Genomic DNA, 57,671 nt, shown 5'->3' on the forward strand with positions numbered 1-57,671 from the left:
ACCGCTGGGGTTTGATTTAATGAGCCAACAGTCCCAGCGCGGTGACCGTAGCCGTCGCGATGACGACCGCTACCTGTTCCTCGAGGCGCTGATCTCGGCGCAACAGCAGCTCTATATCAGCTACATCGGCCGCTCCATTCAGGACAACAGCGAACGGTTCCCGTCGGTGCTGGTTCAGGAGCTGGTGGACTACATCGGTCAAAGCCATTACCTGCCGGGGGATGAAGATCTTAATTGCGATGAAAGTGAACAGCGCGTGAAGGCGCATATCACCTGCTGTCACAGCCGTATGCCGTTCGATGCCGTCAATTACGAGGACAACGAGCAGCAGAGCTACGCCCGGGAATGGCTTCCCGCCGCGAAACGGGAAGGGGTGGCCCATGGTGACTTTATCCAGACGCTGGATCCCTTGCCGCTGGAGACGGTGGCGTTTGAACAGCTCCAGCGTTTCTGGGCCCATCCGGTGCGGGCCTTTTTCCAGATGCGCTTGCAGGTCCATTTCCGCTCCGAAGAGAGCGAGATCCCGGATGCGGAGCCCTTTACTCTGGACGGGTTAAGCCGCTACCAGTTAAACCAGCAACTGCTCAACGCGCTGGTGGAGCTGGAGGATGCGCAGAAGCTGTTCCGCCGTTATCGCGCGGCGGGTCAGCTGCCGTATGGCGCCTTCGGTGAAATCACCTGGGATGCCCAGTGTGAGGAGATGCAGGCCCTTGCAGGTCGGGTGATTGAGTGCCGTCAGCCCGGCAAGAGCATGGAGATCGATCTCAACTGCAACGGCGTAAATCTGACGGGATGGCTGCAGCACGTGCAGCCTGACGGGCTGCTGCGCTGGCGTCCGTCGATGCTCAGCGTTTCGCAAGGTTTGCAACTTTGGCTGGAACACCTTGTCTATTGTGCTAGCGGTGGCGAAGGTGAGAGCCGGCTGTTTGTGCGCAAAGACGGTGAATGGCGCTTCCCGGCGCTCCCTGCCGCGCAGGCGATGGAGTATCTGTCGCAGCTGGTTGAAGGTTACCGGCAGGGGATGAATACGCCGCTGCTGCTGCTGCCAGAAAGTGGGGGGGCATGGATTAAAACCTGTTACGACGCCACAAATGATGCGATGTTAACGGATGAAGCGACCCTGCAAAAAGCGCGCAGCAAATTTTTGCAGGCCTACGAAGGTAACATGATCGTGCGTGGGGAAGGGGACGATGTCTGGTACCAACGCCTGTGGCGAACCCTGGAGCCGGAGTACTTCGAGGCCATCACAGACGAGGCCCGACGCTATCTGTTGCCGCTGTATAAATTTAATTAGTCCTGGCTCTGTGTAAAAATTGCACAGATTTGGGCATTCATTTATGATGCCCATCTTGTCATGGACTGATGTACACCACAAAGAGATGCTGGCCTGTCCGGCACAAAGCGTGTTAATGATGATGTCCGTGATGAAGAGGTAGTGAATGCCAGGCAGCACCTTGTTGAAAAGCTTAGTTTTGTTCGTCGCTCTTTGGACCCCCCTCAGTCAGGCAAATACCGGTTGGCAACCCGTTCAGGAAACGATTCGCAAAAGCGATAAAGATACCCGCGACTATCAGGCGATCCGCCTTGATAACGGGATGGTCGTGCTGTTGGTTTCCGATCCGCAGGCGGTAAAGTCGCTGTCGGCGCTGGTGGTGCCGGTGGGCTCGCTGGAAGATCCTGAGTCCCATCCAGGGCTGGCGCACTATCTTGAACATATGACCCTGATGGGCTCAAAGAAGTACCCCCAGCCAGACAGCCTGGCAGAATTTTTAAAAATGCACGGTGGCAGCCATAACGCCAGCACCGCGCCATACCGAACGGCCTTTTATCTGGAAGTCGAAAACGATGCGCTGGAAGGCGCGGTCGATCGTCTTGCGGATGCCATTGCCGCCCCGCTGCTGGATAAAAAATATGCCGATCGCGAGCGCAACGCCGTCAATGCGGAGCTGACGATGGCCCGTACCCGGGACGGGATGCGTATGGCCCAGGTCAGCGCCGAAACCATCAACCCCGCGCACCCTGGCTCCCGCTTTTCTGGTGGTAATCTCGAAACGCTGAGCGACAAGCCGGACAGCCCGGTGCTCGATGCGCTGCACGCCTTCCGCGACAAATACTACTCCGCCAATCTGATGAAAGCGGTGGTGTACAGCAACAAACCTCTGCCGGAGCTGGCGAAACTCGCCGCCGAAACCTACGGTCGGGTGCCGAATAAAGATATTACCCGCCCGGAAATCACCGTGCCGGTCGTCACCGATGCGCAGAAAGGCTTAATCATTCACTATGTTCCCGCGATGCCGCGCAAGGTACTGCGCGTGGAATTCCGCATTGATAACAACACCGCGCAGTTTCGCAGCAAAACCGACGAGCTGGTTAACTACCTGATTGGCAACCGTAGCCCGGACACGCTGTCCGACTGGCTGCAAAACCAGGGGCTGGTGGAAGGTATCCGCGCGGACTCCGATCCGATCGTCAACGGCAACAGCGGTGTGCTGGCTATCTCCGCGACCTTAACCGATAAAGGGCTGGCCCATCGTGATGAAGTGGTTGCCGCGATTTTCAGCTATCTCGCGCTGCTGCGTGATAAAGGTGTCGATAAACGCTACTTCGACGAGCTGGCGCACGTGCTGGATCTCGACTTCCGTTATCCCTCCATCACCCGCGATATGGACTACGTTGAGTGGCTGGCCGACACCATGATCCGTGTGCCGGTTGAGCATACGCTGGATGCGGTCAATATCGCCGATAAGTACGATGCTGACGCCGTCAAAGCCCGTCTGGCGATGATGACGCCGCAGAACGCCCGTATCTGGTACATCAGCCCGGACGAGCCGCATAACAAAACGGCCTACTTTGTGAATGCTGAGTATCAGGTGGATAAAATCAGCGAGCAAACTTTTGCCGACTGGCAGAAGAAATCTGCCGCGATTGCGCTCAAGCTGCCGGAGGTGAACCCCTATATCCCGGACGACTTCACCCTGATCAAACCAGCTAAAGCCTATGCAAAACCGCAGCTGATTGTGGACGAGGCTGACCTGCGCGTGGTTTATACCCCGAGCCGCTATTTCGCCAGCGAGCCGAAAGCCAACGTCAGTATGGTGCTGCGTAATCCTGCGGCGATGGACAGCGCCAAAAACCAGGTGATGTTTGCCCTGAATGACTATCTGGCCGGCATCGCGCTGGATCAGCTCAGCAACCAGGCCGCCGTGGGCGGGATCGGTTTCTCGACCAACGCCAACAATGGCCTGATGCTCAACGCCAACGGCTACACCCAGCGTCTGCCGCAGCTGTTTAAGGCGTTACTGGAGGGTTACTTCAGCTACACCGCCACCGAGGAGCAGCTGGCGCAGGCCAAATCCTGGTATGCCCAGATGATGGACTCTGCCGAAAAGGGCAAGGCCTTCGATCAGGCCATTATGCCGGTGCAGATGCTGTCCCAGGTGCCTTACTTCCAGCGTGAAGAGCGTCGGGCGCTGCTGCCGTCCATCACCCTCGACGAAGTGATGGCCTATCGTGCGGCGCTGAAAACTAATGCCAGACCTGAGTTTCTGGTGGTCGGCAATATGAGCGAAGATCAGGCGAAAACCCTGGCGCAGGATGTCCGCACCCAGTTGGGGGCTAAAGGTACCGAATGGTGTCGCAACCAGGATGTGTTGGTCGATAAACAGCAGAACGTGATTTTCGAGAAACCCGGCAGCAGCACAGACTCCGCGCTGGCGGCGGTCTTTGTCCCGACCGGCTATGACGAATACGCCAGCTCAGCTTACAGCGCTGTGCTCGGACAGATCGTGCAGCCCTGGTTCTACAGCCAGTTACGTACCGAAGAGCAGCTGGGTTATGCCGTGTTTGCCTTCTCGATGAACGTTGGTCGCCAGTGGGGGATGGGCTTCCTGCTGCAAAGCAGTGATAAGCAGCCGGATTATCTCTGGCAGCGTTTCCAGGCCTTCTTCCCGGAGGCGGAAGCGAAGCTGCGCGCCATGAAGCCAGAAGAGTTTGCCCAGATCCAGCAGGCAGTGATCGCCCAGATCACGCAGCCGCCGCAAACCCTGGCCGAAGAGGCCTCAAAGATCAGCAAAGATTTTGATCGGGGTAATATGCGCTTCGATTCGCATGATAAAGTAGTGGCCGAGATAAAACAGCTCACGCCGCAGAACGTCGCCGACTTCTTCCATCAGGCGGTGGTTGCCCCGCAGGGGATGGCGATCCTCTCTCAGGTTTCAGGTAGTCAAAGCAAAAAAGCTGACGTCACCCCACCTGCAGGCTGGACGGTCTGGAAGAGCGTGAGTGCATTGCAGCAATCTTTGCCCAGGAGTAAGAACGAATGACCGATACCGCCGAGTCCCTTGATCCCCTACGTTTACCGTTACAGGGGGAGCGACTGATAGAGGCCTCAGCGGGAACCGGAAAAACCTTCACCATCGCGGCACTCTATCTGCGACTGCTGCTCGGACTGGGCGGCAGCGCAGCCTTCAGCCGCCCGCTCAGCGTGGAAGAGCTGCTGGTGGTAACCTTCACCGAGGCCGCAACGGAAGAGCTGCGTGGCCGTATCCGCGCTAACATTCACGAGCTGCGCATTGCCTGCCTGAGACAGAGCACGGACAACCCGCTGTATGCCAGCCTGCTGGAGGAGATCGACGACCCACAGCAGGCGGCGCAGTGGCTGCTGCTGGCGGAACGCCAGATGGACGAGGCCGCCGTGTTCACTATCCACGGCTTCTGTCAGCGGATGCTCAGCCTGAATGCCTTTGAATCCGGCATGCTCTTTGAGCAGCAGCTCATCGAAGATGAATCCCTGTTACGCTACCAGGCGTGCGCCGACTTCTGGCGCCGTCACTGCTACCCCTTGCCTCGCGATATTGCCGAAGCGGTTCACGGTTTATGGAAAGGTCCGGAAGAGTTACTCCGCGCCATCGACCGTTATCTGCAGGGTGAAGCCCCGGTTATCAAATCCCCCCCGCCTGCGGACGAAACCCTGGCCTCCCGCCATGAGAAGATCGTCGGCTTAATCGCCACCATGAAACAGCAGTGGTCAAACAGCGTGGCGGAAATCGATGCGGTTATCGAACGTTCTGGTATCGACCGGCGCAAGTTCAACCGCGGCAACCAGGCAAAATACATCGAACGCATTACGGCCTGGGCCCAGGAGGAGAAGCACAGCTATCAGCTGCCTGACGCGCTGGAGAAGTTCTCGCAGAGGTTCCTGGCGGAGCGGACCAAAGCGGGTGGCGAAGTGCCGGAACACCCGCTGTTTGTCGCCATCGATACCCTGCTGGCTGAACCGCTGACCCTGAACGATCTGATGATCACCCGGGCGCTGGCCGAGATCCGCGACGCGGTGGCGCGTGAAAAGCGTCGTCGTGGCGAGCTCGGTTTTGACGATATGCTCAGCCGTCTCGATGAGGCCCTGAACAGCGACAATGGCGATGCCCTGGCTGCGGCCATCCGGGGCCGTTTTCCGGTGGCGATGATCGATGAATTTCAGGACACCGACCCCCAGCAGTACCGGATTTTCCGCCGCATCTGGCGTCAACAGCCCGACACCGCGCTGCTGTTGATTGGCGACCCGAAACAGGCGATCTACGCCTTTCGTGGCGCGGATATTTTCACCTATATGAAAGCGCGTGGCGAAGTCGCCGCGCACTATACGCTGGATACCAACTGGCGCTCGGCGCCTGGTATGGTGGACAGCGTCAATACTCTCTTTTTACAGATGAACGACGCCTTCATGTTCCGTGAGATCCCCTTCCAGCCGGTCAAATCCGCCCCGAAGAATGCCGGGCTGCGCTTTGAGCTACGGGGTGATTTTCAGCCAGCGATGAGCGTCTGGCTGATGGAGGGCGAGGGGTGCGGCGTCGGGGATTATCAGGCCTTTATGGCCCAGCACTGCGCGGCGCAAATCCGCGACTGGCTGAGCGCCGGTGTTCGCGGTGAAGCCATCCTGCACCGGGGCGACGAGGCCCGGCCGGTGCGGGCCTCGGATATTACGGTGCTGGTGCGCAGCCGTCAGGAGGCGGCGCTGGTACGCGACGCGCTGACATTGCTGACTATTCCTTCGGTCTATCTCTCTAACCGCGACAGCGTGTTTGAAACTCTCGAAGCTCAGGAGATGCTCTGGCTGCTGCAGGCAGTGCTGGCACCCGAGCGGGAAAGCACCTTGCGCAGCGCGCTGGCAAGCTCGATGCTCGGTCTTAATGCCCGGGACATCGACAGGCTGAATAACAGTGAAACCCTCTGGGATGAGGCGGTGGAAGAGTTTACCCGCTACCGCGAGCGCTGGCAGAAGCGGGGCGTGATGGCGATGCTGCGCGACATCATGACGCAGCGCAATATTGCTGAAAATATGCTGGCCACCGCGGGGGGCGAACGCCGCCTGACTGACATTCTGCACATCAGCGAGCTGCTTCAGGAGGCAGGAACCCAGCTTGAGAGCGAGCATGCCCTGGTGCGCTGGCTGGCGCAGCATATCGCCGAACCCAACAGCAACGCCTCAAGCCAGCAGATGCGCCTCGAAAGCGACAAACATCTGGTCAAAATCGTCACCATTCACAAATCGAAGGGGCTGGAATACCCCCTGGTCTGGCTGCCTTTTATCGCCAATTACCGGGTGCAGGATCAGGCCTTTTATCACGATCGCCAAACCTTCGAAGCCGTGCTCGACCTCAGCAAGGCGGAGGACAGCGTTGAGCTGGCCGAAGCCGAGCGGCTGGCGGAAGATTTACGTCTGCTGTACGTGGCCCTGACCCGTTCGGTCTGGCACTGCAGCCTGGGTGTCGCGCCGCTGTTCCGGCGTCGGGGCGACAAGTCCGGTGACAGCGATTTCCACCTCAGCGCCCTTGGCCGCCTGATCCAGCGCGGCGAGCCGAAAGATGCGGCCGGGCTGCGCCAGTGCCTGGAAACCCTGTGCAATGACCACATCGCACTCCAGGTTGCCGGGGTGGCTGACACCGCCCGCTGGCAGATGCCGGAGTCGGGGATGCCGGATCTGCAGGCCCGGCAGGTAGCACGCGCGCTGTTCGACGACTGGCGGGTCACCAGCTACTCCGGCCTGCAGCAGCGCGGGCACAGCATCGCTCAGGATCTGATGCCGCGCCTCGACGTTGATGCCGCAGGCACCGGCGAGGTGGCACAGGAGCCGGAGCTGACGCCGCACCAGTTTCCACGCGGCGCTTCGCCGGGCACCTTTTTACACAGTCTGTTTGAAGCGCTCGATTTCACGCAACCCGTCTCCCCGGAGTGGGTGCTGGAGATGCTGCAGAAAGGCGGGTATGACGCCCGCTGGGAGCCGGTCCTGACCCACTGGATCAACCAGGTTCTGCAGACGCCGCTCAATGAGGAGGGGATCTCGCTGAGCCAGCTTTCAGCCACCGATAAACAGGTTGAGATGGAGTTTTACCTGCCGGTCGCTGGGCCGCTTACCGCCGATGCGCTGGATGCGCTAATCCGCGAGTACGATCCGCTGTCGCGTGGCTGCCCGCCGCTCGATTTCCGCCAGGTGCGCGGCATGCTGAAAGGCTTTATCGACCTGGTATTTCGCCATAATGGGCGCTACTACCTGCTGGATTATAAGTCCAACTGGCTGGGGGAAAACGGCGAGGCCTATACCCCGGAGGCGATGGCTCGCGCGATGCAGTCCCACCGCTACGATCTGCAGTACCAGCTCTACACCCTGGCGCTGCACCGTTATCTGCGCCACCGTATTGCCGACTACGACTATCAGCACCATTTCGGCGGGGTGATCTACCTGTTTTTACGCGGCGTGGACGGCAGCTCACCGGGGTCCGGCTGCTTTGCCACCCGCCCGGATGAAAATTTAATAAATCAAATGGATAGCTTGTTTTCTGCAAGCCGAGAGGAGCTTGTGTCATGACGATGCAGGAATTATTGCTGGAGGCCGTAGAACAGCGCGTATTGCGTCGTCTGGATGTACAGTTTGCGATGATGGTGGCCGGGAACGATGAACCCTCGGTGATGCTGGCGACGGCAATCCTGAGCCGGGATACCGGAGAGGGGCATGTCTGCCTGCCGCTGTCACGTCTGCAGGCAGAGGCGAAGACCGCCGCTCTGCAGGCCTGTTTTGCCCTCCATGATAAAACCCTGGACTGGCCTACGACGCTGATGCGTTCCCGGGCGGTGAGCGCAGGGGACGAGCCGACGCCACTGGTGCTGACGGGCGACCGGCTCTATCTCAACCGGATGTGGCGCTATGAGCGGGCCGTGGCCAGTTTCTTTAGCGAAGCCAACCATCCCTTACCTCACGACAGTGCCGACGTTCAGCGTACCCTGAACGCGCTCTTTACCTCTGACGAAGCCGTTAACTGGCAAAAGGTGGCGGCGGCCGTGGCGTTAACCCGGCGTATCTCGGTTATTTCCGGCGGCCCGGGCACCGGTAAAACCACCACCGTTGCCCGCCTGCTGGCGGCGTTGATCCAGATGGCGGGGGAGGAGAAGTGCCGTATCCGGCTGGCAGCCCCGACCGGTAAAGCCGCCGCGCGTCTCACCGAGTCGCTGGGCGGGGCGCTGCAGCAGCTCCCGCTGTCCGATCTCCAGCGTAAGCGCTTCCCGACCGAAGCCAGTACGCTGCACCGTCTGCTTGGCGCTCAACCGGGCAGCCAGCGTCTGCGTTACCATGGCGGTAACCCGCTGCATCTGGACGTGCTGGTGGTGGATGAGGCCTCGATGATCGACCTGACCATGATGTCTCGTCTGATTGATGCCCTGCCGCCCCATGCCCGGGTGATTTTCCTTGGCGACCGCGATCAACTGGCCTCCGTCGAAGCGGGGGCGGTGCTGGGTGATATTTGCACCTGGGCCAGCGCCGGTTTTACCGTGCAGCGTGCCCAGGAGCTCGCCGGGATGACGGGATGTGAGATGGAAGGCAACATCAGCCCGGTGGCGGGCGCGCTGCGCGACAGCCTGTGCCTGCTGCAAAAAAGCTACCGTTTCGGCAGCGACTCCGGCATCGGCCAGCTGGCGGCAGCGGTTAACCGCGGCGATCGCCACGCGCTGCGCTCGGTGTTTGACGGCACCTTCAGCGATATCGAGAAAAAGCAGCTCCAGAGCGGGGAAGAGTATCTGGTGATGCTGGAGGATGCCCTGCAGGGTTATCAGCATTTCCTCGACCATGTGCAGCACCAGGCCGCAGAAGGGGAGATCCTGGCGGCATTTAGTCGTTATCAGCTGCTGTGTGCCTTGCGGGACGGGCCCTTTGGCGTGGCCGGGCTCAACGAAAGGCTGGAGCAGGTGCTGATGCAAAAACGCCGCATCAGCCGTCAGCCGCATTCCCGCTGGTATGAAGGTCGCCCGGTGATGATATCGCGCAACGACAGTGCGCTGGGTCTGTTTAACGGTGATATCGGGATTGCGCTGGATCGGGGCCAGGGGCTGCGCGTCTGGTTCCAGATGCCGGACGGCAGCCTGAAGTCCGTGCAGCCGAGCCGCCTGCCGGAGCATGAAACCGCCTGGGCGATGACGGTGCATAAATCGCAGGGGTCGGAGTTCGATCATGCGGCGCTGATCCTGCCTACCCAGATCTCCCCGGTGGTCACCCGGGAGCTGGTCTATACCGCCATCACCCGTGCCCGTCGGCGGTTGTCGCTGTATGCGGATGACGGTGTGCTGGTGCAGGCCGTCACCACCCGTACGGAGCGACGCAGCGGCCTGAGTGCGATTTTTGAGGCGTTATAATTTTCCCCTTTGAACCCCACAAAAAATATTGGCACGGACGGCCCCCTCTCCATTTAGGGAGAGGGCTGGGGTGAGGGGGAACATGCGGCTCAGTAGGTGGTTCCGTTCACTTTATGTTTTGTGCTTCTCTGTCAGCCGCGTCACCCGTGAACGTGTTAAGGGGCTTGCCGCCGCCCCTTAACAATCCCGGCTCCCGGCAAAGAAAATCGCCGCTTCGCGGTCCCTTCGGCTTATTCCTTACGGCTTATCGGGGGCGGGCGGAGGTAACATCCCTGTAAATCCGCCCTCTCGGCGCATCCATGCGCCTCGCCCCGGCCTGCAGGAAACGCCTCAGCGATTTTCAGCCGGCCCAGGGAGTGGCTGTCAGTTTTTCATTATTCTGCAATTATTTCATTGCTTTAAAAGCAAGGAAATTACTGTGGAGCCCATAAGACTGTGCGGAGAGGGTCAGGGTGAGGGGTCTTAACCTAAATCCGCCATCAGCACCTTCGAGCGACGCTGATAGTTGTACATCTCTTTCTTGGTTTCCGGCAGGGAATCAATATCCACTGGCGTGAAGCCGCGCTCCTGGAACCAGTGAATGCTGCGGGTGGTCAGGACAAACAGCTTGCTCAGCCCCAGCTGCCGCGCCTGGACCGCGATCCGCTCCAGCAATACCTCGCCGCGCGACGAGCTGCGGTAGTCAGGGTGCACCGCCACGCAGGCCATCTCCCCGATCTTCTCTTCCGGGAAAGGATAGAGCGCCGCACAGGCGATGGTGAGGTTGTCGCGCTGAATAATAGTGAACTTATCGATCTCCATCTCCAGCTGTTCGCGGGAGCGACGCACCAGGATCCCCTGCTGCTCGAGAGGGCGAATCAGCTCCAGAATGCCGCCGATGTCGTTGATGGTGGCGCGGCGGATCTGCTCGGCGCTCTCCATCACGATCTGCGTCCCGATACCGTCCCGGGAGAACAGCTCCTGCAGCAGGGCACCATCTTCCTGATAGCTGATCAGGTGGCTGCGGCGCACGCCGCTGCGGCAGGCTTTGATGGCGCCGCGCAGGAAGCGCACGGTGCCGGAGTAGTAATCGCCCTGTTCCTCAAGCGCTTCGACCCGGGCCTGGGCTTCGTTCGGGAACAGCTCAGAGACGATATTCCCCAGCTCGTTCGTTACCCCCTGCGAGGAGCAGAAGCCGATCATTTTCTCGGCTTTCAGCTTGATCGCCAGCTGGGTGGCAATCTCTTCTGAGGTGAGGTTGAAGCTTTCGCCAGTCACCGAGACGGCAACCGGGCCGGTGAGCACAATCGCGCCGCCGTCGAGCTGGCGGTGGATCGCCTCTTCATCGATACGACGAATACGTCCGCTGTGGCAATAATCCACCCCGTCATCCACGCCAAGCGGCTGGGCGATAATAAAGTTGCCGCTCACCACGTTAATATGCGCCCCCTGCAGCGGGGTATTGTTGAGACTCATCGACAGCCGCGCGGTAATGTCCAGCTGCAGCAGGCCGGCAGCCTGCTTAACCAGTTCCAGCGTTTTGGCGTCGGTGACGCGGGTATGTTTATGATAAATCGGTTCGTGATGATGCATGGCCAGATTGGCTTCAATCTGTGGGCGGGCGCCATACACCACGACAAGGCGAATTCCCAGGCTGTGCAGCAGTCCTATATCATTGACAATGCTGGAGAAGTTCTCATGCTCAATGGCTTCGCCGCCGAGCATAATGACGAACGTCTTCCCCCGGTGAGTGTTGATATAGGGAACAGAATGACGGAATCCCTGGACCAGTTCGATTCTACGTTCCTTCACCACGGCACAACCCCTCAATGAATTTTTATTCGTAATTTTTGTATTTTTATTCGAATATGCGCCTGCGCGCAAGCCAAATTTTTCTGCGAAGCAAAGAAAACATTCAGAGAAGATATCGTTAACGCATGATTGTTTACCCTTTTAAGGATGACAGTTTATGCATCATTCGCTAAAGTTTTCGGTCAATTTGGACGTTATGAGAAGTTATTCGATATCTTTGCTCGGGAGAAGCATGTCGGGATCCAGTAAAGCATTAAGTCGTCGCCGCCTGCTACAAGGGGCCGGGGCAATGTGGTTGCTTAGCGTAAGTCAGGTAGGGCTTGCTGCCGTCAGTCAGGTCGTCGCGGTTCGTGTCTGGCCGGCATCGACCTATACACGCGTGACGGTCGAGTCCAACCGGGTACTTAACTATAAGCAATTCGCCCTGAGTAACCCGGAGCGGGTGGTGGTGGATATCGAAGGGGTGAACCTCAATTCTGTCCTCAAAGGGATGAGTGCCCAGATCCGTGGCGACGATCCCTACATTAAGTCAGCACGGGTCGGGCAGTTTGATCCGAAAACCGTGCGCATGGTGTTTGAACTCAAACAAAACGTGAAGCCGCAGCTGTTTGCCCTGGCCCCGGTGGCCGGTTTCAAAGAGCGTCTGGTGATGGATCTCTATCCGGCCAACGCGACGGATATCCAGGATCCTCTGCTGGCGTTGCTGGAAGATTACAATAAAGGCGATCTCGATCGTCAGGTTCCGCCTGCGCAGAGTGGCCCGAAGCCGGGGAAAGCCGGGCGCGATCGCCCGATTGTGATCATGCTCGATCCAGGACACGGCGGGGAGGACTCCGGCGCGGTGGGCAAATACCGTACCCGGGAAAAAGATGTGGTGCTGCAGATCGCCCGTCGCCTGAAGGCGCTGATCGACAGGGAAGGCAACATGCGCGCCTATATGACGCGTAATGAAGACATCTTTATTCCGCTGAAGGTGCGCGTAGCGAAGGCGCAAAAGCAGCGCGCGGATCTGTTCATCTCTATCCATGCGGATGCCTTTACCAGCCGCCAGCCCAGCGGATCGTCGGTGTTTGCCCTTTCAACCAAAGGGGCAACCAGTACGGCGGCAAAACTGCTGGCAGATTCGCAAAACGCCTCTGACCTTATCGGCGGTGTCAGTAAGAGCGGCGATCGCTACGTCGACCACACCCTGTTTGATATGGTGCAGTCGCTGACCATTACCGACAGCCTGAAGTTTGGTAAAGCCGTGCTGGGTAGACTGGGCAGGGTTAATAAGCTGCATAAAAACAGCGTCGAGCAGGCCGGGTTTGCGGTGCTGAAAGCGCCGGATATCCCGTCGATACTGGTGGAAACGGCGTTTATCAGTAACGTGGAAGAGGAGCGCAAGCTCAAGACGGCCGCATTCCAGCAGGAAGTGGCGGAGTCGATACTGGCAGGGATTAAGGCCTATTTCTCGGATGGGGCGACGCTGGCGAGACGCGGATAATCAGGATGGCCGGGTTTACGCCCGGCAAAATGACAAACTGCAGATACAAAAAAACACCCGGAAGGGTGTTTATTGTTTTTAGAAGTGTTGGTTGCGGGGGCCGGATTTGAACCGACGACCTTCGGGTTATGAGCCCGACGAGCTACCAGGCTGCTCCACCCCGCGTCCGTCATTCTACTTCGTAGAATCTTACTTCTTTAAATTTGATTGGTTGCGGGGGCCGGATTTGAACCGACGACCTTCGGGTTATGAGCCCGACGAGCTACCAGGCTGCTCCACCCCGCGTCCGTCTTTCTACAGTCGTAGAAGATACTTCATCAAATTTTAATTGGTTGCGGGGGCCGGATTTGAACCGACGACCTTCGGGTTATGAGCCCGACGAGCTACCAGGCTGCTCCACCCCGCGTCCGTGGATGCGCACTATACTCGGATGACTTTTTGTTGCAACCCTTTTTCGTAAAAATCACCAAATTAGGTGTTGATTGTATGCTATGCCGACAGTTCGACTGTTTTTTGCGCAAAATTTGCGTGAGGGGAGGTAATCGCATTTCAATACCCTTGCCGGTTTGTTATCTTCGATGCGCAGAAACGGGCAACTAAAAGACGAGACATAATGAAAGGACGTTGGGCGAAGTATCTGATGACGGGCGCGATGGTAGCCATTCTGGCTGCCTGCTCCTCCAAACCGACCGATCGCGGTCAGCAATATAAAGACGGGAAACTGACCCAGCCTTTCTCTTTAGTGAATCAGCCGGATGCCGTGGGCGCGCCGATTAACGGCGGCGACTTCGCGGAACAGGTGAGCCAAATCCGCACCGCCTCGCCGCGGCTGTATGGCTCGCAGAACGCCGTCTATAACGCGGTGCAGGACTGGTTACGCGCCGGGGGCGATACCCGCACCATGCGCCAGTACGGCCTTGACGCCTGGCAGATGGAAGGCACCGACAACTACGGTAACGTCCAGTTTACCGGCTACTACACCCCGGTAGTGCAGGCGCGCCATACCGCGCAGGGTGAGTTCAAGTATCCTATCTACCGCATGCCGCCAAAACGCGGCCGCCTGCCGTCCCGCGCCGAGATCTATTCCGGTGCGCTGAGCGAAAATTACATTCTGGCCTACAGCAACTCGCTGATGGATAACTTCATTATGGATGTGCAGGGCAGTGGCTATATCGATTTTGGCGACGGCAGCCCGCTTAACTTCTTCAGCTACTCCGGCAAGAACGGCCATGCTTACCGCAGTATCGGTAAAGTGCTGATCGATCGCGGGGAAGTGAAACGCGAAGATATGTCGATGCAGGCGATCCGTGAGTGGGGTGAGAAGCACAGCGAATCTGAAGTGCGTGAACTGCTTGAGCAGAACCCATCCTTTGTCTTCTTTAAACCGCAGAACTTCGCTCCGGTGAAAGGGGCGAGTGCGGTACCGCTGATTGGTCGTGCATCGGTCGCCTCTGACAAGACGGTGATCCCGCCGGGTACCACGCTGTTAGCCGAAGTGCCGACGCTGGATCACAACGGGAAATTCTCCGGCCAGTACGAGCTGCGTCTGATGGTCGCACTGGACGTTGGCGGCGCAATCAAAGGCCAGCACTTCGACATCTATCAGGGGATCGGGCCTGATGCCGGTCACCGTGCGGGCTGGTATAACCACTACGGACGCGTGTGGGTGCTGAAACCTGCAGCAGGCGCGGGGAACGTGTTTAGCGGCTGAGTGTGGTAATATTGACGCCATGTTTTCCGGGGTGAGGGGCAACTCTCACCCTTTTTACATCTGAGGTCCTATGTCTGTGGTAATGAGCGAAGCCTGGCGCCAGCGTTTTGGTGGCACCGCGCGTTTATATGGTGAAAAAGCCCTGCAACTGTTTGCCGATGCGCACGTCTGCGTGGTCGGGATTGGCGGCGTTGGCTCATGGGCGGCGGAAGCGCTGGCACGAACCGGGATCGGCGCCATTACGCTTATCGACATGGATGATGTCTGCGTGACCAACACCAACCGGCAGATCCACGCCCTGCGCGACAGCGTCGGGCTGGCAAAATCCGAGGTAATGGCGGATCGTATTCGCCAGATCAACCCGGAATGCCGTGTCACCGTGATTGATGATTTCGTAACGGCCGATAACGTCGCCCAGTATATGGGGGCGGGTTACAGCTACGTGATTGACGCCATCGACAGCGTGCGCCCGAAAGCAGCGCTGATCGCCTGGTGTCGTCGCAATAAAGTGCCGCTGATAACCACCGGTGGGGCAGGCGGACAGATCGACCCGACGCAAATTCAGGTCACCGACCTGGCGAAAACCATTCAGGATCCGCTGGCCGCCAAGCTGCGCGAGCGACTGAAAAGCGATTTTGGGGTGGTGAAAAACAGCAAAGGCAAGCTGGGCATAGACTGCGTCTTCTCCACGGAAGCGCTGGTTTACCCCCAGGCGGACGGCTCAGTCTGCGCCATGAAGAGCACCGCGGAAGGGCCAAAACGGATGGACTGTGCCTCCGGATTTGGGGCGGCCACCATGGTGACCGCGACCTTTGGTTTTATCGCCGTGTCTCACGCCCTGAAAAAGATGATGGCGAAGGCAGAACGTCAGGCCTGACGCGCCGCCTCCAGCACCGCCTCACTTAGCGCAGTCAGCCCCTGGCTGCGCGAGGCGCTCAGCTGGCCACGTAACCCCAGCTCATCAAACAGCGCCAGCGGGCTTTCACTGAGGATCTGCGCGGCGCTTTTTCCCTCTATTGCCGTCAGCAATACCGCCAGCAATCCGCGCACAATGCGGCCTTCGCTGTCGCCATAAAAATGCAGTTTATCCCCCACGGGCGTGACCCCAAGCCAGACGCGGTTCTCACAGCCGGGGATCTCTTTTGCCTGTGCTTTCAGCTCATCGGACAGGGCGGGGAGCTGTTTGCCCAGCAGGATCAGCTGGCGATATTTGTCTTCCCACTGGCTCAGCGGGGCGAAGGTCTGTTTTAACGTCTCGTCAGTGATGACGGTGCCGAACGGGTGTCCGGCCAGAGTTGGGCTTGTCATTCATCCACCAGTAAGGCAAGGGCGCGATCGACGGCGGCAACCAGGGCCTCGACATCGCTTTGGGTGTTATAGGGTGCAAACGAGACGCGCAGGGTACCCGGAACGCCCAGCGCTGCTAGCAGCGGCTGGGCGCAGTGCTGACCGGCGCGCAGGGCAATGCCGTATCCCGCCAGCAGCGTCACCATGTCGCTGTGATGCACCCCGGCAAAATCAAACGCCAGCAGGCTTGAATCCTGAACCCGGAAAGAGCGAAAACCGGGGCGTTTTTTCAGCGCTTCTTCCGCCAGCGTTGCCAGCCCACGACTCCAGCTCTCTGCCTGCTGCAGATCGATATCCGCCAGCCACTCCAGCGCCGCGCTCAGGCCAATTACTCCGGCGACGTTGGGCGTCCCGGCCTCCAGGCGATACGGCACCGCCTGGGTTTGGAAGCCATCAAAGCTCACTTCGGTGATCATCTTGCCGCCGCCGAGCCACGGGGTCATCTGCTCCAGCAGCTCCGCTTTGCCGTACAGCGCGCCGATCCCGGTTGGCCCGTACAGCTTATGCCCGGAGAAGGCATAGAAATCGATATCCAGCTGCTGTACGTCTGCCGGGAAGTGCACCACTCCCTGCGCGCCATCGACCATCACCACCATGTCGTTGGCATGGGCGATCTCAATAGCCCGGGCCAGATCCGGACAGCCGCCGGTGACGTTGGACATCTGCCCCAGCGCGAGAATACGGCTGCGAGGAGTGATCACATCGGGCAGGCGGGCGATATCCGCCACCCAATCCGCGCCCAGGGGTAACTTCACTACCCGTGCGCCGGTCTGTTCAGCCACCATCAGCCACGGCACCAGATTGGCATGATGCTCCGCCTCGCTGACGATGATCTCGTCCCCCGGCTGCAGGCGTGGGCGGGCATAGCACTGGGCCACCATGTTGATGGCTTCGGTGGTGCCGCGGGTCCAGACAATGTTTTTACCGCTTTCGGCATTAAGCAGCTGCGCAACCTGATCGCGGGCCGCTTCATAGCGCGCGGTTAAGCGTTGTGCCTCGGCGTACTGGCTGCGATGCACATTGCCTGCGCTCAGGCTGTAAAACTGGTGGGTGGCATCGATCACCGCCTGAGGCTTGAGGGCCGTCGCGGCGCTATCTAGATAGACACCGGCATCGGCCAGCGCCGGAAACTGCGCGCGAAAATGGGCAGGGCTGAATGCGTTCATGGAATTCCTCTTTATCATGAAGAGATCGTCGCGCAAATTCAGCGGCAGGGCAAGGAGGTTGATCTCTATCGGATTTGTCTGTTTATCCTGGCGTAACAGACGAAGCAGGTTATGCTGAAATAGTGTCAGGAAGATGTTTTAGCCTGTTCTGAAACATGGTTTAGATAGCATTAATTGCTAAAGGAGATAAAAGATGAAAAAGACTGTCGCAATTGTTTCTGCCTGTATGCTGACTTTCGCCCTGAGCGCTTGTTCCGGTAATAACTACGTTATGCATACCAATGATGGCCGTTCAATCGTGTCCGACGGTAAGCCACAAACCGATAATGACACCGGTATGATCTCGTATAAGGATGCTAACGGGAACAAACAGCAAATCAACCGTGGTGATGTGAAAGAGATGGTTGAGCTGGATCACTAACGGAATTGCAGACAAAAAAAAGCACCGCAATTGGGCGGTGCTACATTAATCACTATGGACAGACAGGGTAAATGTACAGGAAGTGAAAAATTGGTAGCGTTGCTACCGGGGTCTGAATCGCAGACCAATTGCAAACACAACAACACAACATCACAACCGTAAGCCAAAAGCCTTTCAGAACACGCATTCCAAAAAAACTTTTCGTTCCGGCTCAGGAAGTGCCGCCACTATAGGTATTTGCTGGTAGTTCCTCAACGGACAATTTATAATGGCTCAGATAAAAAAAACTAATAGGTTAAACGTTGTTTCCTGTTTGTTAAAAGCCGTTAACATCTAAGCCAGATAACCATGTCCAAGCGATTACCACCTCTTAATGCATTACGTGTATTTGACGCTGCCGCCCGCCATTTAAGTTTCACGCGCGCGGCCGATGAGCTTTTTGTGACGCAGGCCGCAGTAAGTCATCAAATCAAGTCCCTTGAGGATTTTCTGGGCCTCAAGCTGTTCCGCCGCCGCAACCGTTCCCTGCTTCTGACGGAAGAGGGGCAGAGCTATTTTCAGGATATTAAAGAGATCTTCTCCCAGTTGACGGAGGCGACCCGTAAGCTGCAGGCGCGCAGTGCCAAAGGGGCACTGACTGTCAGTTTATTGCCCAGTTTTGCCATTCAGTGGCTGGTGCCGAGACTCTCAAGCTTTAACTCAGCTTATCCGGGGATTGATGTCCGAATCCAGGCTGTCGACCGTCAGGAAGACAAGCTGGCGGACGATGTCGACGTGGCAATTTTCTATGGTCGCGGCAACTGGCCAGGCCTGCGTGTCGAAAAATTGTACGCGGAGTATTTGCTGCCGGTCTGCTCACCACTACTCTTAACAGGCGAAAAAGCGTTAAAAGCACCGGAGAATCTGGCGCAGCATACGCTTTTGCATGATGCTTCTCGCCGCGACTGGCAAACTTATACCCGCCAGCTTGGTCTTAACCATATTAATGTGCAGCAGGGCCCCATCTTCAGCCACAGTGCGATGGTGTTACAGGCTGCCATCCACGGACAGGGCGTGGCGTTGGCAAACAACGTCATGGCGCAGTCCGAAATTGAGGCCGGCCGCCTGGTCTGCCCCTTTAATGATGTTCTGGTCAGTAAGAATGCTTTTTATCTGGTTTGTCATGACAGTCAGGCAGAACTGGGTAAAATAGCCGCGTTTCGCCAGTGGATCCTGGCAAAGGCGGCCAACGAGCAAGAAAAATTCCGCTTTCGGTACGAGTAACACTCTCTTTTGCGCGCAGGACGCGCATAACTTCAGGACAGAAACATGACCAGCCGTTTTATGCTGATTTTTGCCGCGGTGAGTGGCTTTATTTTTGTTGCCCTGGGCGCTTTTGGCGCACATGTCTTACGCAAATCACTGGGTGTGGTGGAGATGGGTTGGATCCACACCGGTCTGGAATATCAGGCGTTTCACACCCTGGCGATCTTCGGATTAGCCGTGGCGATGCAACGCCGTATCAGTATCTGGTTTTACTGGAGCAGCGTATTTATGGCTCTGGGTACCGTGCTGTTCAGCGGTAGCCTGTACTGCCTGGCGCTGTCGCATTTACGCCTGTGGGCGTTTGTTACCCCGGTCGGCGGCGTCAGCTTCCTGGTCGGGTGGGTATTAATGTTAATCGGTTCGTTCCGTCTGAAACGCAAGGGCGTTGTTCATGAATAAAGTTGTCTTATATTGTCGCCCGGGCTTTGAAAAAGAGTGTGCCGCGGAGATCACTGATAAAGCCGCGAAGCGCGAGGTGTTTGGTTTTGCCCGCGTGAAAGAGAATTCGGGCTATGTTGTTTTCGAGTGCTATCAGGCTGATGACGCGGAAAAACTGGTTCGCGACTTGCCGTTCAGTTCGCTGATTTTTGCCCGTCAGATGTTTGTTGCGGGTGAACTGCTGAAAGATCTGCCGCCTGAAGATCGCATTTCGCCAATTGTTGGCATGCTGCAGGGCGTGGTGGAGAAGGGTGGCGATCTGCGCGTTGAAGTTGCGGACACCAACGAAAGCAAAGAGCTGATGAAGTTCTGCCGTAAGTTCACCGTGCCGCTGCGCGCGGCACTGCGTGAGGCGGGCGTGTTAACTAACTACGAGACACCAAAACGTCCCGTGGTCCACATCTTCTTTATCGCCCCAGGCTGCTGCTATACCGGTTATTCCTACACCACCAATAACTCGCCGTTCTTTATGGGCATCCCCCGTCTGCGGTTCCCGGCTGATGCCCCAAGCCGCTCAACGCTGAAGCTTGAAGAGGCGTTTCACGTCTTTATTCCCGCTGATGAGTGGGACGAACGCCTGGCAAACGGCATGTATGCGGTCGATCTCGGTGCCTGTCCGGGCGGCTGGACCTATCAGCTGGTGAAGCGCAACATGTGGGTTTCCTCTGTCGACAACGGCCCGATGGCGCAAAGCCTGATGGATACCGGGCAGGTGACCTGGCTGCGTGAAGATGGTTTCCGCTATCGTCCAACCCGCAACAACATCTCCTGGATGGTGTGCGACATGGTAGAGAAGCCGGCGAAAGTGGCGGCCCTGATGGCCTCCTGGCTGGTGAACGGCTGGTGTCGTGAGACCATTTTTAACCTCAAGCTGCCGATGAAAAAGCGCTATGAGGAAGTCTCTCAGAACCTGGCCTACATTCAGGCGCAGATGGATGAACACGGCATTAACGTGGTGATTCAGGCGCGCCAGCTGTACCACGATCGTGAAGAAGTCACCGTGCATATCCGCCGCTGGTGGGCTGCCGTCGGTGGGCGTCGCGACGAGAGATAACCTTTGTAACGCCCGGTGGCGCTACGCTTACCGGGCCTACAACAACCCTCGTCCGTAGGCCCGGTAAGCATCGCGCCACCGGGCATAAACTCACACTCGATCTAACCGTAGCTGCTGCAAATTCCCGTCTAACTGTAAATCGGTCTGTAACCGCGCCACGTCCCGGCAAATAAATGCCATCTCTTTATGCGCTTCCAGCTTTTTGCGCCACTTCTCTGGCACCTCATCCAGGCGGGTGTAAATCCCCTCCAGATCCTGAAAATCGGTTAGCAGCTGGGCCGCGCTTTTCGGGCCAATGCCTGCCACACCCGGCACCTTTGAGCTGCTGATCCCCGCCAGACCCCAGTAATCCGGTAGCTGCTGCGGCGAGACACCAAACTCACTGGCAATAAAGGGAGCATCCAGCCAGCGTTTCTGGAAATAGTCACGGATGCGAATAGTGGGGGAGAGCAGCTGACAGTAGCCCTTGTCCGTCGAGACAATGGTGGCCTGATGCCCGGCGCTGGCGACTTTTACCGCCAGGGTGGCGGCCAGATCGTCAGCTTCGTTGCCCTCGGCGCCCCAGCAGGGAACCCCGCGCTGTTCAAAGGCGGCGCGGATGGCGGGCATTTCGGCGTGCAGGTCGTCCGGCATGGGCGCGCGGCCGGCCTTGTAATCCGGCAGGCGCTGATGCCGCCAGCCGCTGTTACGGGCTTCATCGTCAAACACGGCGACCACGTGGCTGGGCTGGCTGTGGCGGATAAGCTGCTCCAGCGCATGCAGGCAGGTATCCTTGCAGGGCGTACCCTGAACCGCGTGGATGCGCCGGATAAGGTTGAGCGCGTCGACAATAAGCAAATGAACGGCCACAGATTTTCTCCCTTCTGTTCAGTCAAATAAGGGTAACACTGTCGGCGGGGGGAAACTACGTGTGGCGGGGCGTTCGGGAAGGAGCCTCGCAAAACGAGGCTCCTTTTTGGACTTAATCGCAGGTGACAATCTTCATCGCCAGACCGCCGCGAGAGGTTTCGCGGTATTTGGCGTTCATGTCTTTCCCGGTCTCATACATGGTTTCGATCACTTTATCGAGGCAGACGCGCGGCTCGCTGGTACGGCGCAGCGCCATACGCGCGGCGTTGACCGCCTTCACGGAAGCAATCGCGTTACGCTCGATGCACGGCACCTGCACCTGACCGGCAACCGGATCGCAGGTCAGACCGAGGTTGTGCTCCATCCCGATCTCTGCGGCAATACAGACCTGCGTCGGGCTTCCGCCCAGCAGCTCCGCCAGTCCCGCCGCCGCCATTGAGCAGGCCACGCCCACTTCACCCTGGCAGCCCACTTCCGCGCCGGAGATGGAGGCGTTCATCTTGTACAGCGAGCCAATGGCGCTGGTGACCAGCAGATAGCGGGCCAGCGAGTTAGCATTCACTTCGCGGATGAACTTGTCGTAATAAGCCAGCACCGCCGGAACGATACCGCAGGCACCGTTGGTCGGGGCGGTAACCACGCGGCCACCCGCGGCATTCTCTTCGTTCACCGCCAGTGCGAACATGTTGATCCAGTCCACCACCGCCATCGGGTCGCTGGTGGTTTTGTCACTGCTCACCAGCATGCGGCGCAGGGCGGCAGCCCGACGCGGAACGCGCAGTTTGCCCGGCAGAACGCCCTCGGTAGTAATACCGCGTTCAATACCGCCACGCATCACTTCCCAGACGTTGGCAAAGTGCTGTTCCAGCTCCGCTTTGCTGTGCAATGCCAGCTCGTTTTGCATCATCAGGCCGGAGAGTGACAGACCGCTCTCCTGGCAATGGCGCTGCAGATCGGCCGCCGATTTGTACGGATAAGGAACCGCCACAGGCGCGCTATCGCTCTGGCCAAAATGATCTTCGTCGACGATAAAACCGCCGCCGATGGAGTAATAGGTTTGGCTGTAAATCGCCTTGTCGCCTGACAGGGCAGTGATCCGCATACCATTTTCGTGCAGCGACAGGTTGTCGGCATGGAAATTCATGCAGCGATCAACCGGGAACTCAACTTCGTGTTCACCCTTCGCCAGCAGCAACCGGCTGTGGGTGTTAACGTCCTGGATAAAGGCCGGGATGGCGTCAATATCAACGCTATCCGGCAGGTTGCCCGCCAGGCCCATAATAATGGCGATATCGGTATGGTGACCTTTGCCGGTCAGCGACAGGGAGCCGTAAACATCCACCACCACGCGGGTCGTGTCGTGCAGCATTCCGCGCGCAATAAGATCGTCCGTGAACTGTTTACCGGCTTTCATCGGCCCGACGGTGTGCGAGCTGGATGGACCAATACCAATTTTGAAAATATCGAAAACGCTAATCATGATGCGTCCGTTGCTACGTCTTGGGAGAAGAGTGCGCCGTCCGAAGACGGCGCGGGAGGAATTAAGCGAACAGCGAGAAGAAGATAGCGGAGATAGCAATCAGACCCATAATCACAACGAAGACGTTGCTGATCTGGCCGCTGTATTTACGCATCGCTGGCACTTTCTGAATCGCGTACATCGGCATCAGGAACAGGATCATCGCGATAATCGGGCCGCCCAGGGTTTCGATCATCCCAAGGATGCTCGGGTTCATGGTGGCAACCGCCCAGGTGGTCAGCAGCATGAACAGCGCAGTGATCTTATTCAGCTTGTTGATTTCAATGCTCTTGCCTTTACCGCGCAGCGATTTAATCACCATGCCGTTAAAGCCTTCACGTGCGCCCAGGTAGTGGCCGAGGAAGGATTTGGTAATCGCGATAATGGCGATGATTGGCGCCATCCAGGCAATGACCGGGGCGTTAAAGTGGTTCGCCAGGTAAGAGAGGATAGAGATGTTCTGCTCTTTCGCTGCCGCCAGATCCGCTGGCGCGAGGCTCAGTACGCAGCTGAAGACGAAGAACATTACGGTCAGCACCATCATGACGTGAGCGCGAGCCAGGATGCTGGAACACTTCTTCTCGGCACCCTGACCGTACTCTTCACGCTTCGCCACGGCGAAGGAGGAGATAATCGGGGAGTGGTTGAAGGAGAAGACCATGACCGGAATGGCCAGCCACAGGGTCATCCACAGGCCGTTGCCGGTAGCAGATGCGCTGCTCAGGGAGAGGGTTTCCAGCGCCGCACCGTTCCACTGTGGGATCAGGTAGCAGGCCAGCACCATCAGAGCGATAACGAACGGGAACACCAGCACGCTCATCGCCTTCACAATCATCTGCTCACCGAAGCGCACGATGGTCATCATGCCGACGATCAGGATCAGCGACAGAATGGCGCGCGGCGGCGGGGTCATGCCCAGCTGATGAGTCATGAAGCTGTCCACGGTGTTGGTGATAGCCACGCTATAAACCAACAGGATTGGGTAGATCGCAAAGAAGTAGAGCAGGGTAATCAGTTTACCAGCGCCAATACCGAAATGTTCTTCAACAACTTCGGTGATGTCTTCGCCCGGGTTTTTACCAGAAAGCACAAAACGGGTCAGGCCGCGGTGTGCAAAGTAGGTCATCGGGAAGGCAATGATCGCCATGATGATCAGCGGAATTAAGCCGCCCACACCTGCGTTAATAGGAAGGAAAAGAACACCAGCGCCGATTGCTGTGCCGTACAGGCCAAGCATCCACATGGTATCTGTTTTACGCCATCCACTTCGGGTTTCAATCGAAGCAACGGTGCTGGTTTGAGTGGTTTCCATCTGTGTCTCCAGGAGTAGCTAATGTCAGGTTTCTGGTCAAATTCAGTGCAAAAAGGGCTAATCGTAATATGAAATTCGCTCAGTGACGGTTTTTATATAATTTTTCTCCGTAACTATCGGCGGGCGGAAAGATACATTTTAGTAATGGATCTATCAGTGATCCCGATCTCAAATGCGATAATCCACTTATGATGTGGGTATCTTTAGACCATTTATCTGCTAATAAAACAGCATGACGAATTTCTGGGCGCGAAGGCTACCATTAACGATATGTGGCGAGATAGATCCCCCAGTAAGATAGGAGCCTTACGCTGTAAAAGTGTCGGTTTAGAGGATTTTTTCGTGCTTTATGGCATTTGCGGCTGATAAATCACGCTCTGGCCAGGAACGTAATCGTTTGCGTTGCGTTATGAAATAGCAAAAAGATAAGTAATAGTGATATTGCAGGCCAGGCCATGTCGCTGAAGGCAATAAAAAAGCCGGGAGGCGAAAGGCCATTCCCGGCGGGATAGGGGGCCCGGCATGCGCGCCGGGCAAGGCGTTACGCTGAGATCTCGTAACAGGGGATATAGGCAGAGCCTGGAAGCTTCATACGGTGCTGGGCGACGAAGCCCTGCAGCAGATCGTCCATGCGGCGCATCATGTCGCGGTCGCCATGAATTTTATACGGCCCAAACTCTTCGATGGCCTGGATACCCACCTCCTTCACGTTACCCGCCACGATGCCCGAGAAGGCGCGACGCAGATCGGCGGCCAGCACTTCAACCGGCTGATCGGGATAGAGTTTCAGGTTGGCCATGTTTTCATGCGACGGCTCAAACGGGATCTGCAGATCCGGCGAAATGCGGATCGACCAGTTAAAGCTGTAGGCATCCCCGGTATCGCGACGGTTCTCTTTCACCAGCGGCATCGCCTTTTTCATCAGGCGCGCCACTTCGGCGGCGTCATCGATGATGATGCGATAGTGACGGCGAGCCGCCTCGCCCAGGGTATGGACGATGAACTCATCCAGCACGCGGAAGTAGTCTGCACTCTCTTTCGGCCCGGTCAGGATCAGCGGCAGGACCTGGTCCTGGTTAGCCGGATGCATCAGAATGCCCAGCAGATAGAGCAGCTCTTCTGCCGTTCCCACGCCGCCCGGGAAGATGATGATCCCGTGCGCGATACGGACAAACGCCTCAAGACGTTTCTCGATGTCCGGCATGATGATCAGTTCGTTGACCAGCGGATTCGGCGGCTCAGCGGCAATAATCGACGGCTCGGTCATGCCGATAAAACGGCCCTCTTTGTAGCGCTGCTGGGCATGCCCCACCGCGGCGCCCTTCATCGGCGCTTCCATCGCCCCCGGACCGCAGCCGGTGCAGATGTTCAGCTCGCGCAGCCCCAGCTGGGTGCCGACACGACGGGCGTAGAGGTATTCGGTTTCGTTAATGGAGTGACCCCCCCAGCACACCACCATGCTCGGGGCTTCGCCCACGTGCAGGGCACGGGCGTTACGCAGAATGGAGAACACCAGGTTGGTGATATGGGCCGAGCTTTCGAGGTTCAGATGCTGGAAACGACCGGCGTTACTGATCTGGCCATTCACAAACAGGATATCGCGCAGGACGGCAAACAGGTTGGCCTGCAGCGCGCGAATGATGCGCCCGTCAACAAAGGCATCTTCCGGCGGGTTAATCAGCTCAAGCTTCACGCCACGTTCACGGCGCAGAACGTTAATATCAAAGCTTTCAAAGCGGGACAGCAACTCTTTGCTGTTGTCGGTCAGGCTACCGGAGTTCAGAACGGCAAGTGAACAGTTGCGAAACAGTTGATAAAGATCGCTGCTGGCCGTGCTCTTGAGCATGTCCACTTCCAGCTGCGACAACATATCCATTGAGCCAAGCGGGCTTATATGTGTAATCAAGTGAGCTCCTTACGGGACGTTTATCGTCTTTCCCTGCTGATTACAATAGCCCTGGCTTATGACCTTTCACAACCCAAAGCGCGGAACGGACCGCGCATATTGTGAATTTATTTATCTTACTGACGGACTAAACGACCGATCGCCGGAACAAAATCGGTGTTGCTGCGCCACGGATTGATATCCAGCCCACCACGGCGGGTATAGCGGGCGTAGACGCTCAGCGCTTCTGGCTGGCAGAAGTGGAGAATGTCGTTGAAGATGCGCTCCACGCACTGCTCATGAAACTCATTGTGGTTACGGAAGGAGACCAGGTAGCGCAGGAGCTTCTCACGATCGATTTTAGCGCCGCGATACTGGATCTGAACCGAACCCCAGTCAGGCTGGTGAGTGATAAGGCAGTTGGATTTCAGCAGGTGGCTGACCAGCGTTTCTTTCACCACGTTGCCGCTGGCACTATTTTCCAGCCAGGCGGTATCAAACTGGTAGGTGTCGATCTCAATATCCTGCTCGTCAATGCAGGTCCCGTGGAAGTGGGCGATTGGCTGACCTTCCAGCTCGTCGATGCGGTAGAGGGCGACGGTCACTTTCCCCTGCGCGCAGGCGCTTAAGTCACGTTCCAGCGTGCGCTGCACCGCGTCCCAGCTGTCAAAGCGGGTCTGATTGAAGCTGTTGAGGTAGAGCTTAAAGCTTTTGGACTCCACCAGGTTGACGCTGGTGTAATCCAGCTCAACGTGACCCACCGCCACCTGGGGTAAACCCCGGGCGTTGAGCCAGGAGAGCTCATACAGCGTCCAGATATCGCCGCCGTGGAAGGGCAGGTTATCGGCTTTCAGCCCGAGTGGATCGCGGTTAAGACTGCGCGGCACGCCCTGTAACAGGCTGGCGTCGTAGATATCGCGGTAGGCGGTGGTTTTGCCCAGGGTTAAGCCCGATAAGGCATCATGATTTTCGTAAGACATGTTTCATTGTCACTTTGCAGGTAAACTATGCGACTGAGTGTATCCTGGCTTATATGAAGAGAGAAACCGGTGGATAAAGAGACTGCAGCGGCCTTAACCGCGTTTACGGCACGTTACTGTGACGCCTGGCATGAACAGAACGCGTCATGGCCTCAAAGCGAGGCGCTGTATGGCGTCCCCTCGCCCTGTATTATCACCTCTTCCGGGGATACCGTGACCTGGCAGCCCCAGCCGTTTACCGCTGAGCAGAATGTAAATGCCATTGAACGCGCCATGGACATTGTGGTACAACCTGCGGTCCACGCGTTCTATACCACACAGTTTGCCGGGGATATGTGCGCTCGCTTTGATAACGAGATGCTGACTCTGCTGCAAACCTGGAGTGAAGACGATCTGCAGCGCGTGCAGGAGAACCTGATTGGGCACCTTGTGACCCAGAAGCGCCTGAAGCTATCGCCAACGCTCTTCATCGCCACGCTGGACAGCGAAATGGATATCCTCTCTGTCTGCAACCTTACGGGGAACGTGGTAAAAGAGACGCTGGGCACGCAAAAACGCCAGATCCTGGCCGCTTCCCTTACGGATTTCCTCAATAATCTTCATCCCGTCGTGTAATCCTTCGTACTACAGCGTGTGTGAGAGATCTCTTACAAAGCTTGTAAGAGATCACCGTAACATCGCACGCACTCAACCTGATATTCTTTCAATAAATCCATTTATTATCAGCATTTTGAATGCGTTCTTGATAGTAATAAGTTGCAACAACTCTTTAATTTGACTTACGCAGTGCCTTGTAAGACGAAGCGGAATAGGGGATTCTATGCCCGTCGACAGGATGCCGACACGAGAAGCGAACATCAGGATGATGGCGTTTCTTAACTCAGGACACGTCAGGAAGGCGTTACAAGGAAGGCTTCAGGAAGAAGCAAAAGGATAACGCAGGATGCGTGAAGGACACCTCCAGGAAGGAGAATGAGAGCCGGTACGGATGTCCGGTGGGTCAGGAAGACCAGGACGTTTCAGGATGAAACAGTCACATCAGGATGATGTGCGCAAGATGCAGCGGTCGAGGGAAGACCAGACCTCCGGGTCAGAGGAAAAGTTGTCACGGATGAGCAGGGAGCACTAAAAGTAGCTGGATTGCTGCGAAACGAACCGGGAGCACTGTTTTTACAGTGCTCCCTTTTTTTATTTCTGCGTGGTCTTTGCTATGCTGCCCGCCGTTCAGATTTTCAGTTGAGGTTTTCATGACGCATCACGACCACGTGCGCGCGCAGCTGCACGCCATCGAAGCTTTATTGCGCGATCATCAACTGTGGCAGGAGACGGCGCCGCAGCCTGACGCGTTTGAGAGCACGCAACCTTTCTGCATGGATACCCTGGAGCCGTTTGAGTGGCTGCAATGGGTGCTCATTCCTCGCATGCATGCCCTGATTGAGGGCGGACATCCGCTGCCACAAAACTTTGCCGTCGCCCCCTACTATGAAATGGCGCTCGACGCTGCTCATCCGTCACGGGAGGAAGTACTGGCGGCACTGCTGGCGCTGGACACCCTCTTTGGCGACGAAGCATGATTGAGATCCTCTATCAGGATGAGTGGCTGGTGGCGGTCAATAAGCCCTCCGGCTGGCTGGTGCACCGGAGCTGGCTGGATCGCGATGAAAAAGTGGTGGTGATGCAGACCGTGCGTGACCAGATTGGTCTGCATGTTTTTACCGTCCACCGCCTCGACAGACCCACTTCCGGCGTATTGTTGATGGGCCTCTCCAGCGAGGCCGGACGACGTCTGTCGCAGCAGTTCGAGCAGCATCAGATCCAGAAACGTTACCATGCGATTGTCCGGGGCTGGCTGACCGACGCCGCGACGCTCGATTATCCGCTGATCGAAGAGCTGGATAAAATCGCCGACAAATATGCCCGGGATGATAAAGAGCCGCAGCCTGCGGTAACCGACTATCGCGGTCTGGCGACTGTCGAAATGCCTGTCGCCACCAGCAAATTTCCGACCACACGCTACAGCCTGGTCGAGCTGGAGCCGAAAACCGGGCGTAAACACCAGCTGCGACGCCACCTTACCCATCTGCGTCATCCGATCATCGGTGACAGCAAGCATGGCGATCTGAAACAGAACCGCAGCGCCGCCGAACACTTTGGCTGTAACCGACTGATGCTGCACGCCAGCCAGCTGAACCTGGTGCATCCGTTTACCGGTGAGCCGCTGACCATCCGGGCCGGGCTTGATCCGGTGTGGATGCAGGCGCTGTCACACTTTGGCTGGCGCGGGCAACTCCCCGAAAATGAAAGGGTTGAGTTTGAACCCGCCAACGTTCAGGATGAACGTTAATTGCATTCATTGAGGGAGTAAACCATGGCTGTAGTCGGAATTTTTGTCGGTACGATGTACGGCAATTCGCTGCTGGTGGCCGAAGAAGCCGAAGCAATTCTCGCGGGAATGGGCCACAAAGCCACGGTGTATGAAGATCCCGAACTGGCCGACTGGGAAAAATACCGGGGCCAATATGCGCTGGTGGTCACCTCGACAACCGGGCAGGGCGATCTGCCGGACAGTATCGTCCCGCTGTACCAGGGCATTAAAGATAAGCTGGGTTATCAGCCGGAGATGCGCTACGGCATCATCGCGCTGGGTGACAGCACCTACACCAGTTTCTGCGGTGGCGGCAAAAAGTTCGACGCCCTGTTACAGGAGCAGAGCGCTCAGCGCGTGGGTGAGATGCTGATGATCGATGCCTCTGAGCACCCTGAACCGGAAAGCGAATCCAATCCCTGGGTTGAGCACTGGGGCACGCTTCTCGGCTAAATGCTTTCCCTCCCGGCCGCGGGAGGGCATTCCACCGCGTCAAGCGACCTGATTCACACTCTTCTCTTTCTCTTCTGTTGTTTTCTCACTCAGCCACGTTTCCGTGAACTACCTTCCATTGAGTTAGGCTTATGCCATAAACAACCTCAAACCCTCCCGCCAATGTTGTGTTGTTGCACGGTGAGAGGGGCCTGGATCCTTTCTTATACTTTTTCCGCCAGTTAATAAAAATGCAGTCAGTAAGGCAAAAGACCTCAACGTTTGAACTGCAAAAAACACATACACGTCATTCTGATACCCTACCGGTTGAGCTGTTCAGAATGAACGTAGCGATAAAAGCTATGATTCAGGAGTGCAAGAATGAGTTCATTAAGCCAGGCGGCGAGCAGCGCTGAAAAGCGCACCAACGCTCGCTATTGGATAGTGGTGATGCTGTTTATCGTCACATCCTTTAACTATGGCGACCGCGCCACGCTGTCGATTGCCGGTTCTGAAATGGCAAAAGATATCGGTCTGGATCCGGTCGGAATGGGTTACGTTTTCTCAGCATTTTCATGGGCCTATGTTATCGGCCAAATCCCGGGCGGTTGGTTGCTTGACCGATTCGGTTCAAAACGCGTCTACTTCTGGTCCATTTTTATCTGGTCCCTGTTCACCCTGTTACAGGGCTTTGTCGATGTCTTTAACGGCTTTGGCATTATTGTCGCGCTCTTTACCCTGCGCTTCCTCGTCGGCCTTGCCGAAGCACCCTCCTTCCCGGGCAATAGCCGCATAGTGGCAGCCTGGTTCCCGGCGCAGGAGAGGGGAACGGCGGTATCCATTTTTAACTCCGCGCAATACTTCGCTACCGTGATCTTCGCCCCGATCATGGGCTGGCTGACTCACGAAGTGGGCTGGTCACACGTGTTCTTCTTCATGGGCGGTCTGGGTATCATCATCAGCTTTGTGTGGCTGAAAGTGATCCACGAGCCAAACCAGCATCCGGGGGTAAACCAGAAAGAGCTGGATTACATCGCCGCGGGCGGGGCGCTGATCAACATGGATCAGGCGAAAAGCAAAGAGAAAGTGCCGTTCAGCCACAAGTGGGGTCAGATCAAACAGCTGGTGGGCACCCGCATGATGGTGGGGATCTACCTCGGCCAGTACTGTATCAACGCCTTAACCTACTTCTTTATCACCTGGTTCCCGGTCTATCTGGTGCAGGCACGCGGCATGTCGATTCTGAAAGCCGGGTTTGTGGCCTCTGTTCCGGCAATCTGCGGCTTTATCGGCGGCGTGCTGGGCGGGGTGATTTCCGACTGGCTGATGCGTCGTACCGGTTCCCTGAATATTGCCCGTAAAACGCCGATCGTGCTGGGTATGCTGCTCTCCATGTCGATGGTGTTCTGTAACTACGTTGACGCCGAGTGGATGATTATCGGCTTTATGGCGATGGCCTTCTTCGGGAAAGGGATTGGGGCGCTGGGCTGGGCGGTGATGGCCGATACCGCACCGAAAGAGATCAGCGGTCTGAGCGGTGGTCTGTTCAATATGTTCGGCAACATCTCCGGGATCGTCACCCCGATTGCCATCGGTTACATCGTCGGCACCACCGGGTCGTTCAACGGGGCGTTAATCTACGTAGGGATTCACGCTCTGGTGGCGGTACTGAGCTACCTGGTGCTGGTGGGTGATATCAAACGTATCGAACTGAAACCTGTCGGGGAGCGTTTATCATGAGTATGCAATCCAGCCCTGTCGTGACTGAAATGAAGGTTATCCCGGTTGCCGGTCAGGACAGCATGCTGCTGAACATCGGCGGCGCGCATAACGCCTGGTTTACCCGCAATATTGTGGTGCTGACCGATAACGCCGGGAATACCGGCGTTGGGGAAGCCCCCGGCGGCGAAGTGATCTATCAAACCCTGGTGGATGCCATTCCGCAGGTGGTGGGTCAGGAGGTGGCGCGGCTGAACAAAGTGGTCCAGCGCGTGCACAAGGGCAACCAGTCCGCCGATTTCGATACCTTCGGCAAAGGTGCCTGGACATTTGAACTGCGGGTCAATGCGGTAGCGGCGCTGGAAGCGGCGCTGCTGGATCTGCTCGGCAAAGCGCTGAACGTGCCGGTGTGCGAACTGCTCGGTCCGGGCAAGCAGCGCGATGCGGTCACGGTGCTGGGCTATCTCTTCTACCTGGGCGATCGCACGAAAACCGACCTGCCGTATCTGGAGCAATCCCCTGGCAGCCACGACTGGTATCACCTGCGCCATCAGGAGGCGCTCTCCAGCGAGGCGGTGGTGCGTCTGGCGGAAGCGGCCCAGGATCGCTACGGCTTTAAGGATTTCAAACTGAAAGGCGGCGTACTGCCGGGTGAACAGGAGATCGACAGCGCCCGCGCCCTGAAGAAACGCTTCCCGGACGCGCGCATTACCGTCGATCCCAACGGCGCCTGGCTGCTGGATGAAGCTATCGCCCTGTGCAAAGGCCTGGGGGATGTCCTGACCTACGCCGAAGATCCCTGCGGTGCTGAACAGGGCTTCTCCGGCCGTGAGGTGATGGCGGAGTTCCGCCGCGCCACCGGCCTGCCGGTGGCTACCAACATGATCGCCACCAACTGGCGCGAAATGGGTCACGCGGTGATGCTGAACGCGGTAGATATCCCGCTGGCGGACCCGCACTTCTGGACTCTCTCTGGCGCGGTGCGCGTGGCGCAGCTGTGCGACGACTGGGGCTTAACCTGGGGTTGCCACTCTAACAACCACTTCGATATCTCGCTGGCGATGTTCACCCATGTTGGTGCCGCGGCACCGGGTACGCCAACGGCTATCGACACTCACTGGATCTGGCAGGAGGGCGAAGCGCGCCTGACCAAAAATCCACTGGAAATTAAACACGGCAAGATTGCCGTACCGGATGCACCGGGGCTTGGCGTGGAGCTTGACTGGGATCAGATCCACAAAGCCCATGAAGCCTATAAGAAACTGCCCGGCGGCGCGCGTAATGACGCAGGCCCGATGCAGTATCTTATTCCCGGCTGGACATTTGACCGCAAACGCCCGGCGTTCGGTCGCCACTGATTAAAGGATTGAATTATGAGCACATTTACTACGCCTGTTGTCACTTCCATGCAGATCATCCCGGTTGCCGGCCATGACAGCATGCTGATGAACCTGAGTGGGGCCCACGCCCCGTTCTTCACCCGTAATATTGTGATTATCAAAGACAACTCCGGCCATACCGGCGTGGGTGAAATCCCGGGCGGAGAGAAGATCCGCAAAACCCTGGAAGATGCAATCCCGCTGGTAGTGGGCCAGACGCTGGGCGCGTACAAAAACATCCTTAATGCCGTACGTAACGAATTTGCCGACCGCGATGCGAGCGGCCGCGGGCTGCAAACCTTCGACCTGCGTACCACCATTCACGTGGTGACCGGTATCGAAGCCGCAATGCTCGACCTGCTGGGTCAGCATCTGGGCGTCAACGTCGCCTCCCTGCTGGGTGACGGGCAGCAGCGTACGGAAGTGGAGATGCTGGGCTACCTGTTCTTCGTCGGCAACCGCAAGCTGACCCCGCTGCCGTACCAGAGCCAGCCGGATGAGCAGTGCGACTGGTATCGTCTGCGCCACGAAGAGGCGATGACCCCGGATGCGGTTGTGCGTCTGGCGGAAGCGGCCTATGAGAAGTACGGCTTTAACGATTTTAAACTGAAGGGTGGTGTACTGGCCGGGGAAGAGGAAGCGGAGTCTATTATCGCCCTGGCGAAACGCTTCCCGCAGGCGCGCGTCACTCTCGATCCCAACGGGGCCTGGTCGCTGGAAGAGGCAATCCGCATCGGTAAGCGCCTGAAGGGCGTGCTGGCCTACGCGGAAGATCCGTGCGGCGCCGAGCAGGGCTTCTCTGGCCGTGAAGTGATGGCCGAGTTCCGCCGCGCTACCGGTCTGCCGACCGCCACCAACATGATCGCCACCGACTGGCGTCAGATGGGTCATACTCTCTCCCTGCAGTCGGTCGACATTCCGCTGGCGGACCCACACTTCTGGACCATGCAGGGCTCGGTGCGCGTGGCGCAGATGTGTCACGAGTTCGGCCTGACCTGGGGCTCACACTCCAACAACCACTTCGATATCTCACTGGCGATGTTCACCCATGTGGCCGCGGCCGCGCCGGGCACTATCACCGCGATTGATACCCACTGGATCTGGCAGGAGGGCAACCAGCGCCTGACCAAACAGCCGTTCGAAATTAAGGGCGGTATGGTGCAGGTGCCAACCACGCCGGGTCTGGGCGTTGAGCTGGATATGGATCAGGTGATGAAGGCGCACGAGCTGTACCTCCAGCACGGTCTGGGCGCGCGCGACGACGCGATGGCGATGCAGTACCTGATCCCGGAGTGGACCTTCAACAACAAACGCCCTTGCATGGTGCGTTAAGTCCGGTGCCGGTTCCTGCGGGAGTCGGCATTTTCTCTTGCGTGACGGGTGTATGCTTATGGTAGTCAACATGCGTAAGGACGGCTTATGAAGATTGTTATCGCACCGGACTCTTATAAAGAGAGCCTGAGTGCCCTGGCTGTGGCGACGGCGATAGAGCAGGGATTTTGCGAGATTTTCCCGACGGCAGAGTACGTCAAACTGCCGGTCGCCGATGGCGGTGAAGGCACTGTGGAAGCGATGGTGGCTGCCACTCAGGGAGACATTATTCAGGTGCGGGTAACGGGGCCGCTCGGCGGGCATGTTGACGGTTTTTATGGCCGCTCCGGTGATGGCAAAAGCGCGTTTATCGAGATGGCGGCGGCCAGCGGTCTGGAGCTGGTGCCCCCGGCCCAGCGTAATCCACTGAAAACCACCTCCTGGGGAACCGGGGAGCTGATCCGTCATGCGCTGGATGCGGGCGTGAAACATATCATCATTGGCATTGGCGGCAGCGCCACCAACGATGGCGGGGCAGGGATGGTGCAGGCGCTGGGCGCGAAGCTGCTGGACGAGCAGGGCAACGCCCTGGGTGCCGGTGGCGGTGAGCTGGAGAAACTGGCGCACATCGACATCAGCGGTCTGGATAAACGGCTAGCAGCCTGCCGGATTGAAGTCGCCTGCGACGTCACCAACCCGCTGACCGGGGAAAACGGTGCCAGCGCCGTGTTTGGTCCGCAGAAGGGGGCGACCCCGGAGATGATTACGCGGCTTGATGGCGTGCTGACGCACTATGCGCGGATCATTGCCCGCGATCTGGATGTCGACGTCCTCGGGCTGGCCGGCGGCGGTGCTGCGGGCGGTATGGGGGCGGCGTTATACGCTTTTTGCGGCGCGCAATTGCGCCAGGGCATTGAGATTGTGACCGATGCGCTCAACCTCGACAGCCTGGTGGCCGATGCCGATCTGGTGATCACCGGCGAAGGGCGAATCGACAGCCAGACCATTCATGGCAAAGTCCCGGTGGGAGTAGCGAAAATCGCCAAACGCCACAATAAGCCGGTGATCGGCCTCGCGGGCAGCCTGACGGCGGATGTCGGCGTGGTGCACGATCATGGCATCGATGCGGTATTTAGCGTGATCTACACCATCTGCACGCTGGAGGAGGCGCTGGAAGACGCCGCAGAAAACGTGCGGATGGCGGCAAGGAATATCGCGGCGGTGCTGAAGGTGGGGATGGAGGTGTAACCCCTCACCCTAACCCTCTCCCCAAAGGGGAGAGGGGATCGTCCATGCGCATACTTTTGCTATAAGCCCAGCACTTTCATTGCTTCCCGCGTGACGTTATCCATCTCATCCAGCAGCTCCAGGAACTCCGGTTCCAGCTCGCTTTCCGGTGTCCCTGAACGCAGCTGCTGCTCCAGCAGATGACATAGATTTTTCAGGCGCGGCACCCCACTGTACCCGCAGCTGCCGTGCAGCTTATGGATCGCATCAACGAGGTCTTCCGGGTTTTCACCTACCAGCTGCTCCTCCACCTTATTGCGGATCTCAGGCAGGAAGGCCACCAGCATCTGCAGCATCTCCCGCGCGAGGTCGTTTTTGCCCGCCGCCTGACGCAGCGCTAGCTGCCAGTCGAGGGTGGCATTGTCGTTAACCGTGATGTCGGCGGCTTCCGCAGGGGCGATCCAGCTGCCTGCCGTCGGGCCGGGCTTATAGCGCAGCAGCAGACTGTGCAGCTTCTCTTCTTCAATCGGTTTTGCCAGATAGTCGTTCATCCCGGCGCTTAACAGCTTCTCTTTCTGGCCCGCCATCGCGTGCGCAGTCACGGCGATCACTGGCGTTTGCTGCTGATGGGGGAGCTGGCGGATCAGCTCGCAGGCGCGGATCCCGTCCATGCCGGGCATCTGAATATCCATCATGATCAGGTCAAACTGCATCTGCTTCGCGCGCTCAACGGCCTGCAGGCCGCTCTCGCATAGTTCGACATGCTGAACCTGATCCTCCAGCAGGGCGCCGATCAGCTTCAGGTTGGCCGGGTTATCATCCACCGCCATCACGGTCATCGGCAGCTTGCTCTCATCGACAACGATCGGCGCAGCGGAATGGTTCAGACGGCAGTATTCGGTCAGGGTCGGCAGCAGGCGCGTGGCGGTGAGCGGCTTCAGCAGACAGGCGGCCGCCCCGTCGTGTTTCAGCTCTTCGGCGTTAATCTGCGCATGGCACGGCAGGGCCAGCAGCAGGTAGTCGGTCATCGAGGCCGCTTTCGCCATTCGCTCCTGCTGCATGGTCAGCTCGCCGGTAAAGGTCACCGGGATGCCCATCAGCAGTATGTCGTAGTGCTCAACCGGCAGCGCGGAGAAGGCCGGGCTGTAAACCACCTCCAGCGGGGTGGTGCTTAACACGTCCAGAGTGCTTTGCGCCGCGGCGGCATTGGGCTCCACGTACGCCAGTCGTTTACCCTGCAGACACTCCATCCCCGGCCGGTCGATCAGAACATTCGGGTTCAGGTCGAGGTTGATATGGAACCAGAAGGTCGAGCCGCGGTTAGGCTGGCTGTGGAAGGAGATATCGCCCCCCATCTCGTTCACCAGTTTCTGGGTGATCACCAGCCCCAGGCCGGTGCCGCCATGACGCCGTGAAATACTGGCGTCGGCCTGGCGGAAGGCCTGGAATAGCCGCGACTGATCGCGCTCGGGAATACCAATCCCGGTATCGCGGATCTGCACCTCAATCTGCACCTTGGTATTGCTGATGGCGCGCTTTTCCACCAGCACGTCAATGTTACCGCTCTCGGTGAACTTGATGGCGTTACCCACCAGGTTGGTGATCACCTGCTGCAGGCGCAGCGGATCGCCAATGACGTTATCCGGCACATCATTTTTAATGTTTAGCGTCAGCTCCAGCCCTTTGTCGTGGGAGGAGTGCGCCAGCAGGGTCACCACTTCGTCCAGGGTGCTGCGCAGCGGGAACGGAATGCTCTCCAGAATCAGTTTGCCCGCCTCAAGCTTAGAGAAGTCCAGCACGTCATTGATGATCGCCAGCAGATTGTTGGCCGACCGTTCAATGGTATGCAGGTGGTCGCGCTGGGTCGGGTTGAGCTCGGTCTTCAGGGTCAGGCGGGTAAAGCCAATCACGCCGTTGAGCGGGGTCCGCAGCTCATGGGACATGTTCGCCAGGAACTCCGACTTAATACGCGCCGCCTCCTGGGCACGCTTTTTAGCCAGATCCAGCTCGACGTTCTGGATCTCCATCTGCTCCAGGGTTTCCCGCAGATCGGAGGTGGCCTGATCGACGTTATGCTGCATCTCCTCATGGTAGGCCGCCAGCGACATCGCCATTGAGTTGATTCCGTTTTTGAGCATATCCAGCTCACCAAGCATAAAGCCTTCGACGCGGCTGTCGAGCTGACCCCGGCGGATACGGTCGACGGTATTCACCATGTTGCGGATCGGGCTGGTCACGTCGCGCATCAGACGCCAGCCGAAGATCAGCGCAATGCCGATACAGAACAGCATCATCACCGTGGAGATGAAGATTTCCCGGTACTGCTGCAGCCGCACGGACTTGAGATCCAGCTCCAGCGCCACATATCCCAGCATGTTGTTATTGGGCTTGGCATCCGCTTCGACAGATTCATCCGGTGAATAGCTTTCCGAGATGATCGGCGTGCGCAGGATCATCTTTTCGCCCTGGCGGATCACGCTCAGCCGTGTCGGGAAGGGCATGCCGGCCGGGAGCTTCAGCGTGCCCGGGTCAAGCTGGATATTGGAGGTGACAAACAGGCGATTGTGTTGGTCATACACCGAGATCGCCCGCACAATATCCGAGTGACGGCGGTGCAGGATGCTAATGAGCTGGCCGATAGACTCGCGATTTTGCAGGGTCATGCCGTACTCGCTGGAGACCGCCAGCGGCTCAATAATGCTGGCCCCCGCGTCCTCGAGCTGGCGCTGCAGGTCGTTATAACGGTGCACCACAAAGAAGGTACTCAGCAGTAAACCAATGAGTACGGTAGGGGCGAGGATCAAAATCATCATGCGCGCACGCAGGCTGTAGTTGGTCATGGAGTTCCGTTATGGGACAATTAGAGTCAATATGTTCATTTGAGATAATACCCGGCAATGGCGCAATTCTACTCTGCAAAGCGGCGCGTGACGACGCGTCAGATCATAACTGTTGATGTGACAGACCTCGATCCCTTCGGTCAGGGGGTGGCGCGCCATGATGGTAAAGCCCTGTTTATCCCCGGCCTGCTGCCCGATGAGCGTGCAGAGATCACCCTGACGGAAGAGAAACGCCAGTACGCGCGCGGGCAGGTAAAACGTCGCCTTAACGACAGCCCGCAACGTGAGAAACCGCGTTGCCCGCACTTTGGCGTCTGCGGTGGCTGCCAACAGCAGCATGCCAGCATCGCGTTACAGGAGCGCAGCAAAAGCAATGCCCTGGCGCGCCTGCTGAAGCACGACGTCAACGAGGTGATCGCCGATAAACCCTGGGGCTACCGCCGCCGGGCGCGCCTGAGCCTGAACTACCAGCCGAAAACCGCGCGTCTGGAGATGGGCTTTCGCAAGGCCAACTCCAGCGACATCGTCGACGTCAAACAGTGCCCCATTCTGGTGCCCCCTCTTGAGGCATTGCTGCCAGAAGTGCGCAAATGCCTCTCAGACCTGCAGGGCGTTCGTCACCTGGGCCACGTCGAACTGGTGCTGGCCAACAGCGGCCCGCTGATGGTGCTACGCCATACTGCACCGCTTTCGGCCAAAGATCGCGAAAAACTGGAACGCTTTTCGCATTCCCATGAGCTTGACCTTTATCTCGCCCCGCAAAGCGAGATACTTGAGCAACTGAGCGGTGAAACGCCCTGGTATGATTCAGACGGGCTACGCTTAACGTTCAGTCCGCGCGATTTCATTCAGGTCAATGATGGCGTTAACCAACAGATGGTCGCGACTGCGCTCGACTGGCTGGATATACAGCCGGATGATCGGGTGCTCGATCTGTTCTGCGGGATGGGCAACTTTACCCTGCCGCTGGCAAAACGGGCGCACAGCGTGGTCGGTGTGGAGGGCGTGGCGACGCTGGTGGAGAAAGGGCGCGACAACGCCATTCACAATGGGCTGCAAAACGTGACATTTTTTCACGAGAATCTGGAAGAGGATGTCACTCAGCAGCCCTGGGCGGCGCACGGCTTCGACAAAATCCTGCTGGATCCGGCCCGTGCAGGCGCGCCAGGCGTAATGCAGCATATTATTAAACTCGCCCCTAAACGCGTGGTCTATGTTTCCTGTAATCCGGCGACGCTTGCCCGGGACAGCGAAGCATTATTAGCGGCGGGTTACCAGATTCAGCGTCTGGCAATGCTCGATATGTTCCCGCACACTGGACATCTGGAATCAATGGCGTTGTTTGAACACAACTGATGAGTTTCGGCTTGTCGAATTCGACAGGCAAGGGTCCCTAAAGGAGAGGACAATGGTTGCGGTAAGAAGTGCACATCTCAATAAAGCTGGTGAGTTTGACCCACAAAAATGGATCGCAAGTCTGGGGATTGCCAGCCAGCAGTCGTGTGAACGCTTAACCGAAACCTGGGCTTACTGTCTGCGCACCACCAAGGGGCATCCCGATGCCGAGCTGCTGCTGTGGCGCGGCGTGGAGATGGTGGAAATCCTCTCCATGCTCAGCATGGATATCGACACCCTGCTCGCCGCCATGCTGTTCCCGCTGGCCGACGCCGAGGTGGTCTCCGAAGAGGTGCTGCGCGAAAGCGTCGGTACATCGATCGTCTCGCTGATCCACGGCGTGCGCGACATGGCCGCCATTCGCCAGCTGAAAGCCACCCACACCGATTCCGTCTCTTCCGAACAGGTCGATAACGTTCGCCGTATGCTGCTGGCCATGGTGGATGACTTCCGCTGCGTGGTGATTAAGCTTGCCGAACGCGTCGCCCACCTGCGGGAAGTGAAGGATGCGCCTGAAGATGAGCGTGTGCTGGCGGCGAAAGAGTGCACCAATATCTATGCCCCGCTGGCGAACCGTCTGGGCATCGGGCAACTGAAATGGGAGCTGGAAGATTACTGCTTCCGCTATCTGCACCCGGCGGAATACAAACGTATTGCGAAACTGCTGCACGAACGCCGTATCGACCGGGAACACTACATCGAGGAGTTTGTCGGCGGCTTACGTCAGTCGATGAAAGAAGAGGGCGTGAAGGCTGAGGTCTATGGCCGGCCGAAGCATATCTACAGCATCTGGCGCAAAATGCAGAAGAAGCATCTCGCCTTTGATGAGCTGTTTGATGTGCGCGCCGTGCGTATCGTCGCCGAGCGTCTGCAGGACTGCTACGCCGCGCTGGGGATTGTTCACACCCACTTCCGCCACATGCCGGATGAGTTTGACGACTACGTCGCCAACCCGAAACCGAACGGCTATCAGTCGATCCACACCGTGGTGCTGGGGCCGGGCGGTAAGCCGGTGGAGATCCAGATCCGCACCAAACAGATGCACGAGGAGTCCGAGCTCGGCGTCGCCGCGCACTGGAAGTACAAAGAGGGCACCTCAGGCGGGGCGCGCTCCGGTCACGAAGATCGCATTGCCTGGCTGCGTAAGCTGATTGCGTGGCAGGAGGAGATGGCCGACTCCGGCGAGATGCTCGACGAAGTTCGCAGCCAGGTCTTTGACGACCGGGTCTACGTCTTTACGCCGAAAGGCGACGTGGTTGACCTCCCGGCAGGCTCAACCCCGCTCGACTTCGCCTACCACATCCACAGCGACGTGGGGCACCGCTGCATCGGCGCCAAAATCGGCGGACGCATCGTGCCGTTTACCTATCAGCTGCAGATGGGCGATCAGGTGGACATCATCACCCAGAAGCAGCCGAACCCGAGCCGCGACTGGCTCAACCCGAACCTGGGCTACATCACCACCAGCCGCGGACGCTCCAAGATCCACGCCTGGTTCCGCAAGCAGGATCGTGACAAGAACATCCTTGCCGGCCGTCAGATCCTCGACGACGAGCTGGAGCATCTGGGCATCCACCTGAAAGAGGCGGAGAAGCAGCTGCTGCCGCGCTACAACTTCAACGAGCTGGATGAGTTGCTGGCCGCTATCGGCGGCGGGGATATTCGTCTTAACCAGATGGTGAATTTCCTGCAGGCGCAGTTCAACAAACCGAGCGCGGCTGAGCAGGATGCAGCGGCGCTGAAGCAGCTGCAGCAGAAGAGCTATACCCCACAGCACCGCAGCAAAGAAAAAGACAATGGCCGGGTGGTTGTGGAGGGCGTCGGGAATCTGATGCACCACATTGCCCGCTGCTGCCAGCCGATCCCGGGAGACGAGATCGTCGGCTTCATCACCCAGGGGCGCGGGATCTCTATCCACCGCGCGGACTGCGATCAGCTGGACGATTTACAGTCCCATGCGCCGGAACGAATCGTCGATGCGGTGTGGGGCGAAAGTTACTCCGCGGGCTATTCGCTGGTGGTGCGGGTGTCGGCCAACGATCGCAGCGGCCTGCTGCGCGATATCACCACCATTCTGGCCAACGAAAAGGTGAACGTGCTGGGCGTTGCCAGCCGCAGCGACACCCGTCAGCAGCTCGCCACCATCGATATGACCATCGAAATCTATAACCTGCAGGTGCTGGGCCGGGTGCTCGGCAAGCTGAACCAGGTGCCGGATGTGATAGACGCCCGTCGTCTGCACGGCGGGTAAGATTACCATCTTTTGTAGGCCGGGTAAGGCGCAGCCGCCACCCGGCGTTACCGATTTAACAGGATAAGACATGACCCAAATCGACCGCCTGCTCGGCATTATGCAACGTCTGCGCGATCCGGAAACCGGCTGTCCGTGGGACAAAGAGCAGACTTTCGCCACCATCGCTCCCTACACCCTGGAAGAGACCTACGAGGTGCTGGACGCCATCTCCCGGGAAGATTTTGACGATCTGCGCGGCGAGCTGGGCGACCTGCTGTTTCAGGTGGTGTTCTATGCGCAGATGGCCCAGGAAGAGGGGCGCTTTGATTTCAACGACATCTGCGCCGCCATCAGCGATAAGCTGGAGCGCCGTCATCCGCATATCTTTGGCGATGCCACCGCGGAAAACAGTACCGAGGTGCTGGCCCGCTGGGAGCAAATCAAAAGCGCGGAACGGGCTGAAAAATCCCAGCATTCAGCGCTGGACGACATCCCGTTAAGCCTGCCAGCGCTGATGCGTGCGCACAAGATCCAGAAACGCTGCTCGACGGTGGGGTTTGACTGGACCTCTTTAGGCCCGGTGCTCGACAAAGTGCATGAAGAGATCGACGAAGTGATGCACGAAGCGCAGCAGGCGGTAGTGGACCAGGAGAAGGTGGAAGAGGAGATGGGCGATCTGCTGTTTGCCACCGTCAACCTCTCCCGTCATTTAGGGGTTAAAGCCGAAGTGGCGCTGCAAAAAGCCAACCTCAAATTCGAACGCCGCTTCCGGGAAGTGGAGCGCATTATCGCGGCCCGCGGGCTGGAAATGACCGGCGTGGACCTCGATGCGATGGAAGACGTGTGGCAGGAAGTAAAACGCCAGGAATCTGATCTCTAACGGGTTTTTGCGATCAAGCGCAATTTGTGTGATTTTTTAAATGACAAGCGCTTGATTTGCGTCAAAAACATTTACCCAAAAGGGGCTATTTTCTCACTCCCAATATGAGTCAAAGCCTGAGACAGGAGACGGAGAATGAAAGTTTGTGGCGCTCGCCGTGTTCGGGTATACTACTTTCCCGTCCTGGTTATTCCATCGTTTCACCCTAACTTCTCAGGTTCAGCATGACAACGAACTATATTTTTGTGACCGGCGGGGTTGTATCCTCTCTGGGTAAAGGCATTGCCGCAGCCTCCCTCGCAGCCATTCTTGAAGCCCGTGGCCTCAATGTGACCATGATGAAGCTGGATCCGTACATCAACGTCGATCCAGGTACCATGAGCCCGATCCAACACGGGGAAGTGTTCGTTACTGAAGACGGCGCTGAAACCGATCTGGACCTGGGTCACTACGAGCGCTTCATTCGCACCAAAATGACCCGTCGTAACAACTTCACGACCGGCCGTATCTACTCCGACGTTCTGCGCAAAGAGCGCCGTGGTGACTATCTGGGCGCTACTGTTCAGGTTATCCCGCACATCACCAACGCCATTAAAGAGCGTGTTCTGGCGGGTGGCGAAGGTCACGACGTGGTGCTGGTAGAGATTGGCGGTACCGTTGGTGATATCGAATCCCTGCCGTTCCTGGAAGCGATTCGTCAGCTGGCGGTGGATATTGGTCGTGAACACGCGCTGTTCATGCACCTGACCCTGGTGCCATACATGGCTGCCGCAGGTGAAGTGAAAACCAAGCCGACCCAGCACTCTGTGAAAGAGCTGCTCTCCATCGGTATTCAGCCTGACATTCTGGTTTGCCGCTCCGATCGTGCGGTTCCGGCCAACGAACGTGCGAAAATTGCATTGTTCTGTAACGTGCCAGAAAAAGCTGTTATTTCAATGAAAGATGTCGATTCCATTTATAAAATCCCGGGCCTGTTGAAATCACAGGGCCTCGACGATTATATTTGTAAACGATTCAGCTTGAACTGTCCGGACGCAAACCTGTCAGAATGGGAACAGGTGATTTACGAAGAAGCGAACCCGGCAGGCGAAGTGACTATCGGTATGGTCGGCAAGTACATTGAACTGCCGGACGCCTATAAGTCAGTTATCGAAGCGCTGAAACACGGTGGTCTGAAGAACCGCGTGACCGTCAACATCAAGCTGATTGATTCACAGGATGTTGAAACCCGCGGTGTCGAAATTCTGAAAGATCTGGATGCTATTCTGATCCCTGGCGGCTTCGGCTACCGTGGTGTTGAAGGCAAGATCGCTACCGCACGCTATGCGCGTGAAAACAATATTCCTTACCTCGGCATTTGCCTGGGTATGCAGGTTGCGCTGATTGAATTCGCCCGCAACGTGGTGGGGATGGAAAACGCGAACTCTACGGAATTTGTGCCAGACTGTAAGTACCCTGTTGTGGCGCTTATCACCGAATGGCGCGACGAAGAAGGTAACGTCGAAGTCCGTACCGAGAAGAGCGATCTGGGTGGCACGATGCGTCTGGGTGCACAGGCTTGTCAGCTCTCTGACGACAGCCTGGTTCGCCAGATGTACGGTGCGCCGACAATCACTGAACGCCATCGTCACCGTTATGAAGTCAACAACCTGCTGTTGAAACAGATTGAAGCTGCGGGTCTGCGTATTGCGGGCCGCTCCGGGGATGATCAGTTGGTCGAGATCATCGAAGTGCCGAACCACCCATGGTTCGTCGCCTGTCAGTTCCACCCGGAATTTACTTCTACGCCGCGTGATGGACATCCGCTGTTTGCTGGCTTTGTGAAAGCCGCCAATGAGTTCCAGAAGCGTCAGGCGAAGTAAGAAAAGTTAGAACGGCAGCGCGTACCAAAGGTACGCGTTGTTTGTCTGGAGTTTTAGTTTAACTTGTACTGAGGAAAATCTAATGTCCAAAATCGTTAAAGTCATCGGTCGTGAAATCATCGACTCCCGTGGTAACCCGACTGTTGAAGCCGAAGTACACCTGGAAGGTGGTTTCGTCGGTATGGCAGCTGCGCCGTCAGGTGCTTCTACTGGTTCCCGCGAAGCGCTGGAACTGCGCGATGGCGACAAATCCCGTTTCCTGGGCAAAGGCGTAACCAAAGCTGTTGGCGCGGTTAACGGCCCAATTGCACAGGCAATCCTTGGCAAAGACGCCAAAGACCAGGCTGGCATCGATAAAATCATGATCGATCTGGACGGTACTGAAAACAAATCTAACTTCGGTGCGAACGCAATCCTGGCTGTTTCTCTGGCGAACGCCAAAGCAGCAGCGGCTTCTAAAGGTCAGCCACTGTTCGAACACATCGCTGAACTGAACGGCACTCCAGGCAAATACTCTATGCCAGTTCCGATGATGAACATCATCAACGGCGGCGAGCACGCAGACAACAACGTTGATATTCAGGAATTTATGATTCAGCCAGTTGGCGCGAAATCCCTGAAAGAAGCAGTACGTATGGGTTCTGAAGTGTTCCACAACCTGGCTAAAGTTCTGAAAGCTAAAGGTATGAACACTGCAGTAGGTGACGAAGGTGGTTATGCACCTAACCTGGGCTCCAACGCCGAAGCACTGGCTGTAATCGCTGAAGCGGTTAAAGCAGCAGGCTACGAGCTGGGCACCGACATCACCCTCGCGATGGACTGTGCAGCATCTGAATTCTACAAAGACGGTAAATACGTTCTGGCTGGCGAAGGCAACAAAGCCTTCACCTCTGAAGAGTTCACTCACTTCCTGGAAGACCTGACCAAACAGTACCCAATTGTTTCTATCGAAGACGGTCTGGACGAGTCTGACTGGGATGGTTTCGCATACCAGACCAAAGTTCTGGGCGACAAAATCCAGCTGGTTGGTGACGATCTGTTCGTAACCAACACCAAGATCCTGAAAGAAGGTATCGAGAAAGGCATCGTTAACTCCATCCTGATCAAATTCAACCAGATCGGTTCTCTGACCGAAACTCTGGCTGCGATCAAAATGGCGAAAGACGCTGGCTACACTGCCGTTATCTCTCACCGTTCAGGCGAAACTGAAGACGCTACCATCGCTGACCTGGCTGTTGGTACCGCTGCTGGCCAGATCAAAACCGGTTCTATGAGCCGTTCTGACCGTGTTGCTAAATACAACCAGCTGATTCGTATCGAAGAAGCGCTGGGCGAAAAAGCACCATACAACGGCCGTAAAGAGATCAAAGGTCAGTAATTCTGAGCCTTAATCTTTAGAAAAAACCCGCTTCGGCGGGTTTTTTTATGTCTGCGTTAAAGCAGCAGGGGCAGGGTAGCGCTGGCGGTTTGCTGGCTGGCGTCGCTGTAGCGGTTGTCCAGGGAGATGAGCGTGGTGGCAAGCAGCTCCACCAAAAGCATCACCCCCACTTTGGCATTCATCGCGCCGGCGCTGAGCGGGCCTTCGGGTTTTGCCGCAACCAGCTGCATATCGCTGATTGAAGCCAGCGGGCTGCGCGGCGTATTGCTGAGAGCCAGCACGCGTGCTCCACGCTTACGCGCAAGTTTCACTACGTGCAGCAGATCGCGGGTTGATCCTGAGCTCGAAATCGCCACCACCAGATCCTCTTTACCCAGTGTGGTTGCGCTCATCGAGGCGCGGTGCATGTCGCTTAACAGCTGCGCAGGTTTACCCAGACGCAGCAGTTTGTAGTGCAGATAGTCACCCAGAATGGCACTTGCCGCCACGCCGTAGATATAAACCGAACGCGCCTGATGCAGTGCCTGAGCGGCCTGCAGGAGCATATCCCTGTCAAGCAGCCGGGCGGTATCCCGCAGCGCCAGAACGGACTCTTCCACGACCTCATCCACCCGATCGCCCTGCGCAACCGGTGCCTGGTCACGCTGAACGTCCAGCGCCAGCGCCATCTTGAACTCCGTATAGCCTTTACAACCCAGCGTGCGACAAAGTCTGGTCACGCTTGCCTCGCTGGTTTCGCTCTCACGCGCCAGTTCGGTAATGGTGAAATAGAGCACTTTTGCCGGATCGCTTAAGACGAACTCGCCCAGTTTTTGCTGGGTCGGACTATAGCCAGAGACACCCTGTCGCAGCCTCAGCAGCAGATTTTCATTTTCTGACATGCAAAATCCTTAATGCGTTTCTCTGTGGGCTAGTGTGGCGGAAAGCGGGGGCGAGACGCCAGACATTTTAAAAAAGTATGATCGCTCTCCAGGTTATTGGTGATAATTTTCACTTTATTATTTTTATGTGGTAAAAATTTTCATCAAATAATCGGGGAGTGAAAAAATGATGCAACTGTTCAGCGGCGCCTCATCGGGCGCATGGTTCGAAAAAGCCCAGCGCTTTGGCAAATCCTTTATGTTACCTATTGCCGTACTGCCCGCCGCGGGTCTGCTGTTAGGCATTGGCGGCGCACTGTCGAATCCCAATACGCTCGCGGCCTACCCCTTCCTGGATGTGAGCTGGCTACAGGCGATATTCACTATCATGAGCAGCGCTGGCTCGATTGTCTTTGCCAATCTCTCGGTGCTTTTTGCCGTGGGGGTTGCTGTGGGGCTGGCGAAAACCGATAAGGGCACTGCGGGCCTGGCGGCACTACTGGCGTTCCTGGTAATGAATGCCACCATTAACGCCCTGCTGATCCTTAATGGCACTCTGGCGCAGGAGAACCCCGGCGCGGTGGGGCAGGGGATGACGCTGGGTATTCAGACCCTGGAAACTGGCGTCTTTGGCGGGGTGGTCATCGGGCTGGTAACCTGTACGCTGCACCATCGGTTTAACAAGATTGCCCTGCCGCAATTTCTCGGTTTCTTTGGCGGGTCACGCTTTGTGCCTATTATCAGCTCGCTGGCGGCGATACTGGTGGGGGCCATCATGACCGTCGTCTGGCCGCACTTTCAGAAGCTGATCTTCGGCCTCGGCGGTCTGGTTGATGCGACCGGTTATCTGGGCACCTTCCTGTACGGCTTTATCCTGCGTATGCTCGGCCCGTTTGGCCTGCACCACATTTTTTATCTCCCTTTCTGGACTACCGCGCTCGGCGGCAGCGAGATTGTCAACGGTCAGCTGATTGAAGGTACACAGCGCATCTTCTTTGCCCAGCTCGCCGACCCGAATACCCAGCAGTTCTACGCGGGCACCTCGCGCTTCATGTCCGGACGCTTTATCACCATGATGTTTGGCCTGATCGGTGCTTGTCTGGCGATGTATCACACGGCAAAGCCTGAAAATAAAAAGCGGGTCGCGGGGCTGCTGCTTTCGGCGGCGCTGACCTCTTTCCTGACTGGTATCACCGAGCCTATCGAGTTCTCCTTCCTCTTCATCGCCCCGGTGCTGTACGTCATCCACGCACTGTTCGACGGGCTGGCCTTTATGCTCGCCCATATTCTGCACATCACCATAGGGCAGACCTTCTCGGGCGGTTTTATTGATTTTGTTCTGTTCGGCATTCTGCAGGGCGAAGCCAAAACCCACTGGCTGTACGTGCCGCTGGTCGGGGTTCCCTGGTTCTTCCTGTACTACTCCACCTTCCGCTTCCTGATTAACCGTTTCGATTTTGCGACCCCGGGCCGGGAGAAAGAGGCCGTAGCAGAAACCGCGCTTCCTCAAAGCGAACGGGCGCAGGCGATTATTGAAGGCCTGGGTGGCAGGGAGAATCTGGACGAGGTGGACTGCTGCGCCACACGTTTACGCGTGACGGTGAAAGACGGTGGCAAAGTGAACGAAGCCATGCTCAAGGCAACCGGCGCTCACGGCGTGATCCTGCGGGGCAATGGCGTACAGGTTATCTACGGTCCGCACGTCACCATCATCAAAAACGAAGTTGAAGAGATCTTATCGTAATGAAAAATGTACTGGATATTCTGAAAGGTAAGCTGATCGTCTCCTGTCAGGCGCTGGATGACGAACCCTTACACAGCCCGTTTATTATGGCGCGCATGGCGCTGGCGGCGGCGCAGGGCGGGGCGGTGGCCATCCGCGCCAACAGCGTCGTGGACATCGAGGCCATCAAAAAACAGGTTTCGCTGCCGGTGATCGGCATTATCAAGCGCGACTATCCGGACAGCGAGGTATTTATTACCGCCACGCTGCGGGAGGTGGATGAGCTGATGGCCATAAAACCGGAGATTATCGCTCTTGATGCTACCGCGCGTCCGCGTCCCGGCGGCCAGACGCTCGCCGGGCTGATGGCAGCGATCCGGGCGCGATACCCGTCCCAACTGCTGATGGCGGATATCGCCACGGTAGAGGAGGCGAAAACTGCCCAGGCGCTGGGTTTTGACTGCGTGGGTACCACGCTCTATGGCTATACGGCCGATACCGCAGGCCATAAGCTGAAAGAGCGGGAGTGCGAATTTCTGCGGGAGGTTGTCGCGGCGGTCACCATCCCGGTGGTGGCCGAAGGCAACGTCGAAACGCCGGAACTGGCTGCCCGCTGCCTGGAATTGGGCGCGTATACGGTGGTGGTTGGCGGGGCGATCACGCGCCCGCAGCAGATTACGGCGCGATTTGTGGGTGCAATCGAGGCACAGAGCACCGATCGGGCATGATCCTGAGCCGGGGATCTGCGATACTTAACGTTTATCCCCTTCTTTGAGATGACTATGCAGTACCCGATTAACGAGATGTTCCAGACCCTGCAAGGCGAGGGTTACTTCACCGGCGTTCCCGCTATCTTCATTCGTCTGCAGGGATGCCCGGTGGGTTGTGCCTGGTGTGATACCAAACATACCTGGGAAACGCTTAGCGATCGGGAAGTGTCACTGTTCAGCATTCTGGCCAAAACCAAAGAGAGCGACAAATGGGGCGCGGCGAACCCGGAAGATCTGCTGGCGATTATTGGCCGTCAGGGCTGGACCGCGCGTCATGTGGTGATCACCGGCGGCGAGCCCTGCATCCATGACCTGATCCCGCTGACCTCGCTGCTCGAAAAAAACGGCTTTAGCTGCCAGATTGAGACCAGCGGCACGCACGAAGTGCGCTGCTCTCACACCACCTGGGTGACGGTATCGCCAAAAGTGAATATGCGTGGCGGTTACAATGTGCTGTCCCAGGCGCTGGAGCGTGCCGATGAGATTAAGCACCCGGTAGGCCGCGTTCGTGATATCGAAGCGCTGGATGAACTGCTGGAGACGCTGACCGATGACAAACAGCGCGTTATTGCGCTGCAACCGATCAGCCAGAAAGAGGACGCCACGCGTCTGTGCATTGAGACCTGTATTGCGCGCAACTGGCGTCTGTCGATGCAGACGCACAAGTACCTGAATATCGCGTAAAAAAAAGCCCGGTGGCGCGCACGCTTACCGGGCTTATAACGCTTGCCTGATTGATTACCCGCGATAGACACAACCTGCCGTGCAGGTCTCTTTGATCATCACCGCGCTCAGCAGTGGCACCAGCGGTTTAATCTCATCCCAGATCCATTTCGCCAGCACTTCGCTGGTCGGATTTTCCAGTCCCGGAATATCATTCAGATAGAAGTGATCGAGGCGATCATAGGTCGGCTTAAACGCGGCCTTCAGCTCGGCAAAATCCATGATCCAACCGGTATGCGGATCGACGTCACCCGTGATCTCCAGACGCACCATAAAGGAGTGCCCGTGCAGGCGACCACATTTATGGCCTTCCGGGACATGAGGGAGATGGTGGGCGGCTTCGAAGATGAAATCTTTAAACAGTGTGGTGGACATCATGAACTCTCAAGAATGCGGAAAAAACCGCCGCATAATACCGGAAAGCACCTTTTTTATCATTACCTAAAACGGCCCTTACCACCCGATACGCTTTGGGTGGGCAGTAGCCTTATTTTTATCTTTTATTTTCATGCAGTTAATTAATCGTTTTTATTGTTAAGAACGATAGCAAAAACAGGTTAGTCCATTTGGTTATTTATTATTTCCATCCCGTCTTTAATTGTTATGATCCGCGCCGTTAACCTTACACTCTGTTCTGTCTTTCAGATAAAAATTCAGCTTTGCTACTGGAACATAACGACGCATGACAACACAGGCCCCACCTTCAAATTTGCTTCCCCTGAACCCGGAGCAACTGGCACGCCTGCAGGCAGCCACCACTGATTTTTCACCTACCCAGCTTGCCTGGGTTTCTGGTTATTTCTGGGGAATGCTCAATCAACAGCCGGGTGCTGTGGTGAGTGCACCGGCTGCGGCCGTTGAGATCCCGGCAATTACGCTTATCTCCGCTTCGCAAACCGGCAATGCCCGTCGCGTGGCGGAAGCCCTGCGGGACGATCTGCTGGCGGCCAAACTGAACGTGAACCTGGTGAACGCCGGGGATTATAAATTTAAGCAAATCGCGTCAGAGAAGCTGGTTGTCGTTGTGACCTCTACCCAGGGCGAAGGTGAGCCGCCTGAAGAAGCGGTTGCGCTGCATAAGTTCCTGTTCTCGAAAAAAGCGCCAAAACTGGCGGGCACCGCCTTTGCGGTCTTCGGTCTCGGCGACTCCTCCTACGAATTCTTCTGCCAGTCGGGCAAAGATTTTGATAGCAAGCTGGCCGAACTGGGTGGCGAGCGCCTGCTCGATCGCGTGGATACCGACGTCGAATACCAGGCCGCGGCTGCCGAATGGCGCGCGCGCATTGTTGACGTGCTGAAAGCCCGCGTGCCGAAAGAGACGCCGGCGCAGGCGGCAGTTACTGCCGCTGGTGTGGTAAACGACATTCATACCAGCCCGTACACCAAAGAAGCGCCGCTGACGGCGAGCCTCGCGGTTAATCAGAAAATCACCGGTCGTGATTCTGAGAAAGACGTGCGCCATATCGAAATCGATTTAGGCGACTCCGGCCTGCGCTACCAGCCGGGCGATGCCCTTGGCGTCTGGTATCAGAACGATCCGGCGCTGGTGAAAGAGCTGGTTGAGCTGCTGTGGCTGAAGGGCGATGAAGTGGTGTCGGTAGACGGCAAAACCCTGCCGCTTTCGGAAGCGCTGCAGTGGCATTTCGAGCTGACCGTCAATACCGCCAACATCGTGGAAAACTACGCCACCCTGACCCGCAGCGAATCCCTGCTGCCGCTGGTGGGCGACAAAGCCAAACTGCAACAGTACGCCGCCACCACGCCAATTGTGGACATGGTGCGTTTCGCGCCAGCGCAGCTGGATGCCGATGCGTTGATCGGCCTGCTGCGTCCGCTGACGCCGCGCCTGTACTCCATCGCTTCGGCCCAGGCCGAGGTGGAAAGCGAAGTCCACGTCACCGTGGGCGTGGTTCGTTACGACATCGAAGGCCGCGCCCGTGCCGGTGGTGCCTCCAGCTTCCTGGCAGATCGCGTGGAAGAAGAGGGCGAGGTGCGGGTCTTTATCGAGCACAACGACAACTTCCGTCTGCCGGCCAACCCGGAAACCCCGGTGATCATGATTGGCCCGGGCACCGGCATCGCGCCGTTCCGCGCCTTTATGCAGCAGCGCGCCGCCGATGAAGCGCCGGGCAAAAACTGGCTGTTCTTTGGTAACCCGCACTTCACCGAAGATTTCCTCTACCAGGTAGAGTGGCAGCGCTATGTGAAAGAGGGCGTGCTCTCGCGCATCGATCTGGCCTGGTCCCGCGATCAAAAACAAAAAATATACGTACAAGACAAACTGCGCGAACAGGGCGCAGAGCTGTGGCGCTGGATTAATGACGGTGCCCACATTTATGTCTGCGGCGACGCCAATCGCATGGCGAAAGACGTTGAGCAGGCGTTGCTGGAAGTGATTGCTGAATTCGGTGGCATGGATACTGAATCGGCGGATGAATTTTTAAGTGAGCTGCGCGTCGAGCGCCGTTATCAGCGAGATGTCTACTAATGAGCGAAAAACATCCTGGCCCTCTGGTGGTCGAAGGCAAACTGACTGATGCCGAGCGCATGAAGGTTGATAGTAACTACCTGCGCGGCACCATTGCCGAAGATTTAAATGACGGTCTGACCGGCGGTTTCAACGGCGACAACTTCCTGCTGATCCGTTTCCACGGTATGTACCAGCAGGACGATCGCGATATCCGCGCCGAGCGTGCTGAACAGAAGCTGGAGCCGCGTCACGCGATGCTGCTGCGCTGCCGTCTGCCGGGTGGCATTATCACCACCAAACAGTGGCAGGCGATCGACAAATTCGCCCATGACAACACCATTTATGGCAGCATCCGTCTGACCAACCGTCAGACTTTTCAGTTCCACGGCATTCTGAAGAAGAACGTGAAGCCGGTACACCAGATGCTGCACTCCGTCGGGCTGGACGCGCTGGCGACCGCCAACGACATGAACCGTAACGTGTTGTGTACCTCCAACCCGTACGAGTCCGAGCTGCACGCTGAAGCCTACGAGTGGGCGAAGAAGATCTCCGAACATCTGCTGCCGCGCACCCGCGCCTATGCTGAGATCTGGCTGGATCAGGAGAAGGTTGCGACTACCGACGAAGAGCCGATCCTCGGTCAGACCTATCTGCCGCGTAAGTTTAAAACCACGGTGGTGATCCCGCCGCAGAACGATATCGATCTGCACGCCAACGACATGAACTTCGTGGCGATTGCCGAGAACGGCAAGCTGGTGGGCTTTAACCTGCTGGTGGGCGGTGGTCTGTCGATTGAGCACGGTAACAAGAAAACCTACGCCCGCACCGCGAGCGAGTTTGGCTACCTGCCGCTGGAGCACACCCTGGCGGTGGCCGAAGCGGTGGTGACCACCCAGCGCGACTGGGGTAACCGTACCGATCGTAAAAACGCCAAGACCAAATACACCCTGGAACGCGTGGGCGTAGAGACCTTTAAAGAAGAAGTGGAGCGTCGCGCCGGTATCAAGTTCGAGCCGATCCGTCCGTACGAATTCACCGGTCGCGGCGATCGCATCGGCTGGGTAAAAGGCATCGACAATAAATGGCACCTGACGCTGTTTATTGAGAACGGTCGTATTCTCGATTATCCAGGCCGTCCGCTGAAAACCGGTCTGCTGGAGATCGCGAAGATCCACAAAGGCGAGTTCCGCATTACCGCCAACCAGAACCTGATCATTGCTGGCGTGCCGGAAAGCGAGAAAGCGAAGATCGAGAAGCTGGCGCGGGATCACACGCTGATGGACGCGGTAAAACCGCAGCGTGAAAACTCGATGGCCTGCGTCTCCTTCCCGACCTGTCCGCTGGCGATGGCCGAAGCCGAGCGCTTCCTGCCGTCGTTCACCGACAAAGTGGAAGCGGTGCTGGAAAAACACGGTATTCCTGACGAGCATATCGTGATGCGCGTCACCGGCTGCCCGAACGGCTGTGGCCGTGCGATGCTGGCAGAGCTGGGTCTGGTGGGTAAAGCACCGGGTCGTTACAACCTGCACCTTGGGGGTAACCGCAGCGGAACGCGCATTCCGCGTATGTATCGCGAGAACATTACGGAACCAGAAATTCTTGACTCCATAGACCTGCTTGTCGGGCGCTGGGCGAAAGAGCGCGAAGCGGGTGAAGGCTTCGGCGACTTTACGGTGCGTGCGGGCATCATTCGTCCAGTGCTCGATCCCGCCCGGGATTTCTGGGAGTAACTACGAGAGGTAATTATGTCCGTACTCGATCTAAACGCCCTTAACGATCTGCCAAAAGTCGAACGTATTCTGGCCCTGGCGGAAACCAACGCCAATCTGGAAAAGCTCGACGCCGAAGGCCGTGTCGCCTGGGCGCTGGAAAACCTGCCGGGTGAATACGTGCTCTCATCAAGCTTTGGTATTCAGGCGGCGGTCAGCCTGCATCTGGTGAATAAGATCCGTCCGGATATTCCGGTGATCCTCACCGACACCGGCTACCTGTTCCCGGAAACCTACCAGTTTATTGACGAACTGACGGACAAGCTGCAGCTGAACCTGAAGGTCTTCCGTGCCGAACAGAGCGCGGCCTGGCAGGAGGCGCGCTACGGTAAGCTGTGGGAGCAGGGCGTGGAAGGCATTGAGAAATACAATGCCATCAACAAAGTCGAGCCGATGAACCGGGCGCTCTCCGAACTCAACGCCAAAACCTGGTTTGCCGGTTTGCGCCGGGATCAGTCCGGCAGCCGGGCATCCTTACCGGTGCTGGCGATCCAGCGTGGGGTGTTCAAGGTGCTGCCGATTATCGACTGGGACAACCGAACCGTATACCAGTACCTGCAGCAGCATGGCCTGAAATACCATCCGCTGTGGGACCAGGGCTATCTGTCGGTGGGAGATACTCACACCACCCGCAAATGGGAGCCGGGTATGGCGGAAGAAGAGACCCGTTTCTTCGGCCTCAAGCGCGAGTGCGGATTGCACGAAGGGTGATTGTTGTGCCCCTCACCCTAACCCTCTCCCCATAGGGGAGAGGGGATCGCACGGAGCCGTCTTTTCTCCCTCGCCCCTGTGGGGAGAGGGCCGGGGTGAGGGGAGCTAATCCCGCTACACTTTCCCCGCTTTCGCCAGCTCTTTCACCAGCGGCAGCATCACCCGCACCACGTCCCGACTGCGATGTTCGATCCGCTTTGGCAGCGCCTCGTCAATGTACTGCAGATTATCCAGCCTGACGTTATGCCAGCTCGTCCCCTGCGGGAAAGCTTTTGATTTCGCCCGCTGCTGATACCCGTCTTTCTTACCCAGAGACCAGTTGGTCGCCTCGACATACAGCACCGGGATCCCGGCCTTATCGAACTTCTCACCGTCGTTACAGCATCCGGTCCCTTTCGGGTAGCTGGCGTTGCCGCCCGGATTGGTGCCAGCAACGATACCCTGGGCGCGGGCAATCGCCAGCGCGCGGTCGCGGGTTAATTTGCGCACCGGGGGAGGGGTGGTTTTGCCGCTGTTAAAATAGAGCTTATCCCCGACGATCAGGTTATCGAGGTTGATCACCAGCAGGGTGTTTTTCTTCTCGGCCGCGCTCATGCGGTTGAGCACGTTCTCAGCCCCCAGGCGACCCTCTTCTTCGCCGCTGGTGGCGATAAAGCGGATGCTGTACTGGGTTGGAATATTCTTCAACTGCTCCGCCAGCTCCAGCATCACCCCGACGCCAGCGGCATTGTCATCAATGCCCTGCAATGTCAGGCCGCCGAGGTTGTTATCGGCATCGCTGTCGCTCATCGGCGTGTAGGTATCCAGATGCGCCATGATAATAATTTGTTGTGCGGCTTTACCTTCATGAGCTGCAATCACGGTGCTGCCGGTCACGTTGTGCCAGTTTTTGCTCTGATTGCGTGAGGTATAGATATAGCGGCTCTGGAAGGTGCGGATATCGCTCTGGTAGCCCATCTCAGCGAACTGCTGGCGCACATAGTCAGCGGAGAGCATTTCGGCGGGGGTACCGGTCATGCGGCCCGGGAAAAAGGTCGCGATATGACGCGCCTGCGTCGCAGCAATCTCACCCAGAGGGGGCGTTTTAGCCTGAACCGTTCCAGTTAAGCAAACGCCGAGCGCCAGGAGAGCGAAACGGTGGCGCATTGCGGAAAACATAGTGAGTCCTTAAAAAATAGAGCAAAATTTTAACGCGCTTAGTATGAAACTGTGACCGCGCTTACACAATTTGAATTGCTCTTAAATGCCCGTAATTACGCGTGTTAAGCACTTTTTGATATTTGCTTTTGCAGGGCGTTATTCCATTGAGTAACTACTCATTCCAATTCGTAATTTCATTCGCTATGAGCAGCCCCCTATAGTCCCACTATTCCTGGTTGTTAGCGAGTTGTAGCATTGTGGATTACCTTCCTTTATTTGCTGACATAAAAGACCGTCCGGTCCTGGTGATCGGCTGCGGTGAAATCGCCGAGCGCAAAATTGCCTTTTTACACCGGGCAGGCGCGCGCGTGCAGGTGGTTGCCGAAGCGGACTTTGATGAAGCGCAAATCGACAATGTGGTGCTGGTCATTGCCGCAACCGAAAACCGCACACTCAACCAGCGCATCTCTGATGCCGCTCACGCCCGTCACCGTCTGGTGAACGTGGTGGACGATCAGCCCCTGTGCTCGTTTATCTTCCCGTCGATTGTCGACCGTTCGCCGCTGGTGGTAGCGATCTCCTCCGGCGGCACCGCACCGGTGCTGGCCCGCGTTCTGCGGGAAAAAATCGAAGCGCTACTGCCAACCAGCCTGGGCCGGATGGCAGAGAAAGCCAGCTTCTGGCGCAACCATCTGAAAACCCGCCTGACCAGCGTGGCGGAACGCCGTCGCTTCTGGGAGCGGGTGTTCCGCGGCCGCTTTGCCAGCCTGATGCAGGCCGGTAATGAGACGGCGGCACAACAAATCCTCGAAGACGAACTGGATAACCCGGGCAGCACCAGCGGGGAGATTATCCTCGTCGGCGCGGGGCCGGGCGATGCCGGACTGCTGACGCTGCGCGGCCTGCAGGTACTCCAGGATGCGGACGTGGTGTTCTATGACCATCTGGTGACCGATGGCATACGCGAATTAATCCGTCGTGACGCCGAGCAGATCTGCGTTGGCAAACGCGCGGGCGGACACGCCGTGCCGCAGCATGAAACCAATCAGATGCTGATTGACGCGGCGAAAGCGGGCAAAACCGTAGTACGTCTCAAAGGGGGCGATCCGTTCATCTTTGGCCGTGGCGGCGAAGAGCTGCAGGCAGCGGCTGAAGCGGGCGTGCCCTTCCAGGTGGTGCCGGGGATCACTGCGGCCTCGGCGGTGACGGCCTATGCGGGTATTCCCCTGACGCACCGGGACTACGCCCAGAGCGTCACCTTTGTCACCGGCCACTACAAGGCCGACAGCACCCCGTTTGACTGGACCCATCTGGCGCAAAGCCGTCAGACGCTGGCGATCTACATGGGCACCATGAAGGCGGCGGAAATCAGTGAACAACTTATTCAACACGGGCGCGATGCAGATACGCCTGTGGCGGTGATATCCCGCGGCACGCGCGTCGATCAGCACGTGGTGACCGGCACATTACAACACCTTGCACACCTTGCGAAAGACGCCCCGATGCCCGCCCTGATTGTGGTGGGTGAAGTGGTGCAGC

43 protein-coding genes and 3 tRNA genes (2 of these 46 only partly in view) are annotated in these 57,671 nt (G+C 57.4%); 31 read left to right on the plus strand and 15 right to left on the minus strand.

Features of this window, described 5'->3' with window-relative positions:
- The 4 genes from recC to recD all read left to right on the plus strand — a co-directional run.
- On the plus strand, nucleotides 1–1,294 hold the 3' portion of the coding sequence (gene recC, locus LG383_RS01125) for an exodeoxyribonuclease V subunit gamma (RefSeq protein ID WP_225758140.1). It extends 2,075 nt beyond the left edge of the window; only the last 1,294 of its 3,369 coding nucleotides appear in the window; the start codon falls outside the window, past its left edge; the stop codon is at nucleotides 1,292–1,294.
- A gap of 145 nt (nucleotides 1,295–1,439) precedes the next feature.
- Complete coding sequence (ptrA, locus tag LG383_RS01130) at nucleotides 1,440–4,322, plus strand: pitrilysin (protein WP_225758141.1); 2,883 nt, start codon at nucleotides 1,440–1,442, stop codon at nucleotides 4,320–4,322.
- Nucleotides 4,319–7,864 carry an exodeoxyribonuclease V subunit beta gene (gene recB, locus LG383_RS01135; RefSeq protein ID WP_225758142.1) on the plus strand — a complete coding sequence of 1,182 codons (3,546 nt, stop codon included), beginning with the start codon at nucleotides 4,319–4,321 and terminating at the stop codon, nucleotides 7,862–7,864. Before ptrA ends, recB begins: the two co-directional genes overlap by 4 nt.
- On the plus strand, nucleotides 7,861–9,681 hold the full coding sequence (recD, locus tag LG383_RS01140; RefSeq protein WP_225758143.1) for an exodeoxyribonuclease V subunit alpha: 1,821 nt from the start codon (nucleotides 7,861–7,863) through the stop codon (nucleotides 9,679–9,681). The genes recB and recD overlap by 4 nt, the downstream gene beginning before the upstream one ends.
- A 462-nt stretch (nucleotides 9,682–10,143) precedes the next feature.
- Here recD and argA read toward each other — a convergent pair whose 3' ends face one another.
- Nucleotides 10,144–11,475: an amino-acid N-acetyltransferase gene (argA, locus tag LG383_RS01145; RefSeq protein WP_106994435.1), complete on the minus strand. Its 1,332-nt coding sequence runs from the start codon at nucleotides 11,473–11,475 to the stop codon at nucleotides 10,144–10,146.
- Between the two features lie 229 nt (nucleotides 11,476–11,704).
- Between argA and amiC the strand changes: the two genes are divergently transcribed.
- Nucleotides 11,705–12,958, plus strand: a complete 1,254-nt coding sequence (amiC, locus tag LG383_RS01150) for an N-acetylmuramoyl-L-alanine amidase AmiC (RefSeq protein ID WP_106994436.1) — start codon at nucleotides 11,705–11,707, stop codon at nucleotides 12,956–12,958.
- An 88-nt stretch (nucleotides 12,959–13,046) separates the two neighbouring features.
- Here the strand turns inward: amiC and LG383_RS01155 are convergent.
- From LG383_RS01155 to LG383_RS01165, 3 genes are all read right to left on the minus strand, one after another.
- Nucleotides 13,047–13,123: transfer RNA gene (locus LG383_RS01155), tRNA-Met, on the minus strand.
- A 43-nt stretch (nucleotides 13,124–13,166) separates the two neighbouring features.
- A tRNA-Met gene (locus LG383_RS01160) sits at nucleotides 13,167–13,243 on the minus strand.
- Between the two features lie 44 nt (nucleotides 13,244–13,287).
- A tRNA-Met gene (locus LG383_RS01165) sits at nucleotides 13,288–13,364 on the minus strand.
- A gap of 207 nt (nucleotides 13,365–13,571) precedes the next feature.
- Here LG383_RS01165 and mltA point away from each other — a divergent pair.
- A complete protein-coding gene (gene mltA, locus LG383_RS01170; RefSeq protein ID WP_106994437.1) occupies nucleotides 13,572–14,669 on the plus strand; it encodes a murein transglycosylase A in 1,098 nt (365 codons plus the stop codon).
- A 70-nt stretch (nucleotides 14,670–14,739) separates the two neighbouring features.
- Nucleotides 14,740–15,546, plus strand: coding sequence for a tRNA cyclic N6-threonylcarbamoyladenosine(37) synthase TcdA (gene tcdA / locus LG383_RS01175; RefSeq protein ID WP_225758144.1), 807 nt, complete (start codon nucleotides 14,740–14,742; stop codon nucleotides 15,544–15,546).
- On the opposite strand, the gene csdE is transcribed toward tcdA, so the two are convergent.
- The gene (csdE, locus tag LG383_RS01180; protein ID WP_166183799.1) at nucleotides 15,537–15,977 is read right to left on the minus strand and encodes a cysteine desulfurase sulfur acceptor subunit CsdE; all 441 of its coding nucleotides are present in this window, start codon (nucleotides 15,975–15,977) and stop codon (nucleotides 15,537–15,539) included. The two genes, tcdA and csdE, sit on opposite strands and share 10 nt — an antisense overlap.
- Nucleotides 15,974–17,182: a cysteine desulfurase CsdA gene (csdA, locus tag LG383_RS01185; RefSeq protein WP_106994440.1), complete on the minus strand. Its 1,209-nt coding sequence runs from the start codon at nucleotides 17,180–17,182 to the stop codon at nucleotides 15,974–15,976. The genes csdE and csdA overlap by 4 nt, the downstream gene beginning before the upstream one ends.
- A gap of 193 nt (nucleotides 17,183–17,375) precedes the next feature.
- Between csdA and LG383_RS01190 the strand changes: the two genes are divergently transcribed.
- The 4 genes from LG383_RS01190 (at nucleotide 17,376) to rlmM (ending at nucleotide 20,400) form a co-directional block, all read left to right on the plus strand.
- Nucleotides 17,376–17,603, plus strand: coding sequence for a YgdI/YgdR family lipoprotein (locus LG383_RS01190; RefSeq protein WP_106994441.1), 228 nt, complete (start codon nucleotides 17,376–17,378; stop codon nucleotides 17,601–17,603).
- Between the two features lie 348 nt (nucleotides 17,604–17,951).
- A complete protein-coding gene (gcvA, locus tag LG383_RS01195; protein ID WP_039029917.1) occupies nucleotides 17,952–18,866 on the plus strand; it encodes a glycine cleavage system transcriptional regulator GcvA in 915 nt (304 codons plus the stop codon).
- Nucleotides 18,867–18,911: 45 nt separating this feature from the next.
- Complete coding sequence (locus LG383_RS01200) at nucleotides 18,912–19,307, plus strand: DUF423 domain-containing protein (RefSeq protein ID WP_039029918.1); 396 nt, start codon at nucleotides 18,912–18,914, stop codon at nucleotides 19,305–19,307.
- Nucleotides 19,300–20,400, plus strand: coding sequence for a 23S rRNA (cytidine(2498)-2'-O)-methyltransferase RlmM (gene rlmM / locus LG383_RS01205; protein ID WP_106994442.1), 1,101 nt, complete (start codon nucleotides 19,300–19,302; stop codon nucleotides 20,398–20,400). Before LG383_RS01200 ends, rlmM begins: the two co-directional genes overlap by 8 nt.
- Nucleotides 20,401–20,490: 90 nt before the next feature.
- On the opposite strand, the gene xni is transcribed toward rlmM, so the two are convergent.
- The 5 genes from xni to queF all read right to left on the minus strand — a co-directional run bounded on the left by xni (nucleotide 20,491) and on the right by queF (nucleotide 26,945).
- Nucleotides 20,491–21,249 carry a flap endonuclease Xni gene (gene xni, locus LG383_RS01210; RefSeq protein ID WP_225758145.1) on the minus strand — a complete coding sequence of 253 codons (759 nt, stop codon included), beginning with the start codon at nucleotides 21,247–21,249 and terminating at the stop codon, nucleotides 20,491–20,493.
- Nucleotides 21,250–21,361: 112 nt separating this feature from the next.
- Nucleotides 21,362–22,729 carry an L-serine ammonia-lyase gene (locus LG383_RS01215; RefSeq protein ID WP_225758146.1) on the minus strand — a complete coding sequence of 456 codons (1,368 nt, stop codon included), beginning with the start codon at nucleotides 22,727–22,729 and terminating at the stop codon, nucleotides 21,362–21,364.
- 61 nt (nucleotides 22,730–22,790) lie between these two features.
- Nucleotides 22,791–24,080 (minus strand): HAAAP family serine/threonine permease, encoded by a 1,290-nt coding sequence (locus LG383_RS01220; RefSeq protein WP_166183789.1) that lies wholly within the window; start codon nucleotides 24,078–24,080, stop codon nucleotides 22,791–22,793.
- Between the two features lie 541 nt (nucleotides 24,081–24,621).
- Complete coding sequence (gene ppnN / locus LG383_RS01225; RefSeq protein WP_106994446.1) at nucleotides 24,622–25,986, minus strand: nucleotide 5'-monophosphate nucleosidase PpnN; 1,365 nt, start codon at nucleotides 25,984–25,986, stop codon at nucleotides 24,622–24,624.
- A gap of 116 nt (nucleotides 25,987–26,102) precedes the next feature.
- Nucleotides 26,103–26,945 carry an NADPH-dependent 7-cyano-7-deazaguanine reductase QueF gene (gene queF, locus LG383_RS01230; RefSeq protein ID WP_106994447.1) on the minus strand — a complete coding sequence of 281 codons (843 nt, stop codon included), beginning with the start codon at nucleotides 26,943–26,945 and terminating at the stop codon, nucleotides 26,103–26,105.
- 69 nt (nucleotides 26,946–27,014) lie between these two features.
- Here queF and syd point away from each other — a divergent pair, with 69 nt between their 5' ends.
- The 8 genes from syd to LG383_RS01270 all read left to right on the plus strand — a co-directional run bounded on the left by syd (nucleotide 27,015) and on the right by LG383_RS01270 (nucleotide 35,399).
- Complete coding sequence (syd, locus tag LG383_RS01235; RefSeq protein ID WP_225758147.1) at nucleotides 27,015–27,560, plus strand: SecY-interacting protein; 546 nt, start codon at nucleotides 27,015–27,017, stop codon at nucleotides 27,558–27,560.
- A gap of 632 nt (nucleotides 27,561–28,192) precedes the next feature.
- Nucleotides 28,193–28,519: a YqcC family protein gene (locus LG383_RS01240; RefSeq protein WP_106994449.1), complete on the plus strand. Its 327-nt coding sequence runs from the start codon at nucleotides 28,193–28,195 to the stop codon at nucleotides 28,517–28,519.
- The gene (gene truC / locus LG383_RS01245) at nucleotides 28,516–29,289 is read left to right on the plus strand and encodes a tRNA pseudouridine(65) synthase TruC (protein WP_225758148.1); all 774 of its coding nucleotides are present in this window, start codon (nucleotides 28,516–28,518) and stop codon (nucleotides 29,287–29,289) included. Before LG383_RS01240 ends, truC begins: the two co-directional genes overlap by 4 nt.
- A 24-nt stretch (nucleotides 29,290–29,313) precedes the next feature.
- Entirely contained in the window at nucleotides 29,314–29,763 is a 450-nt protein-coding gene (locus tag LG383_RS01250; protein ID WP_225758149.1) for a flavodoxin, read from the plus strand.
- 360 nt (nucleotides 29,764–30,123) lie between these two features.
- Nucleotides 30,124–31,482 carry an MFS transporter gene (locus LG383_RS01255; RefSeq protein ID WP_106994452.1) on the plus strand — a complete coding sequence of 453 codons (1,359 nt, stop codon included), beginning with the start codon at nucleotides 30,124–30,126 and terminating at the stop codon, nucleotides 31,480–31,482.
- Nucleotides 31,479–32,819, plus strand: coding sequence for a glucarate dehydratase family protein (locus LG383_RS01260; protein ID WP_225758150.1), 1,341 nt, complete (start codon nucleotides 31,479–31,481; stop codon nucleotides 32,817–32,819). The genes LG383_RS01255 and LG383_RS01260 overlap by 4 nt, the downstream gene beginning before the upstream one ends.
- Before the next feature lie 12 nt (nucleotides 32,820–32,831).
- Nucleotides 32,832–34,172: a glucarate dehydratase gene (gudD, locus tag LG383_RS01265; RefSeq protein ID WP_181247297.1), complete on the plus strand. Its 1,341-nt coding sequence runs from the start codon at nucleotides 32,832–32,834 to the stop codon at nucleotides 34,170–34,172.
- 87 nt (nucleotides 34,173–34,259) lie between these two features.
- Complete coding sequence (locus LG383_RS01270) at nucleotides 34,260–35,399, plus strand: glycerate kinase (protein WP_225758151.1); 1,140 nt, start codon at nucleotides 34,260–34,262, stop codon at nucleotides 35,397–35,399.
- Between the two features lie 59 nt (nucleotides 35,400–35,458).
- Here the strand turns inward: LG383_RS01270 and barA are convergent, their stop codons facing one another.
- Entirely contained in the window at nucleotides 35,459–38,218 is a 2,760-nt protein-coding gene (barA, locus tag LG383_RS01275; protein ID WP_225758152.1) for a two-component sensor histidine kinase BarA, read from the minus strand.
- 57 nt (nucleotides 38,219–38,275) lie between these two features.
- On the opposite strand from barA, the gene rlmD reads away from it, so the two are divergent.
- The 5 genes from rlmD to eno all read left to right on the plus strand — a co-directional run bounded on the left by rlmD (nucleotide 38,276) and on the right by eno (nucleotide 45,966).
- Nucleotides 38,276–39,574 (plus strand): 23S rRNA (uracil(1939)-C(5))-methyltransferase RlmD, encoded by a 1,299-nt coding sequence (rlmD, locus tag LG383_RS01280; protein ID WP_225758153.1) that lies wholly within the window; start codon nucleotides 38,276–38,278, stop codon nucleotides 39,572–39,574.
- A gap of 52 nt (nucleotides 39,575–39,626) precedes the next feature.
- Nucleotides 39,627–41,864, plus strand: coding sequence for a GTP diphosphokinase (relA, locus tag LG383_RS01285; RefSeq protein WP_166183769.1), 2,238 nt, complete (start codon nucleotides 39,627–39,629; stop codon nucleotides 41,862–41,864).
- Between the two features lie 70 nt (nucleotides 41,865–41,934).
- Nucleotides 41,935–42,726: a nucleoside triphosphate pyrophosphohydrolase gene (gene mazG / locus LG383_RS01290; protein ID WP_225758154.1), complete on the plus strand. Its 792-nt coding sequence runs from the start codon at nucleotides 41,935–41,937 to the stop codon at nucleotides 42,724–42,726.
- A gap of 224 nt (nucleotides 42,727–42,950) precedes the next feature.
- Nucleotides 42,951–44,588, plus strand: a complete 1,638-nt coding sequence (gene pyrG, locus LG383_RS01295) for a glutamine hydrolyzing CTP synthase (protein WP_106994460.1) — start codon at nucleotides 42,951–42,953, stop codon at nucleotides 44,586–44,588.
- An 82-nt stretch (nucleotides 44,589–44,670) separates the two neighbouring features.
- Nucleotides 44,671–45,966 carry a phosphopyruvate hydratase gene (gene eno / locus LG383_RS01300; RefSeq protein WP_106994461.1) on the plus strand — a complete coding sequence of 432 codons (1,296 nt, stop codon included), beginning with the start codon at nucleotides 44,671–44,673 and terminating at the stop codon, nucleotides 45,964–45,966.
- 56 nt (nucleotides 45,967–46,022) lie between these two features.
- Here eno and LG383_RS01305 read toward each other — a convergent pair whose 3' ends face one another.
- Nucleotides 46,023–46,847 (minus strand): MurR/RpiR family transcriptional regulator, encoded by an 825-nt coding sequence (locus LG383_RS01305; protein ID WP_225758155.1) that lies wholly within the window; start codon nucleotides 46,845–46,847, stop codon nucleotides 46,023–46,025.
- A 166-nt stretch (nucleotides 46,848–47,013) separates the two neighbouring features.
- Between LG383_RS01305 and LG383_RS01310 the strand changes: the two genes are divergently transcribed.
- Genes LG383_RS01310 through queE form a run of 3 tightly spaced genes read left to right on the plus strand, consistent with a single transcriptional unit; the run spans nucleotide 47,014 to nucleotide 50,003 of the window.
- Nucleotides 47,014–48,570, plus strand: coding sequence for a maltose/glucose-specific PTS transporter subunit IIC (locus tag LG383_RS01310; protein WP_225758156.1), 1,557 nt, complete (start codon nucleotides 47,014–47,016; stop codon nucleotides 48,568–48,570).
- The gene (locus tag LG383_RS01315; RefSeq protein WP_225758157.1) at nucleotides 48,570–49,277 is read left to right on the plus strand and encodes an N-acetylmannosamine-6-phosphate 2-epimerase; all 708 of its coding nucleotides are present in this window, start codon (nucleotides 48,570–48,572) and stop codon (nucleotides 49,275–49,277) included. Before LG383_RS01310 ends, LG383_RS01315 begins: the two co-directional genes overlap by 1 nt.
- 54 nt (nucleotides 49,278–49,331) lie before the next feature.
- Nucleotides 49,332–50,003 carry a 7-carboxy-7-deazaguanine synthase QueE gene (gene queE / locus LG383_RS01320; RefSeq protein ID WP_166183755.1) on the plus strand — a complete coding sequence of 224 codons (672 nt, stop codon included), beginning with the start codon at nucleotides 49,332–49,334 and terminating at the stop codon, nucleotides 50,001–50,003.
- 54 nt (nucleotides 50,004–50,057) lie between these two features.
- Here queE and queD read toward each other — a convergent pair whose 3' ends face one another.
- Entirely contained in the window at nucleotides 50,058–50,420 is a 363-nt protein-coding gene (gene queD, locus LG383_RS01325; RefSeq protein ID WP_166183753.1) for a 6-carboxytetrahydropterin synthase QueD, read from the minus strand.
- Between the two features lie 304 nt (nucleotides 50,421–50,724).
- Between queD and cysJ the strand changes: the two genes are divergently transcribed.
- The 3 genes from cysJ to cysH are packed head-to-tail and all read left to right on the plus strand — an operon-like array spanning nucleotide 50,725 to nucleotide 54,992.
- Nucleotides 50,725–52,530, plus strand: coding sequence for an NADPH-dependent assimilatory sulfite reductase flavoprotein subunit (gene cysJ, locus LG383_RS01330; RefSeq protein WP_225758158.1), 1,806 nt, complete (start codon nucleotides 50,725–50,727; stop codon nucleotides 52,528–52,530).
- Nucleotides 52,530–54,242 (plus strand): assimilatory sulfite reductase (NADPH) hemoprotein subunit, encoded by a 1,713-nt coding sequence (gene cysI / locus LG383_RS01335; RefSeq protein WP_225758159.1) that lies wholly within the window; start codon nucleotides 52,530–52,532, stop codon nucleotides 54,240–54,242. Before cysJ ends, cysI begins: the two co-directional genes overlap by 1 nt.
- 15 nt (nucleotides 54,243–54,257) lie before the next feature.
- On the plus strand, nucleotides 54,258–54,992 hold the full coding sequence (gene cysH, locus LG383_RS01340) for a phosphoadenosine phosphosulfate reductase (protein WP_225758160.1): 735 nt from the start codon (nucleotides 54,258–54,260) through the stop codon (nucleotides 54,990–54,992).
- 114 nt (nucleotides 54,993–55,106) lie between these two features.
- On the opposite strand, the gene LG383_RS01345 is transcribed toward cysH, so the two are convergent.
- A complete protein-coding gene (locus tag LG383_RS01345) occupies nucleotides 55,107–56,150 on the minus strand; it encodes an aminopeptidase (protein WP_225758161.1) in 1,044 nt (347 codons plus the stop codon).
- Nucleotides 56,151–56,389: 239 nt separating this feature from the next.
- On the opposite strand from LG383_RS01345, the gene cysG reads away from it, so the two are divergent.
- On the plus strand, nucleotides 56,390–57,671 hold the 5' portion of the coding sequence (gene cysG / locus LG383_RS01350) for a siroheme synthase CysG (protein WP_106994470.1). The gene runs 77 nt beyond the window's last position; the window shows 1,282 of its 1,359 coding nt (coding positions 1–1,282); the start codon lies at nucleotides 56,390–56,392; its stop codon lies off the right edge, out of view.

The organism is Leclercia sp. Marseille-Q4284 (assembly GCF_916618945.1).
Classification (GTDB): domain Bacteria; phylum Pseudomonadota; class Gammaproteobacteria; order Enterobacterales; family Enterobacteriaceae; genus Enterobacter; species Enterobacter tamurae.

What these genes read in the sequence shown, in the direction of transcription:
- LG383_RS01345 (WP_225758161.1), bottom strand. Translation starts at nt 56,150, where the DNA reads ATGTTTTCCGCAATGCGCCACCGTTTCGCTCTCCTGGCGCTCGGCGTT.
- LG383_RS01260 (WP_225758150.1), top strand. Translation starts at nt 31,479, where the DNA reads ATGAGTATGCAATCCAGCCCTGTCGTGACTGAAATGAAGGTTATCCCG.
- queD (WP_166183753.1), bottom strand. Translation starts at nt 50,420, where the DNA reads ATGATGTCCACCACACTGTTTAAAGATTTCATCTTCGAAGCCGCCCAC.
- queE (WP_166183755.1), top strand. Translation starts at nt 49,332, where the DNA reads ATGCAGTACCCGATTAACGAGATGTTCCAGACCCTGCAAGGCGAGGGT.
- pyrG (WP_106994460.1), top strand. Translation starts at nt 42,951, where the DNA reads ATGACAACGAACTATATTTTTGTGACCGGCGGGGTTGTATCCTCTCTG.
- cysH (WP_225758160.1), top strand. Translation starts at nt 54,258, where the DNA reads ATGTCCGTACTCGATCTAAACGCCCTTAACGATCTGCCAAAAGTCGAA.
- mltA (WP_106994437.1), top strand. Translation starts at nt 13,572, where the DNA reads ATGAAAGGACGTTGGGCGAAGTATCTGATGACGGGCGCGATGGTAGCC.
- LG383_RS01305 (WP_225758155.1), bottom strand. Translation starts at nt 46,847, where the DNA reads ATGTCAGAAAATGAAAATCTGCTGCTGAGGCTGCGACAGGGTGTCTCT.
- rlmM (WP_106994442.1), top strand. Translation starts at nt 19,300, where the DNA reads ATGAATAAAGTTGTCTTATATTGTCGCCCGGGCTTTGAAAAAGAGTGT.
- LG383_RS01255 (WP_106994452.1), top strand. Translation starts at nt 30,124, where the DNA reads ATGAGTTCATTAAGCCAGGCGGCGAGCAGCGCTGAAAAGCGCACCAAC.
- recB (WP_225758142.1), top strand. Translation starts at nt 4,319, where the DNA reads ATGACCGATACCGCCGAGTCCCTTGATCCCCTACGTTTACCGTTACAG.
- csdA (WP_106994440.1), bottom strand. Translation starts at nt 17,182, where the DNA reads ATGAACGCATTCAGCCCTGCCCATTTTCGCGCGCAGTTTCCGGCGCTG.
- LG383_RS01310 (WP_225758156.1), top strand. Translation starts at nt 47,014, where the DNA reads ATGATGCAACTGTTCAGCGGCGCCTCATCGGGCGCATGGTTCGAAAAA.
- cysJ (WP_225758158.1), top strand. Translation starts at nt 50,725, where the DNA reads ATGACAACACAGGCCCCACCTTCAAATTTGCTTCCCCTGAACCCGGAG.
- queF (WP_106994447.1), bottom strand. Translation starts at nt 26,945, where the DNA reads ATGTCTTACGAAAATCATGATGCCTTATCGGGCTTAACCCTGGGCAAA.
- amiC (WP_106994436.1), top strand. Translation starts at nt 11,705, where the DNA reads ATGTCGGGATCCAGTAAAGCATTAAGTCGTCGCCGCCTGCTACAAGGG.
- LG383_RS01250 (WP_225758149.1), top strand. Translation starts at nt 29,314, where the DNA reads ATGGCTGTAGTCGGAATTTTTGTCGGTACGATGTACGGCAATTCGCTG.
- truC (WP_225758148.1), top strand. Translation starts at nt 28,516, where the DNA reads ATGATTGAGATCCTCTATCAGGATGAGTGGCTGGTGGCGGTCAATAAG.
- rlmD (WP_225758153.1), top strand. Translation starts at nt 38,276, where the DNA reads ATGGCGCAATTCTACTCTGCAAAGCGGCGCGTGACGACGCGTCAGATC.
- cysI (WP_225758159.1), top strand. Translation starts at nt 52,530, where the DNA reads ATGAGCGAAAAACATCCTGGCCCTCTGGTGGTCGAAGGCAAACTGACT.
- LG383_RS01270 (WP_225758151.1), top strand. Translation starts at nt 34,260, where the DNA reads ATGAAGATTGTTATCGCACCGGACTCTTATAAAGAGAGCCTGAGTGCC.
- eno (WP_106994461.1), top strand. Translation starts at nt 44,671, where the DNA reads ATGTCCAAAATCGTTAAAGTCATCGGTCGTGAAATCATCGACTCCCGT.
- LG383_RS01220 (WP_166183789.1), bottom strand. Translation starts at nt 24,080, where the DNA reads ATGGAAACCACTCAAACCAGCACCGTTGCTTCGATTGAAACCCGAAGT.
- barA (WP_225758152.1), bottom strand. Translation starts at nt 38,218, where the DNA reads ATGACCAACTACAGCCTGCGTGCGCGCATGATGATTTTGATCCTCGCC.
- LG383_RS01190 (WP_106994441.1), top strand. Translation starts at nt 17,376, where the DNA reads ATGAAAAAGACTGTCGCAATTGTTTCTGCCTGTATGCTGACTTTCGCC.
- mazG (WP_225758154.1), top strand. Translation starts at nt 41,935, where the DNA reads ATGACCCAAATCGACCGCCTGCTCGGCATTATGCAACGTCTGCGCGAT.
- gcvA (WP_039029917.1), top strand. Translation starts at nt 17,952, where the DNA reads ATGTCCAAGCGATTACCACCTCTTAATGCATTACGTGTATTTGACGCT.
- LG383_RS01215 (WP_225758146.1), bottom strand. Translation starts at nt 22,729, where the DNA reads ATGATTAGCGTTTTCGATATTTTCAAAATTGGTATTGGTCCATCCAGC.
- csdE (WP_166183799.1), bottom strand. Translation starts at nt 15,977, where the DNA reads ATGACAAGCCCAACTCTGGCCGGACACCCGTTCGGCACCGTCATCACT.
- LG383_RS01315 (WP_225758157.1), top strand. Translation starts at nt 48,570, where the DNA reads ATGAAAAATGTACTGGATATTCTGAAAGGTAAGCTGATCGTCTCCTGT.
- tcdA (WP_225758144.1), top strand. Translation starts at nt 14,740, where the DNA reads ATGTCTGTGGTAATGAGCGAAGCCTGGCGCCAGCGTTTTGGTGGCACC.
- recD (WP_225758143.1), top strand. Translation starts at nt 7,861, where the DNA reads ATGACGATGCAGGAATTATTGCTGGAGGCCGTAGAACAGCGCGTATTG.
- LG383_RS01200 (WP_039029918.1), top strand. Translation starts at nt 18,912, where the DNA reads ATGACCAGCCGTTTTATGCTGATTTTTGCCGCGGTGAGTGGCTTTATT.
- LG383_RS01240 (WP_106994449.1), top strand. Translation starts at nt 28,193, where the DNA reads ATGACGCATCACGACCACGTGCGCGCGCAGCTGCACGCCATCGAAGCT.
- ptrA (WP_225758141.1), top strand. Translation starts at nt 1,440, where the DNA reads ATGCCAGGCAGCACCTTGTTGAAAAGCTTAGTTTTGTTCGTCGCTCTT.
- relA (WP_166183769.1), top strand. Translation starts at nt 39,627, where the DNA reads ATGGTTGCGGTAAGAAGTGCACATCTCAATAAAGCTGGTGAGTTTGAC.